General features: G+C 64.4%; 43 protein-coding genes, 3 tRNA genes and 1 pseudogene. 15 read left to right on the top strand and 32 right to left on the bottom strand.

Annotated elements, in window-relative coordinates; all coding sequences use genetic code 11:
• Nucleotides 1-80 precede the first annotated feature (80 nt).
• From CO675_RS10600 to lipA, 3 genes are all read right to left on the bottom strand, one after another.
• Nucleotides 81-548 (bottom strand): type II toxin-antitoxin system RatA family toxin, encoded by a 468-nt coding sequence (locus CO675_RS10600; RefSeq protein WP_097671889.1) that lies wholly within the window; start codon nucleotides 546-548, stop codon nucleotides 81-83.
• Nucleotides 548-1,087 (bottom strand): P-loop NTPase family protein, encoded by a 540-nt coding sequence (locus tag CO675_RS10595; RefSeq protein ID WP_097671888.1) that lies wholly within the window; start codon nucleotides 1,085-1,087, stop codon nucleotides 548-550. The genes CO675_RS10600 and CO675_RS10595 overlap by 1 nt, the downstream gene beginning before the upstream one ends.
• 77 nt (nucleotides 1,088-1,164) lie before the next feature.
• A complete protein-coding gene (gene lipA, locus CO675_RS10590) occupies nucleotides 1,165-2,124 on the bottom strand; it encodes a lipoyl synthase (RefSeq protein WP_097671887.1) in 960 nt (319 codons plus the stop codon).
• 132 nt (nucleotides 2,125-2,256) lie between these two features.
• Here lipA and CO675_RS10585 point away from each other — a divergent pair, with 132 nt between their 5' ends.
• Nucleotides 2,257-2,862, top strand: a complete 606-nt coding sequence (locus CO675_RS10585; protein WP_097671886.1) for a DNA-3-methyladenine glycosylase — start codon at nucleotides 2,257-2,259, stop codon at nucleotides 2,860-2,862.
• 18 nt (nucleotides 2,863-2,880) lie between these two features.
• Here CO675_RS10585 and CO675_RS10580 read toward each other — a convergent pair whose 3' ends face one another.
• The 7 genes from CO675_RS10580 to CO675_RS10550 all read right to left on the bottom strand — a co-directional run bounded on the left by CO675_RS10580 (nucleotide 2,881) and on the right by CO675_RS10550 (nucleotide 10,714).
• The gene (locus tag CO675_RS10580; RefSeq protein WP_097671885.1) at nucleotides 2,881-5,748 is read right to left on the bottom strand and encodes a valine--tRNA ligase; all 2,868 of its coding nucleotides are present in this window, start codon (nucleotides 5,746-5,748) and stop codon (nucleotides 2,881-2,883) included.
• Nucleotides 5,749-5,997: 249 nt separating this feature from the next.
• A complete protein-coding gene (locus CO675_RS10575) occupies nucleotides 5,998-6,744 on the bottom strand; it encodes a PopZ family protein (RefSeq protein ID WP_097671884.1) in 747 nt (248 codons plus the stop codon).
• Nucleotides 6,745-7,079: 335 nt separating this feature from the next.
• On the bottom strand, nucleotides 7,080-8,462 hold the full coding sequence (locus CO675_RS10570; protein ID WP_097671883.1) for a TolC family outer membrane protein: 1,383 nt from the start codon (nucleotides 8,460-8,462) through the stop codon (nucleotides 7,080-7,082).
• Nucleotides 8,463-8,677: 215 nt separating this feature from the next.
• Nucleotides 8,678-9,343, bottom strand: coding sequence for a protein-L-isoaspartate O-methyltransferase family protein (locus CO675_RS10565; protein WP_097671882.1), 666 nt, complete (start codon nucleotides 9,341-9,343; stop codon nucleotides 8,678-8,680).
• 135 nt (nucleotides 9,344-9,478) lie between these two features.
• Nucleotides 9,479-9,658, bottom strand: coding sequence for a hypothetical protein (locus tag CO675_RS10560; RefSeq protein WP_097671881.1), 180 nt, complete (start codon nucleotides 9,656-9,658; stop codon nucleotides 9,479-9,481).
• Nucleotides 9,659-9,789: 131 nt separating this feature from the next.
• A tRNA-Asn gene (locus tag CO675_RS10555) sits at nucleotides 9,790-9,864 on the bottom strand.
• A gap of 364 nt (nucleotides 9,865-10,228) precedes the next feature.
• Nucleotides 10,229-10,714 carry an anthrone oxygenase family protein gene (locus CO675_RS10550; RefSeq protein ID WP_097671880.1) on the bottom strand — a complete coding sequence of 162 codons (486 nt, stop codon included), beginning with the start codon at nucleotides 10,712-10,714 and terminating at the stop codon, nucleotides 10,229-10,231.
• Nucleotides 10,715-10,905: 191 nt separating this feature from the next.
• Between CO675_RS10550 and CO675_RS10545 the strand changes: the two genes are divergently transcribed.
• Both CO675_RS10545 and CO675_RS10540 read left to right on the top strand, forming a co-directional pair.
• Complete coding sequence (locus tag CO675_RS10545) at nucleotides 10,906-11,526, top strand: TetR/AcrR family transcriptional regulator (protein ID WP_245452716.1); 621 nt, start codon at nucleotides 10,906-10,908, stop codon at nucleotides 11,524-11,526.
• A 299-nt stretch (nucleotides 11,527-11,825) separates the two neighbouring features.
• Nucleotides 11,826-12,008: a hypothetical protein gene (locus tag CO675_RS10540; protein WP_097671878.1), complete on the top strand. Its 183-nt coding sequence runs from the start codon at nucleotides 11,826-11,828 to the stop codon at nucleotides 12,006-12,008.
• A 43-nt stretch (nucleotides 12,009-12,051) separates the two neighbouring features.
• Here the strand turns inward: CO675_RS10540 and CO675_RS10535 are convergent.
• The 6 genes from CO675_RS10535 to CO675_RS10510 form a co-directional block, all read right to left on the bottom strand.
• Nucleotides 12,052-12,125 (bottom strand) — tRNA-Cys (locus CO675_RS10535).
• Nucleotides 12,126-12,180: 55 nt separating this feature from the next.
• Nucleotides 12,181-12,894 (bottom strand): tRNA-uridine aminocarboxypropyltransferase, encoded by a 714-nt coding sequence (locus tag CO675_RS10530; RefSeq protein ID WP_097671877.1) that lies wholly within the window; start codon nucleotides 12,892-12,894, stop codon nucleotides 12,181-12,183.
• A gap of 38 nt (nucleotides 12,895-12,932) precedes the next feature.
• Nucleotides 12,933-16,088 (bottom strand): efflux RND transporter permease subunit, encoded by a 3,156-nt coding sequence (locus CO675_RS10525; protein WP_245452715.1) that lies wholly within the window; start codon nucleotides 16,086-16,088, stop codon nucleotides 12,933-12,935.
• Nucleotides 16,085-19,213, bottom strand: a complete 3,129-nt coding sequence (locus CO675_RS10520; protein WP_097671876.1) for an efflux RND transporter permease subunit — start codon at nucleotides 19,211-19,213, stop codon at nucleotides 16,085-16,087. Before CO675_RS10520 ends, CO675_RS10525 begins: the two co-directional genes overlap by 4 nt.
• Before the next feature lie 48 nt (nucleotides 19,214-19,261).
• Nucleotides 19,262-20,713, bottom strand: coding sequence for an efflux RND transporter periplasmic adaptor subunit (locus CO675_RS10515; RefSeq protein WP_097671875.1), 1,452 nt, complete (start codon nucleotides 20,711-20,713; stop codon nucleotides 19,262-19,264).
• Nucleotides 20,703-22,199: an efflux transporter outer membrane subunit gene (locus CO675_RS10510; RefSeq protein ID WP_097671874.1), complete on the bottom strand. Its 1,497-nt coding sequence runs from the start codon at nucleotides 22,197-22,199 to the stop codon at nucleotides 20,703-20,705. Before CO675_RS10510 ends, CO675_RS10515 begins: the two co-directional genes overlap by 11 nt.
• 587 nt (nucleotides 22,200-22,786) lie before the next feature.
• On the opposite strand from CO675_RS10510, the gene CO675_RS10505 reads away from it, so the two are divergent.
• A complete protein-coding gene (locus CO675_RS10505) occupies nucleotides 22,787-23,821 on the top strand; it encodes a cysteine synthase A (RefSeq protein WP_097671873.1) in 1,035 nt (344 codons plus the stop codon).
• A gap of 116 nt (nucleotides 23,822-23,937) precedes the next feature.
• Here the strand turns inward: CO675_RS10505 and CO675_RS10500 are convergent, their stop codons facing one another.
• From CO675_RS10500 to CO675_RS10485, 4 genes are read right to left on the bottom strand one after another with little or no spacing between them, the layout of a single operon-like run.
• The gene (locus CO675_RS10500) at nucleotides 23,938-24,678 is read right to left on the bottom strand and encodes an amino acid ABC transporter ATP-binding protein (RefSeq protein WP_097671872.1); all 741 of its coding nucleotides are present in this window, start codon (nucleotides 24,676-24,678) and stop codon (nucleotides 23,938-23,940) included.
• 12 nt (nucleotides 24,679-24,690) lie between these two features.
• On the bottom strand, nucleotides 24,691-26,211 hold the full coding sequence (locus CO675_RS10495) for an amino acid ABC transporter permease (RefSeq protein ID WP_097671871.1): 1,521 nt from the start codon (nucleotides 26,209-26,211) through the stop codon (nucleotides 24,691-24,693).
• Nucleotides 26,208-27,413 (bottom strand): amino acid ABC transporter permease, encoded by a 1,206-nt coding sequence (locus CO675_RS10490; protein ID WP_097671870.1) that lies wholly within the window; start codon nucleotides 27,411-27,413, stop codon nucleotides 26,208-26,210. Before CO675_RS10490 ends, CO675_RS10495 begins: the two co-directional genes overlap by 4 nt.
• 25 nt (nucleotides 27,414-27,438) lie before the next feature.
• Nucleotides 27,439-28,455, bottom strand: coding sequence for an amino acid ABC transporter substrate-binding protein (locus CO675_RS10485; protein ID WP_097671869.1), 1,017 nt, complete (start codon nucleotides 28,453-28,455; stop codon nucleotides 27,439-27,441).
• Between the two features lie 329 nt (nucleotides 28,456-28,784).
• Between CO675_RS10485 and metC the strand changes: the two genes are divergently transcribed.
• The 5 genes from metC (at nucleotide 28,785) to CO675_RS10460 (ending at nucleotide 34,601) form a co-directional block, all read left to right on the top strand.
• Nucleotides 28,785-29,981 (top strand): cystathionine beta-lyase, encoded by a 1,197-nt coding sequence (metC, locus tag CO675_RS10480; protein ID WP_097671868.1) that lies wholly within the window; start codon nucleotides 28,785-28,787, stop codon nucleotides 29,979-29,981.
• Nucleotides 29,982-30,284: 303 nt separating this feature from the next.
• Nucleotides 30,285-31,088: a Flp pilus assembly protein CpaB gene (cpaB, locus tag CO675_RS10475; RefSeq protein WP_097671867.1), complete on the top strand. Its 804-nt coding sequence runs from the start codon at nucleotides 30,285-30,287 to the stop codon at nucleotides 31,086-31,088.
• 13 nt (nucleotides 31,089-31,101) lie between these two features.
• Nucleotides 31,102-32,568 (top strand): type II and III secretion system protein family protein, encoded by a 1,467-nt coding sequence (locus tag CO675_RS10470; protein ID WP_097671866.1) that lies wholly within the window; start codon nucleotides 31,102-31,104, stop codon nucleotides 32,566-32,568.
• Nucleotides 32,569-32,595: 27 nt separating this feature from the next.
• Entirely contained in the window at nucleotides 32,596-33,336 is a 741-nt protein-coding gene (locus CO675_RS10465) for a CpaD family pilus assembly protein (RefSeq protein ID WP_198964565.1), read from the top strand.
• A complete protein-coding gene (locus tag CO675_RS10460; protein ID WP_097671864.1) occupies nucleotides 33,333-34,601 on the top strand; it encodes a CpaE/TadZ family protein in 1,269 nt (422 codons plus the stop codon). The genes CO675_RS10465 and CO675_RS10460 overlap by 4 nt, the downstream gene beginning before the upstream one ends.
• Nucleotides 34,602-34,627: 26 nt before the next feature.
• Here the strand turns inward: CO675_RS10460 and CO675_RS10455 are convergent, their stop codons facing one another.
• Complete coding sequence (locus CO675_RS10455; RefSeq protein ID WP_198964564.1) at nucleotides 34,628-35,452, bottom strand: tetratricopeptide repeat protein; 825 nt, start codon at nucleotides 35,450-35,452, stop codon at nucleotides 34,628-34,630.
• A 139-nt stretch (nucleotides 35,453-35,591) separates the two neighbouring features.
• Nucleotides 35,592-35,837 carry a PilZ domain-containing protein gene (locus tag CO675_RS39850; RefSeq protein ID WP_021079298.1) on the bottom strand — a complete coding sequence of 82 codons (246 nt, stop codon included), beginning with the start codon at nucleotides 35,835-35,837 and terminating at the stop codon, nucleotides 35,592-35,594.
• A gap of 334 nt (nucleotides 35,838-36,171) precedes the next feature.
• On the opposite strand from CO675_RS39850, the gene CO675_RS10450 reads away from it, so the two are divergent.
• The gene (locus CO675_RS10450) at nucleotides 36,172-37,854 is read left to right on the top strand and encodes a Na/Pi cotransporter family protein (RefSeq protein ID WP_097671862.1); all 1,683 of its coding nucleotides are present in this window, start codon (nucleotides 36,172-36,174) and stop codon (nucleotides 37,852-37,854) included.
• Between the two features lie 18 nt (nucleotides 37,855-37,872).
• Here the strand turns inward: CO675_RS10450 and CO675_RS10445 are convergent, their stop codons facing one another.
• The 7 genes from CO675_RS10445 to CO675_RS10415 all read right to left on the bottom strand — a co-directional run bounded on the left by CO675_RS10445 (nucleotide 37,873) and on the right by CO675_RS10415 (nucleotide 51,017).
• Nucleotides 37,873-39,678, bottom strand: a complete 1,806-nt coding sequence (locus CO675_RS10445; RefSeq protein WP_158231211.1) for a M23 family metallopeptidase — start codon at nucleotides 39,676-39,678, stop codon at nucleotides 37,873-37,875.
• A gap of 186 nt (nucleotides 39,679-39,864) precedes the next feature.
• Nucleotides 39,865-40,203 (bottom strand): lipid-A-disaccharide synthase N-terminal domain-containing protein, encoded by a 339-nt coding sequence (locus CO675_RS10440; RefSeq protein WP_097671860.1) that lies wholly within the window; start codon nucleotides 40,201-40,203, stop codon nucleotides 39,865-39,867.
• Nucleotides 40,203-40,955, bottom strand: coding sequence for a glycosyltransferase family 2 protein (locus CO675_RS10435; protein ID WP_097671859.1), 753 nt, complete (start codon nucleotides 40,953-40,955; stop codon nucleotides 40,203-40,205). Before CO675_RS10435 ends, CO675_RS10440 begins: the two co-directional genes overlap by 1 nt.
• Nucleotides 40,956-41,023: 68 nt before the next feature.
• Nucleotides 41,024-41,869 (bottom strand): phosphatase PAP2 family protein, encoded by an 846-nt coding sequence (locus tag CO675_RS10430; RefSeq protein WP_097671858.1) that lies wholly within the window; start codon nucleotides 41,867-41,869, stop codon nucleotides 41,024-41,026.
• Nucleotide 41,870: 1 nt separating this feature from the next.
• On the bottom strand, nucleotides 41,871-43,616 hold the full coding sequence (locus tag CO675_RS10425; RefSeq protein ID WP_198964563.1) for an ArnT family glycosyltransferase: 1,746 nt from the start codon (nucleotides 43,614-43,616) through the stop codon (nucleotides 41,871-41,873).
• Nucleotides 43,617-43,698: 82 nt separating this feature from the next.
• The gene (pbpC, locus tag CO675_RS10420; protein WP_097671856.1) at nucleotides 43,699-45,813 is read right to left on the bottom strand and encodes a penicillin-binding protein 1C; all 2,115 of its coding nucleotides are present in this window, start codon (nucleotides 45,811-45,813) and stop codon (nucleotides 43,699-43,701) included.
• A complete protein-coding gene (locus CO675_RS10415) occupies nucleotides 45,810-51,017 on the bottom strand; it encodes an alpha-2-macroglobulin family protein (RefSeq protein ID WP_097672271.1) in 5,208 nt (1,735 codons plus the stop codon). The genes pbpC and CO675_RS10415 overlap by 4 nt, the downstream gene beginning before the upstream one ends.
• Nucleotides 51,018-51,306: 289 nt before the next feature.
• On the opposite strand from CO675_RS10415, the gene CO675_RS10410 reads away from it, so the two are divergent.
• Nucleotides 51,307-51,383: transfer RNA gene (locus tag CO675_RS10410), tRNA-Arg, on the top strand.
• On the opposite strand, the gene CO675_RS41980 is transcribed toward CO675_RS10410, so the two are convergent.
• Entirely contained in the window at nucleotides 51,342-52,073 is a 732-nt protein-coding gene (locus CO675_RS41980) for a tyrosine-type recombinase/integrase (RefSeq protein WP_502693378.1), read from the bottom strand. The two genes, CO675_RS10410 and CO675_RS41980, sit on opposite strands and share 42 nt — an antisense overlap.
• A 1,319-nt stretch (nucleotides 52,074-53,392) precedes the next feature.
• Between CO675_RS41980 and CO675_RS10390 the strand changes: the two genes are divergently transcribed.
• Nucleotides 53,393-54,094 carry a hypothetical protein gene (locus CO675_RS10390; protein WP_097671854.1) on the top strand — a complete coding sequence of 234 codons (702 nt, stop codon included), beginning with the start codon at nucleotides 53,393-53,395 and terminating at the stop codon, nucleotides 54,092-54,094.
• Between the two features lie 25 nt (nucleotides 54,095-54,119).
• On the opposite strand, the gene CO675_RS10385 is transcribed toward CO675_RS10390, so the two are convergent.
• Nucleotides 54,120-54,662 carry a hypothetical protein gene (locus tag CO675_RS10385; protein ID WP_097671853.1) on the bottom strand — a complete coding sequence of 181 codons (543 nt, stop codon included), beginning with the start codon at nucleotides 54,660-54,662 and terminating at the stop codon, nucleotides 54,120-54,122.
• 425 nt (nucleotides 54,663-55,087) lie between these two features.
• Between CO675_RS10385 and CO675_RS10380 the strand changes: the two genes are divergently transcribed.
• The 3 genes from CO675_RS10380 to CO675_RS10370 are packed head-to-tail and all read left to right on the top strand — an operon-like array spanning nucleotide 55,088 to nucleotide 56,862.
• Entirely contained in the window at nucleotides 55,088-55,399 is a 312-nt protein-coding gene (locus CO675_RS10380; RefSeq protein WP_097671852.1) for a hypothetical protein, read from the top strand.
• 37 nt (nucleotides 55,400-55,436) lie between these two features.
• Entirely contained in the window at nucleotides 55,437-56,000 is a 564-nt protein-coding gene (locus CO675_RS10375; protein WP_143278940.1) for a hypothetical protein, read from the top strand.
• Nucleotides 56,001-56,037: 37 nt separating this feature from the next.
• Nucleotides 56,038-56,862 carry a hypothetical protein gene (locus tag CO675_RS10370; protein ID WP_097671850.1) on the top strand — a complete coding sequence of 275 codons (825 nt, stop codon included), beginning with the start codon at nucleotides 56,038-56,040 and terminating at the stop codon, nucleotides 56,860-56,862.
• Between the two features lie 2 nt (nucleotides 56,863-56,864).
• On the opposite strand, the pseudogene CO675_RS40455 reads toward CO675_RS10370, so the two are convergent.
• Nucleotides 56,865-57,671 (bottom strand): annotated as a pseudogene (locus CO675_RS40455) (hypothetical protein); the annotation flags it as partial.

Here is a 57,671-nt window from a genome sequence, read left to right as displayed (position 1 = left end):
ATCATCCGTCATGCCCGGCCTCGTGCCGGGCATTTGCGTCCCGGGCAAAGGCAGCCTCCTCGGCGGACGAGACAGCGACGCTAGGTCGAGAGCTGAGGCTTGCCGTAGACTTGGTCGGCCCGCTTCTCGAACGCCGCGGCAAAGCGCGAGAATGCGGCGTCGAACATCGAGCCCATCAGCATCGCCAGCATCCGGCTCTTGAATTCGTAGTTCAGGAAGAAGCCGACGTCGCACTCGGTCTCCGACTTCGGCTCAAAACTCCAGCGGTTTTCGAGATTGCTGAACGGTCCACGCAGATATTCGACCAGGATCTTCAGATTGGGCCGGTCGAGCGTCACCCTGCTGGTGAAGGTTTCGCGCACCAGCTTGAAGGAGACCGTCATGTCGGCGACCACGACCTCAGTGCCGTCGTCCTTGGGCGTCCGCTGGCGGATCTTGAGCGCCTGGCACAACGGCACGAATTCCGGATAGCGCTCGACGTCGGCGACCAGATCGAACATTTGAGGTGCGGTGTGGCGGACCCGCCGCTTGCTTGAGAATCGTGGCATCAGTGGATACTCGCACGGTTTTGCTTGTGTGCGAGGCGCTTCAGATAGTCATCCGCTTGGGCCCGATCGGTGAAGCAGACCAGCGATTGATCGGCGCGCAAGCCCGAGCAATATTCGATCAGCTTCGGGCGTTGCTGCTGGCGATAGGTCCAGACGTAACGGAAGAATTCGAGGTCGATCTTCTCCGGGCAGCCTTCCGCCATCTCGGGGCGAACCTTGCCATAGCTGCCGGCAATGCGCCCCAGGATTCCGAGCATGCAGGTCAGCCGCGGCAGGTCGAACCAGATGATCGTATCGGAGAGCTGCCGGCGCAGCTCACCTGCACCGTTCCTCATATAGTTCCCATCCATGATCCAGCGCGGCGCTTGCGTGACCTCGATCATGCGGCGCTCGAATTCATCCTTGTCGGACTCGACCCAGCCCGGCTTCCAGAACAGCGCGTCGATCGACACGGTCGGGATGCCCGTCATGACGGACAACCGTCGCGCAAAGGTCGACTTGCCGGACCCCGACGATCCCATCACCAGCACGCGTTGCATTGGTCCAGTCCAAGATGCGGTCAAGGCCCGATCAGGCAACGGCGCGTTGCGACGCCGGCCTCCTGCCGTTACAAAATCTAGCGGCCGCGAGCCGTGCGCGCCGCCTGCAGTTTCGCGAAATCCTCGCCGGCGTGATGCGACGAGCGCGTCAGCGGGCTCGCCGACACCATCAGAAATCCCTTGGTATAGGCGACACGCTCGTAGCCGGCGAATTCATCCGGCGTCACGTAGCGCATCACGGCGTGATGCTTGCGCGTCGGCTGCAAATACTGGCCGATGGTCAGGAAATCGACCTCGGCCGAGCGCAGATCGTCCATCACCTGCAGCACCTCGTGCCGCTCTTCGCCGAGGCCGACCATGATGCCCGACTTGGTGAAAATGGTCGGGTCCAGCTCCTTGACCCGCTGCAGCAGCCGGATCGAATGGAAATAGCGCGCGCCGGGACGGACCGTCAGGTAGCGCGACGGCACGGTTTCCAGATTGTGGTTGAAGACATCGGGCTTGGCCGCGACCACGCGCTCGAGCGCGCCGTCCTTGCGCAGGAAGTCCGGCGTCAGGATCTCGATCGTGGTGGTCGGGCAGCGCGCGCGGATGGCGCGGATCACCTGCGCAAAATGCTCGGCGCCGCCGTCGGCGAGATCGTCGCGGTCGACCGAGGTGATCACGACGTGGGCCAGTCCCAGCTTGGAGACCGCCTCGGCAACGTGTTCGGGCTCATGGGCATCGAGCGCGCCGGGCATGCCGGTCTTGACGTTGCAGAACGCGCAGGCGCGGGTGCAGGTGTCGCCCATGATCATGAAGGTGGCGTGCTTCTTGTCCCAGCACTCACCGATGTTGGGGCAGCCCGCCTCCTCGCACACCGTGACGAGGCCGTTCTCCTTCACGATCTTGCGCGTGTCCGCATAGCCGCGCGTGTTCGGCGCCCGGACCCGGATCCAGTCCGGCTTCGGCGGCGACACGGCATCCGGCCGGTTCGCCTTTTCGGGGTGGCGCGGGCGGAGCTGAGCGGTGGAGATGGTGTCGACGATGGTGACCATTTGTGCCTGCAAGTCGCGAGAGGCCATAGCTAATCGGTGTTGACGCAGCTCGCAACCCGCCCTGCGACCCTAGCAGACCAGCCCATATATTGGCAGTGTCGAGGTCCGTTCCACGCCGATTCCCACCTCAAAATGGCTCAAAAACCCCGATCGACCACGGCGACCGCACCGCGCCTCGGCAAAGCTCTGAAACGCTCGTTCTTCGATCGCAGCGTCCACGAGGTCGCGCCCGACCTGATCGGCGCGACCTTCCTGGTCGGCGGCGTCGGCGGCATCATCACCGAGGTCGAGGCCTACCATCACACCGAGCCGGCGGCTCACTCATTCAACGGACCGACCCCGCGCAACCAGGTGATGTTCGGCCCGCCGGGCTTCTCCTATGTCTACCGCTCCTACGGCATCCATTGGTGCGTCAATTTCGTCTGCGAGGCGCCGGGCTCGGCCAGCGCCGTCCTGATCCGTGCGCTCGAGCCGACCCATGGCCTCGCCGCCATGCGCCGGCGGCGCGGGCTGGAAGACGAGCGCGCCTTGTGCTCGGGGCCCGGCAAGCTCTGCGAAGCGCTCGGCATCACGATCGCGCACAGCGAACTGCCGCTCGACCGGCCGCCGATCGCGCTCCACGCACGGCCAAAGCCGCCCGACATCGTCACCGGATTGCGGATCGGCATCACCAAGGCGGTCGAGCTGCCCTGGCGCTACGGGCTGAAGGGATCGAAATTCCTCAGCAAGCGGTTCTGAGCGTCACAGCGTTATCAGCTATGACGCCTTCTTCAGCAGCTCGATCGCCTCGAGGATCTTGGCGCGGCGCTCCTGCGCAGCCGCGCGCTTTTCCTTCTCTTCCTCGACGAGCTCTTCCGGCGCATTGGCCACGAACTTCTCGTTGGAGAGTTTTGCGTCGACCCGCTTGATGTCGGCGTCAGCCTTGCCGAGCTCCTTCTCCAGCCGCGCCCGCTCGGCGGCGAGATCGATCACGCCCTTGAGCGGCAGCGCGACGACTTCGCCGCGCACGAGCAGTTGCATGGCGCCTTCCGGGGCGGCGTCCGCGAAGGAAATGTCCGACAACCGCGCGAGGCGCTTGATGGTGTCGTTCCAGCGCTGGGCGCGGTCCCGCGTCTCATCGGAGGTGGTCACGATCACCAGCGGCGTCAGCGTCGACGGCGGGATGTTCATTTCCGCCTTCACCGACCGCATCGTGGTGACGAGATCGACCACCCAGCCGATCTCGGCCTCGGCCGCGGGATCGCTGAACTCGTCCGCGTCGAGCGCGGCAATCACCGGCGGAATGATCGGATCGACGACGGGACCTGCGGTCGCGATCGCCGCCAGCTGCTCCCCGGTCACGCCCGACTTGCGCGGCCAGGGCGCCAGCACCAGCAGACCATCGCGCTTTGCGGTCACGGCCCACAGCTCTTCGGTGATGAAGGGCATGAACGGGTGCAGCAGCTTGAGGATCTCGTCGCGGGTCCAGGCGATCATGGCGCGGGTCTCGGCCTTGGCGGCGCCCTCCTCGCCCATCAGCACCGGCTTTGCGAGCTCGAGATACCAGTCGCAGAACACGTTCCAGACGAAGCGGTAAATCGCACCCGCTGCATCGTTGAAGCGATGATCCTCGATCGTCTCGGTCACCTCGCGGGTGACGCGCGAGGTTTCATGCGCGATCCAGCGGTTCAAGATTTCCCTGGCGCCCTTCGGATCGAAGCCGTCCGGCTTGACGCACTCGTTCATCTCGGCGAAGCGGCAGGCGTTCCAGAACTTGGTCGCGAAGTTGCGGTTGGTCTCGACCAGATGCGGCGACAGGCGGATGTCGTGGCCCTGCGCCGCCTCGCGGGTCAGCGCGAAGCGCAGCGCGTCGGCGCCGAAATCGTCGATCACGCCGAGCGGGTCGATGACGTTGCCCTTCGACTTCGACATCTTCGCGCCCTTCTCGTCACGGACGAGACGGTGGATGTAGACGGTCGAGAACGGCGCCTCCTTCATGAAATGAAGGCCCATCATCATCATGCGGGCGACCCAGAAGAAGATGATGTCGAAGCCCGTGACCAGCGTGTTGGTCGGGTAGTAGCGCGCGACCTCCGGCGTGTCGTCCGGCCAGCCCAGCGTCGAGAACGGCCACAGCGCCGACGAGAACCAGGTGTCGAGCACGTCTTCGTCGCGCGTGATGAAGCCCTCGCGCTTGGCGGGATCGACCGCCATGTCGTGGCCTTGCTCCGGCGTGATGACTTCCTGCTCGACGTAATAGCCGAGCGCGTTGCCGACCGCCTCTTCCTCGGTCTCGGCAACGAACACCTTGCCGTCCGGCCCGTACCACGCCGGGATCTGATGGCCCCACCAGAGCTGGCGCGAGATGCACCAGGGCTGGATGTTCTCCATCCACTCGAAATAGGTCTTTTCCCAGTTCTTCGGCACGAACGTGGTTTCGCCCGAACGCACCGCCGCCATCGCCGGCTGCGCCAGCGTCTTGGCGTCGACATACCACTGGTCGGTGAGATACGGCTCGATCACGACGTTCGAGCGGTCGCCATGCGGCACCATGTGGGTGTTGGGCTCGATCCGCTCGAGGAAGCCGAACTCCTCCAGCCGCGCCACGATCTTCTTGCGCGCCGCGAAGCGCTCGATGCCGTGAAACTCCGCCGCGAACTCGTCGGCGCCAACAGGCAGGCCGCGCAGATAGTCCTCGTTGCCGGTGAGGCTGAGGCAGCCTTCCTGGTCGAGCACGCTGATCTGCGGCAGGCCGTGGCGCTTGCCGATCTCGAAATCGTTGAAGTCGTGCGCCGGCGTCACCTTGACGGCGCCCGAACCCTTCTCCGGATCGGAATAGTCGTCGGCGACGATCGGAATCCTGCGGCCGACCAGCGGCAGGATGACGTGCTTGCCGACCAGATCGGTGTAGCGCTCATCGTCGGGATGCACCGCGACCGCGGTGTCGCCGAGCATCGTCTCCGGACGCGTGGTCGCGACCACGATGAACGACTTGGGGTCCTCGGGATTGAACGTCCGCCCCTCGATCGGATAGCGCAGGTACCAGAGATGCCCCTTGACCTCGACCTGCTGCACTTCGAGATCGGAGATCGCGGTGAGCAGCTTCGGGTCCCAATTGACCAGGCGCTTGTCCTTGTAGATCAGGCCCTGGCGGTGCAGCTCGACGAACACCTTGACGACGGCACGCGACAGGCCCTCGTCCATGGTGAAGCGCTCGCGCGACCAGTCGCAGGAGGCGCCGAGGCGCTTGAGCTGGTTGACGATGGTGCCGCCGCTTTCGGCCTTCCACTGCCAGACCCGCTCGAGGAATTTTGCGCGGCCCATGTCGCGGCGGCCCGGCTCCTGCCGTTCCATCAGCTGGCGCTCGACCACCATCTGGGTGGCGATGCCTGCATGGTCGGTGCCGGGCTGCCACAGCACGTCGCGGCCGCGCATCCGCTCGAAGCGGCACAGGATGTCCTGCAACGTGTTGTTGAGCGCATGGCCCATGTGCAGCGAGCCGGTGACGTTCGGCGGCGGGATCACGATGGTGAAGGGCGCGGCGTCCTTGCGCTCGGGCCGGCCGGCCTTGAACGCACCGCTCTCCTCCCAGAGCCGGGCCATCCGGAGCTCGATATCGGCAGGCTGGTAGTTTTTCTCGATCATGACAATGCGCTGTGGACCATGGGGAAAGGGTAGAAAGCCGCCAGAACGCACCAAGTCAACCGGACCGGCCCGTCAAAACGGCGTTGGATGCGTTTTCGAGCGAGGTGGACACCGGTTCGCGTGAAGAAAACGCGTCAAAACAGGGAACTGGCGTTTCGGCTCGGATCCTATCAGAACCGAAACTCCGGGGCATTTAGGGGCTGAATGAGGGCTGCCAAGCCCCCTGCGGCAGGAGCGCCTGCGGCAGAGCTAGCGCCCGCGGGAGACCCGCTCGATCTCGGCCTTGACGATCCGCTCGACCAGCCCCGGCAGATTGTCGTCCAGCCAGGACTTCAACATCGGCCGCAGCATCTCCTTGACCAGATCCTCCAACGTCCGTGCATTGTTGCTCAGCACGGTGTTGGCCAGCGAGTTGAAGGCGGATTCGACCGCCCGCATCGTGGTTCCGGAGATGATCTGCTGCATCGGCGCGGTTTCGCTTGCTGGCGGTTCTCGCTCTCGAACCGGCTCTCGCAGTGGCTCAGGCGCCCGGGTGCGGGCTTCCGTGAACTCGACGTCGTCCTGCGGCTCGACCTTGCGGAACGACGGCGTGGCAGCCGGCTCCGGCAGCGCCATGTCGTCAGTGAGCTCGAACACGTCGGCTTCGGGCTGGGCTTCGGGCTGCGGCGACGGCCGGATCTCGGCCGCGGGCGTCGCCTCGTCGAGGCTCGCGAGCAGCGAGTCGATGTCGTCCTGACTGTTGCTGGCCGGCGCTGGCGCAGGCGGCGGTGATTTCGGCGCTGCCGCGGCGGGCTTTGCGGCCGGGGGTGCTGCGGGCGGCGGGTTCTTCATCGCAGGCTTGGCTGCTGGTGGCGGCTCGACCTTCGGCGGCGGCGCTGCGGCGGCCGCAGGTTTCTCGGCCGCGGCCGGTTTCGCCTCGTCGTCGGCAATGATGCGACGGATCGACGCCAGAATCTCCTCCATCGAGGGCTCTTGGACCTTCGCAGGTTGCGTCATCTCCGACTCCACATCGAAACTTATTTTACATCAAGCCCGAGAGGATTCGCCGGTTCCGAAGAAGCGCGCAGAGATTTTCATTGCTCCCGCCCGACTTGTCCCCAGATCAAGCCCGCCCGAGGCATTGTGCAAGCTTCGTGTCGCCCAATGCAGCGTGGTCCCAGGTGGCCTCGCACCTGTCATCACGCCATGCCGGCTCGCCGCGAATCGCCTTGCTGCCCGATAAAACGGTATGTCAGGCCATTTATCGATTGCAAGCAAACGCGCCAGTCTGTGGTCCTGATTAACTCAGAACCACAAACATGGCGCGACAAGCGATGCTGATGTGAAGGTGTTTAGCGGCCGTCGGGCGTGCGTACGCCGGCCCAGTTGTCGCGCACCTGCTGGTAGTGCACGGAGGCATCGTAGACGTTGGTCGAAAGGCCCATCACCTGCGGTGACAACCGGCCGATCGCGTTGAGCACATTGTAGGACGCAACGACGCGGTCGTGCTGCGCGGTGACGAGCGCATTGCGCGCATTGACCAGCGCTTGCTGCGCGTTGAGCACGTCGAGCGTGGTGCGCTGACCGGCCTTGGCCTCTTCGCGGACGCCGTTCAGCGCGATCTCGGACGCGGTCACCTGCGCCTGCGCTGACGCCACCTGCGACTTGCCGGCGACCAGCTGGCCCCAGGCGGTGACGACGTTGGCGCGCGCCTGATCCCTGGTCTGTTCGAGGACCAGACGCTGTTGCGCCAGCGATTCCTTCGACTGCCGGATCAGCGAGTATTCAGCGCCGCCCTGATAGATCGGCACCGACACCTGAACCTGCGCCGCCGCATTGAAGCTGCGGTTGACCGACAATTGTTGCTGGTAGCCTTCGGTCACTGAAGCCTGCAAGCCAACCGTCGGCAGCAGCGCGCCTTCGGCAACCTTGGTCTGCAGGAAGTTGACGTCGACGCCGTACATCGCGGAGGTGACGTTCGGATTCTGGGTCAGACTGAGCTCGACGGCGGCCGCAAGCGTCGCCGGCAGGAAGCGGTCGACCGGCGAGCCGGGCGCGAGATTCTGCGGTTCGTTGCCGATGATGCGGCGGAAGTTCGACCGGGTCGTCGTCAGGTTCGATTCCGCGGTGAGCTGCTGGGTCTTGCCCGCCGCGAGCTGTGCCTCGGATTGCGCGACGTCGGTCCGCGTCACCTCACCTACGTTGAAGCGATCCTGGGTCTGCTTCAGCGTCTGCTCCAGCACGCGCGTGTTGCTGCGCTGGACCTCGACGATCGCCGAATCGCGCAGATAATCCATGTAGATGGTGGCGGCGCTCAGGATCACGGTCTGCTCAAGCACGCGCAGACCTTCGCGGGCCGACGACACCTGGCTTTCGGCCGCCCGCACCCTGTTCGGGGTCTGCGCGTTGTACAGCGACTGGTTCACTGTCAGACCGGCGCTGGCCGGATTTTGGGTGCCGTGAATTGCGTCCTTGCTGCCCGTCTGCTGCTGGTCGGTGTACTGATACCCGCCGTTGACGGTCAGTGCGGCCCGCGGACGATAGCCTGACAGCGCCTGGGGAACGTTTTCGTCGGTTGCCCTCACCAGCGCGCGCTGCGCATTCAGCTGGGGGTTGTTCTGGTAGGACCGCACCAGCGCGGCCTCGATAGTGTCGGCGAGCGCGGGCACGGGGCCCATCTCCGCCAACAGAAGGACGGCAGTCGCAGCCGCGGTGATAGCTTTCACCCCTCGCATCCCCGGTAATCCAATCATTGTAGTCGCCGTCTCCACACGCAAGTCAGTTCCGGCGGTCGCTTCAGATGAAGTGAGTCCCGCCTCACCTTAGTCCGCAGCTAAGGGCAACGGAACTACCCCGCAACGGAACGCGGTGGAAACTCTTCACATGGGGCAAACGGGCCACACTTCTGATTCCGAACGGGATTTTATCAGGTGGCGCAGCGCGGTAGCGGTCAGAAGACGAAGGCCGGAACCCGCTCGAGCCCGGGCAGCACGGGGGCCGTGGCGTCGAACAGCTCGCGATGCCCGAAATCCCCGTGGGAATGAGTCACGAGGGTGGCGCGCGGCGGCGGCGTCAGGCCGAACACCCCGACCAGTCGGCCCCCCTCCTTGAGCTGGCCGAACAGCCCGGTCGGGATAATCTCGGTCGCACCGTTGAGGACGATGACGTCATACGGCGCGCCGGCCGCATCACCGTCGGCAGCTGCTGCGGACTTGATGACTACATTCTGGATGCCGAGCTGGGCGAACGTTGTGGAGGCCTTCCCGGCAAGCGCCGGATCGCTCTCGGTTGCGCTGACCTCTCCGGCAAAGCGCGCCACGATGGCGGCGGCGTAGCCGCTCGCGCAGCCGACGACCAGGACGCGGTCGGTCGCCTTGATCTCGGCGGCCTGCAGCATCTTGGCGAGCAACGCCGGCGTGATCAGGCAGCGCCTTGCCGCGCCGCCCTCGGCCACGTCGAGATCGAGGTCCAGATAGGCCAGCGCCTGTTTGTCGGCCGGCACGAACACCTCGCGCGGCACGGTCAGCATGGCTTCGAGAATACGATCATCGGTCACGTCGCTCGGACGCACCTGACCATCCACCATGTACTGGCGCGCGGTCGAAAATCCGGTCATTGGCGGGACCCTGCAAGTCGCGGCATTGCCGCTGGAGGAGCTAGAACAGGGCCATCTTTTGGAACAAGCTCCGCCAAAACGCAACACGCCGTTGGCGTGCAAGACGCGCTCCCGGAATGCCCGCCGCGGTGCGCCCTATTCGATCGTGACGGCGAGCCGCCCGATCAGGCGGGCCACTTCATCAAGATGCTCGGAATCATGTTGCTCGACGGCCTTTGCGAGCCGGCGGACACACTCATCGTCGCTGATGTCGGGAGCATCGCTCGGAACAAGGGTCGGCTGCGGCATCGACAGGTCGATCAGGGTTATGGCCATCAGAATCACCTCTCAAGACCCGGCACGACGAACTGTCGGCGGTTATTGAGTCGATTTGACGACGTTTTTTGTCTGCCCGTTACGGACCACAGGCTTGTGAGGGGCGATGAGGGTCTTGATGGGGCCAAAACTGGCTCCCCGGGCTGGATTCGAACCAGCGACCATTCGATTAACAGTCGAATGCTCTACCGCTGAGCTACCGAGGAATAGGCGAACAAAACGTTCGCGAGCGGGCAGCGTATAACAAAGCCTTTCGGCCTTGCAAAGAACCAAATGGGCCTCCGGCGAAACTTTAGCGGGAGACGGTAAACCTCTGCGGTGCAAGGCTTTGCCGGCGTTCCAGGGTGATGCAGGCCTGTCCCGGCTGTCCCGCTATCGGCGCTGCGGGCTCCCGGAAACACCATCAAACACCGTAGAGCGCGGCCATTCCGCCGCGCCGACGATTCTTCCGCGGGCACGCGCCGCCCCTGACGTCATTCCGCGATGAACGAAGTGGTCTTGGTGCCGGGGTCGCAACGCAGCCTCGGGACGTCCCAATCGAGCTTGCGAAGCGCCTCCCTCGAAAGCGCTCTATCGCATGGCGATGGCGACGATGAACAGCGTGGTTGCAGCAAGCGAGACGATGGTCCGCACATGGTTCCAGAAGGTCCAGTCGGTCAGATAGCGCGCCCAGACCGGTGCGGCCGCGGCGCTCGCGGGATCAGTGGCCGCAAGCTGATCGTTCAGCGGCACGTTGAAGGCGATCGTGACGACGAACATGCCGACGACATAGAGGCCGCCGCCGCAGATCATCGCAAGCGCCCCCGGCTCCGGCCATCGCAGCCCGCCGAGCACGACCAGCGCGGCGCAAGACAGCGTGGTGCCGAGGAACAGCGGCATGAACAGCGAGCGCACGATGTCGACATTGATCGCGTTCATCGCCGAGATGCCGGCGGCCTGATCGATCCGGCCGAGCGCGGTCATGACGAATGCCGAGAATGCGAAATAGACCCCGGCAAGCAGGCCGCAGCCGAGCGCGGAAAACCACAGCAAGCCCGAGGTCAGGATATTGCGCATCGCTCCACCTCCAAAAGCGAGGGATACTCGCATTTGTAAAATGCGATAAACTCTCGTATCTGTGACGTCAACCCCGATTGCGGAGGCGAGAGATGGCGAGACGAAAGGCCGCGCCCGGGACAGCGGCAAGGGCCGCGTCGGGGACAGCGGCAAGGGCCGCGTCCGGGACAACGGCAAGGGCCGCGCCCGGGGTGGAAGCCCCCCTGCCCGGGCTGGCGCGGCTTGCCCCGACGCAGCAGCGCAGCCGCGCGCGGTTCGAGCGCATCCTCGCCTGCGCGACCGAGATCATGGCAGAGAAAGGCAGCGAGGCCTTCCGCATGAGCGACATCGTCGAACGCAGCGGCGTCGCCTTCGGCTCGCTCTACCAATATTTTCCCGACAAGGCCGCGATCATCGGCACGCTGGCGGAACGGCATAACGCCGTCGGCCGCGATTGCGTCAGGCGCGATCTGGCCACGGTCTCGTCCGTGCGCGACCTGCACCCGGCGCTCTGCCGGATCGTCGACAGTTACTACGAGATGTTCGTGCGCGAGCCTGTGATGCGCGACATCTGGCAGGCGACGCAGGGCGACCGCGCCCTGCAAAAGCTCGATGCCGACGACATGGCCGTGCTCTCCGGCCTGTTGTCCGACGCGATCAGGCGGGTTGCGCCCGGCATGCCGGCCGCCACCCTCACGAGTTTCTCGGGACTGACGATGACGCTGATCGCGGCCGCCGTGCGTCACGCGATCACGCTGCCGCCGCGCAAAGCACGGCAGGTGCTGACGCAATTCAAGAGCATGCTGCCGGGAGACCTCACAGGGTTGGTATGACCGCGACCGTGCCGACGTCGGGAATTTGCCCGGCTTGCCTCCGCTGTCACGTCTCCCTAAAAATCCTGCGATATTTGACGGCTATGAATATTGCCGGGAAGTCCGGGAAGAGTTTTTCGCAAGATGTGATTTGTCCCACACGAGGTGCGGCCTTGCCGACCTAGGTTCCCCGAAAGGTCATCTGCGTTTTATTAACCAAAGCGGGCGCCATCGTTCTTTTCATAAAATTCGAACGAATCGCTCAATCCGGACCAAAGACAGTTTTGCGACCATGGCGCTCTCAAACCTCGGAGAGCGCGATGAGCGAAGTCGAATTTGATCTGCTGCTGGACGCCGTGCGTACGGCGATCGCGCCTATTGCTCAGGAGGATTTCGTGGCCCAGCCGTCACCCCGCATTCAGCCGCCGTCGCGCGCCGCCAATGACAACCAGGCGCAGTGGCCGCTGATTCCGTTTCCTGAAGGCTGGTACGCCGCGAGCTAATGCGGCTTCTCACTTGTCGGCTGCAAGCCATTGATGAGATGAGTGGAGGCCACGACCAGAATTGAACTGGTGTACACGGTTTTGCAGACCGTTGCGTAACCACTCCGCCACGTGGCCCCTTGCGGCGCACTTCATATACGCCCTCTCTGCGATAGGCAACCAAGCCGGGCCGCTAACGTCGGCGCTTCCGGAAGTCCCGCTTCTTCGGTTTTGGCGCCAATTCCGGCATTTCGGCCTGCACTTCGCGGAATCTCGCCAGCATCCGCTCGAAACTATCAGTTAACGCTGTCGCGATATCAGGCCGCTTTTCCAGCCCTGCCAGCAGGATCGCGGCCGCTTCGATGGTGGACAGGCCGTCGCGCCGCGGTTCCCGGCGCAGTTTGCCGTACAGCGAGGGCCGTTTCGGTCCGAGAATCACCCGCTGGCACTTCAGCATCCAGGCATTGCGCCACCACAGCGCCTTGGCCTGGCTCCAGGTGCCGTCGAGCAGCACGATGCCCTCGATGTCGGAGAGTATCCCGCGTTGGTGCGGCTCCAGCTCACCCTTGCGGTTGATCGCGACGATCTCGGCGTCGGTTTCGAGATCCTCGACCTTGGCCGAGCCGAGATAGAGCACGGCCCAGCGCGACGGGTCGGGCACCGGCCGGCCGAGTGCCTTGGCAAGGCTCGGCCAGGACAGCCCGATCCGCACCACGGCGTTCTCGAAATGCCGCGCCAACAGTCGCGCGGTGCCGAGCACCCTGTCCTGCTCCTGCGGATGGATCAGGATCAGGAGCTGGATCCGGCTCTTGATCGGCGTGACGCTGTCGCAGATGCACAGCGGCATCGGCTTGCCGCAATGCGGGCATTCCTCGACGACTTCAGGTGCCTGAACAAGATTCGACATTCAAAGGCTATACGCTTGGGGTGGCCAATCCAGCAACATCAATGCAACGCCCAACGGGCTATACCGAAGATAGCGCCAGCGATACCGCCCGCGATACCGAGCCATTTCCTTTTCTCCTGCCACGGCAAATCCTTGAATTGGTCGATAAGGAGATAGATCACCGGCGTGGTGTAGAGCGTCAGGATCTGCGACACGAACAGGCCGCCGATGATGGTGATGCCGAGCGGCCGCCGCAGCTCGGTGCCCGGGCCGGTCGCGATCACCAGCGGAATGCCGGCGAACAACGCGGCCATGGTCGTCATCAGGATCGGGCGGAAGCGCGCCCGGCAGGCCTCGAAGATCGCATCCCGTGACGGCAGGCCCTGATGCCGCTCGGCCTCGAGCGCGAAGTCGACCATCATGATGCCGTTCTTCTTGACGATTCCGATCAACAGGATGATGCCGACAAAGGCGATCACGGTCAGCGGTGTGTTCGTCACCTGCAACGCCAGCAACGCGCCGAGGCCGGCCGACGGCAAGGTCGAGATGATCGTGATCGGATGCGCCAGGCTCTCATAGAGCACGCCGAGCACGATATACATCGCAACCAGCGCGCCGAGGATCAGCAGTGGCTGCCGTCCGCTGGTCTTGTTGAAGTCGCCGGCATTGCCGTCGAAGCTGCCACGAATGCCCTCGGGCATGTGCAGCTCGTTGACCGCCTGCTGGATGTTGGTGGTCGCGACCTCCAGCGGCACGTCCGGCAACAGGTTGAACGACACCGTGGTCGAGGGGAAGCCCCCGGAGTGGTAGACCGCGAGCGCCGACAGTCCGCGCTGGTAGTGCACGAGCGCCGACAGCGGCACCTGCACGTCATTGGCGCCGGCGACGTAGATGCGTTCGAGGTTCGACGGGTCGCTCTGGAATTTCGGATCGATCTCCAGCACCACCACGTACTGGTTGCGCTGGGTGTAGATGTACGAGATCTGCCGCTGCGAGAACGCGTTGTTGAGCGCGTTGTCGATGTCCTGCACCCGGACGCCGAGGCTGGAGGCGATCTTGCGGTCGATCACGAGGTTGAGCTGCAAGCCGCCGGGATCGCGGTCGGCGGAGACATCGGTGATGCCCTCCACCGTCTCCATGCGCTTGGCGACGAGCGGCGCCCATTTCTGCAACAGATCGAGATCGGTCGAGGCGAGCGTGTACTGGTAGTCGGAGTCGCTCTGCCGGCCGCCGGTGCGGATGTCCTGGGCCGCGAACATGAACAGGCGGATGCCCGGCACCATGAACAGGTTGCGGCGCAGCCGGTCGATCACCTGCGCGGTCGACAGGCCTCCCCGCTCCTCCGGCGGCTTCAGGCTGATGAACATGGTGCCGCGGTTGGAAGTGGCGCCGCCCGGGCCGCCGCCAGAGCCGACCGAGGAGCCGATACCAGCGACCGCGGCGTCGGCCATCACGATGTCGGCGAGCCGCTGCTGCAGACCGAGCATCGATTGGAACGAGATGTCGGCGGACGCGCGGGTCGAGCCGATCACGAAGCCGCTGTCGTCGGTCGGGAAATAGGCCTTCGGCGTCTTGACGTACAGCACCACCGTCAACGCGACGGTGGCGAAGAACACCGCCAGGGTCAGGAACGGATAGCCGAGCACGATGCGCAGGGTCGACGCATAGAACGCCACGACCCGCGACAGCGTGCCCTCGATGACGCGATCGTACCAGGTGGCGCGGTCCGAGGTCGCCTCCTTGATGTAGTGCGCGCAGATCATCGGCGTGATCGTTACCGACACCAGGGTCGACACGATGATGGCGAACGTCAGGGTCAGCGAGAACTCGCGCAGCAGCCGGCCGACGATCCCATCCATGAAGATCAGCGGCGTAAAGGCCGCGATCAGCGACAGCGAGATCGACAGCACCGTGAAGCCGATCTGCTTGGCGCCTTCGACCGCGGCCGGATATGGCGCCATGCCCTGTTCGAGGTTGCGGTACATGTTCTCGATCATCACGATGGCGTCGTCGACCACGAAGCCGACGGAGATCGCGAGCGCCATCAGCGACAGATTGTCGATCGAGAAGCCGGCGAGCCACATCCCGGCGCAGGTGCCGGCCAGCGCCAGCGGCACCGAGACGCCGGCGGCGATCGTCGGTACGATCCTGCGCAGGAACACGAACACCACGACCATCACCAGCATGGCGGTCGCCAGCAGCGTGAACTGCATGTCCTCGACGCTGGCGCGGATCGTTCCGGTACGATCGACCAGAGTCGAGATCTCGACACCGGCCGGGATCCACTGCCTCAGTTCCGGCAGCATTCTGCGAACGCCGTCGACGGTGTCGATGACGTTGGCGTCGCCCTGCTTGGTGATCTGGATCAGCACCGCCGGTTGCTTGTTGAACCAGGCGATCGAGCGCGAGTTGCGCACGGAATCCTCGACCTCGGCAACGTCCGAGAGGCGGACGAAATTGCCGTTCGAGCTCTTGATGACAATGTCGCGGAACTCGGCCGCGGTGCGCATCTGCTTGTTGATCGAAAGCGTCTCGCTCAGCCGGTCGCCATTGAAGATGCCGACCGGGCCCAGCGGATTGGCATTGATGATCGCAAGCCGGACATCGTCCGTCGCGATCCCGGCGTTCGCCAGTGACACCGGATTGATCGCGATGCGCACCGCCGGCTGGTCGGCGCCGCTGACGGTCACCTCGCCCACTCCCGGCACCTGCGAGATGCGCTGCGCCAGCACGGTGTCGGCGACGTCGTACATCGCGCTGGTCGAGATCGTCTTCGAGGTCAGCGCCAGCACGAACACAGGCGCTGCGGCCGGATTGGCCTTGCGGAATTTCGGCAGCGACGGCAGGTCGCTCGGCAGGTCGGCGAGCGAGGCATTGATCGCGGCCTGCACGTCGCGCGCGGCGCGGTCGATATTGCGGCCGATCGAAAACTGGACCTGGATGCTGGTGGTGCCGAGCGAGCTCGTCGAGGTGATCTGGTCGACGCCCGAAATGGTCCCGAGCTTGCGCTCCAGCGGCGCCGCGACGGTCGCGGCCATCACCGAAGGATCGGCGCCGGGCCGCGACGCCGACACCCGGATGGTCGGGAAGTCGACATTCGGAACCGACGACACCGGCAGAAATTCGTAGGCGACGATCCCGACCAGGAACAGCCCGATCGCCAGCAAGGTGGTGCCCACCGGCCGGCGGATGAAGGGCTCGGAGATCGAGATCACTGCATGCCCTCGGTGGCGCCCGCGATCGGTGGGCCGCTGGGGCCTGCCTCCGGCACGGCCCGTTCGATCCGGCGGTTGAGCCGGTCGAGCGCGAGATAGATCACCGGCGTGGTGTAGAGCGTCAGCAGCTGGCTCAGCAGCAGGCCGCCGATGATCGAGATGCCGAGCGGGAAACGCAGCTCGGCGCCGGTGCCGCTTTCGATCGCGAGCGGCAGCGCGCCGAACAGCGCCGCCAGCGTCGTCATCATGATCGGCCGGAACCGCAACAGGCAGGCCTGCACGATGGCGTCATAGGACGACATGCCCTGGTGCCGCTCGGCCTCCAGCGCGAAGTCGATCATCATGATCGCGTTCTTCTTGACGATGCCCATCAAGAGGATGATGCCGATCAGGCCGATCACCGATAGATCCTGCCCGCACAGCATCAAGGCCAGGATGGCGCCGACGCCGGCCGACGGCAGCGTCGACAGGATCGTGATCGGGTGGATGTAGCTCTCGTAGAGCACGCCGAGCACGATATAGATCGTGATGATCGCGGCCAGGATCAGCCAGGGCTGTCCGGCCAGCGAGCGCGCGAATTCGGCGGCGTCGCCGGAATAGATCCCGACGATGCTGCCGGGCATTCCGATCCTGCTCTCGATCGCCTTCACCGCCTCGACCGCGTCGCCCAGCGCCTCGCCCGGCGCGAGGTTGAAGCTGAGCGAGACCGACGGGAATTGCGCCTGGTGCGAGATCGCGAGCGGCGCCGTGGTGCGGACCAGCGTCGCCACCGCGGACAGCGGCACCTGCGCGCCGTTGGCACCCGGCAGATAGAGCTTGTCGAGGATCGACGGGTCGCGCTGGTACATCGGCAGTGCCTCGAGCACCACGCGGTACTGGTTGGCCTGGCCGTAGATCGTCGAGATCTGCCGCTGCGCGAAGGCGTCGTTCAGCGTGTCGGTGATGCCCTGCAGACTGACGCCGAGCTGGCCGGCGCGTTGGCGATTGATGTCGAGCGCCGCGCGCAGGCCACCATCCTGCGCTTCCGAGGAAACATCGCGGAAGATCGGGTCGCGCCGCATCTCGGCGACCAGCTTCTGCGACCATTGCGAGACCTCGGCCGCATCTGTCGCAGTCAGCGTGTACTGGTATTGCGAGCGGCTCGACTGGGTCGAGATCTGCACGTCCTGCACCGGCTGGAAGTAGACGGTCATGCCGGGAACCGTCGCGATCTTCTGCTTCAGCCGCTCGATCACCTTGACGACACCGTCGCGCCGCTGGTCGAGCGGCTTCAGCGTCATCACCAGGCGGCCGACATTGGTGGTTGGATTGACCGAGCCGGCGCCGATTACCGAGACCACGCCGACCACGTCGGGGTCGGCCTTGATGAGGTCGGAGACCTCGCTCTGGCGGCGCTGCATCTCGGCAAACGAGACGTCCGGGCCGGCCTCGGTCACCGCCGTGATCGAGGACGTGTCCTGCAGCGGCAGGAAGCCCTTCGGCGCCAGCACATACATGACGAGCGTCAGCGCGATGGTCGCGAACGTCACCAACAGCGTCGCGCGCTGACGCCGCAGCACCCAGAGCAGCGTGCGATGGTAGACTTCCACCATGTGGTCGATGAAACGGCTGACCGCGGCAAGGCCCGGAACCGCCATCTCCTCATGGATGTTCTTGAGCAGCCGCGAGCACATCATCGGCGTCAAGGTCAGCGAGACGATCGCCGAGGTCACGACCGCGATTGTCAAGGTCAGTGCGAATTCGCGGAACATGCGGCCGACCAGCCCTGACATGAACAGCAGCGGAATGAACACCGCGATCAGCGACACCGTCAGCGAGATCACGGTGAAGCCGATTTCGCTGGCGCCCTTCAGCGAGGCCTCCATGACCGTCTCGCCGCCTTCCATGTGGCGGACGATGTTCTCGATCATGACGATGGCGTCGTCGACCACAAACCCGGTTCCGATGGTCAGCGCCATCAGCGACAGATTGTCGAGGCTGAAGCCCGCGAAATACATGACGCCGAAGCTCGTGATCAGCGACAGCGGCAGCGCGACGCCGGCGATCAGGGTCGCGCGCAGCGACCGCAGGAACAGCAGCACCACCAGCGTCACCAGCACGACGCTCAGGATCAGCGTGAACTGCACGTCGTGGACCGAGGCGCGGATCGTCACGGTACGGTCGGAGACGATGGTCAACTTGACGCCGGCCGGGACGGCCCGCTGCAGACGCGGGATTTCGCCGCGGATCTGCTGGACGACGTCGATGACGTTGGCGCCGGGCTGGCGCTGGATATCGATGATGACGGCCGGCGTGCCCTGGTACCAGCCGCCGGTGCGGTCGTTCTCGAGCCCGTCGACGATTTGTGCAACGTCGCCGATCGTGACCGGCGAACCGTTGCGATAGGCGATGATGATCGGCCGGTAGGCGTCGGCGGCGGCTATCTGGTCGTTGGCGGCGATGGTGTAGGATTGCTGGGCGCCGTCGAGCGAGCCCTTCGGCCCCGACACGTTGGCGCCGGCGATCGCGTTGCGCAGATCCTCCATCGCGATGCCATAGGCCGCAAGGCGCGCCAGATCGGCTTGCACCCGCACCGCGGGTTTCAATCCGCCGAGGATCGAGACCCGGCCGACACCGGAAATCTGGCTCAGCCGTTGTCCGAGGATGGTATCGGCGAGATCGCTCATTGCCCGCAGCGAGATCGTGTCCGAGGTCAGCGCCAGGGTCATGACCGGCGCGTCGGCCGGGTTCACCTTGGCGTAGACAGGTGGGTACGGCAGCGTCTTCGGCAGGATGCCGGCGGCAGCGTTGATCGCGGCCTGGACGTCCTGGGTCGCGCCGTCGATGTCGCGGTTGAGGTCGAACTGCAGCGAGATCTGGCTGACGCCGAATGAGCTGGTCGAGTTCATCGACGACAGCGACGGAATCTGGCCGAGCTGCCGCTCCAGCGGCGCCGTGATCAGCGAGGCCACCACGTCAGGGCTTGCGCCCGGCAGTTGCGTCGACACCTGCACAGTCGGGAAGTCGACCTGCGGCAGCGCCGAGACCGGCAACGCCCAATAGCCCAGCGCGCCGCCGATCATCAGGGCGATGCCGAGCAACGACGTGGCGATCGGCCGGCGGATGAACGGTTCGGAGACGCTCATGGTTGCGTGCTCGCTGTTGGGTCGGACATTACGAGGTCAGGATGTCGGTCATGGCTGCGCCTTCGGCGCGCCGCCCGACGCTTCGCCCCCTACCGCCGGCGCGGGCGCCGGTCCGGTCTGCCCCTTCTGATCGCCATCGCCGTGCTCGTGCCGGCCGCGATGCTCGCCGCCCTGCCCGTCCTGCTTGGCGCCCTTGCTCTGATCCTTGCTCTGGCCGTCGCCTTGCGCCCCGCGCTTGCCGTCCGGAGTGCGGCTGCGCTTGCGCGGCGCGAGATCCGCCGCCGGCGGCCCATCGTCCTTGCCGACCACGACCTTGGAGCCATCGGCGAGATTGGCAAAGCCGGTCGTCACGACCCGGTCCGACGTGGTCAGGCCGTTCGCGATGACGGCTTCATGCTCGTTCTGCTGCGTGACCGTGACTGGCTTGGCGGAGACGGTATTGTCCGCGCCGATCACATAGCTGAAGGTCCCGGCCGGACCGCGCTGCACGGCCGAGGTCGGCACCACGATCGCCTGCGGCAAGATCTCGACCTTGAGGCGGACATTAACGAACTGTCCGGGCCAGAGCTGATAGCTGGTATTCGGCAGTTCGGCCTTCAGCTTCAGCGTGCCGGTGGTCGGATCGACCTGGTTGTCGATGCCGGTCAGCTTGCCGGTATCGATCACGGTGACGCCGTCATTGCCGAACACATCGACCGCAAGCTGGCCCTTTGCGGCCGCGGCGTTGACTCGCATGATCTGCTGCTGCGGCAGGCTGAACCACACCGCGATCGGCTGCAGCTGGGTCAGGATCACGAGCCCGGTAGTGTCGGAGGCGTGGATGATGTTACCCTGGTCGACCTGACGCAGGCCGGCGCGGCCGGAGATCGGTGCGACGATCTTGGTGTAGCCCAGCGTGGCGTGCGCATTGTCGACCTGGGCCTGATCAGCCTTGATGATGGCTTCCTGCTGTGCGACCAGCGCACGCTGCGTATCGGCCTGCTGCTTGGAGCCCGCGTTGGTCGCAGCGAGCTGCTCATAGCGAGCGAGGTCGATCTTCTGATTGGCGAGCAGCGCTTCGTCCTTGGCCTTCGTGGCTACCGCCTGGTCGTATTGCGCCTGATAGATCGCGGAATCGATCTCGCCCAGCACGTCGTCCTTCTTGACGTCCTGGCCTTCGACGAAATTGACCTTGAGCAACTTGCCGTCGACCTGCGAGCGCACCGTGACGGTGTTGAGCGCCTTCACCGAGCCGACGCCGTCGAGATAGACCGGCACGTCATGCACCTGCGGCGTGGCCGCGAGCACCGGCACCGGCAGATCGGGCCGCGCAGCCGCGCCGCGCCCGCCGCCACCATTTTGCTTGGGCTGGAAAGCAAGCCAGCCGAGATAGCCGAGCCCGCCGAGGATCACGAGTGTGACGAGCAGCGACACCATGCGCCCAAGCAGGCGCGAGAGGAGGCTCCGCTTGCGCGGCGCAGTGCTTTTCTCATCGTCCGTCGAGTCAGGCTTAAAGAGCATCGACCGGTCTTTCCATCTTCGGTTCCCAGCCGCCCCCCAAAGCCTGATACAGGCTCACGATCGCCAATAGCCGGGCCAGCTGGGCCTGGGAATAAGCGTCTTCCGCCTGGAACAGGGTCAGCTGCGTGTTTAGCACAGTTACGATGTCGGCGGTGCCGGCCTTGAGCTGCTGCTCGGCCAGATCGAAGGCGCGCCGCGACGACGACAGCACGTCGCGCTGCAGCTGCAGCCGCCGCGAGGTCTCGCGGATCGCGACCAGCGCGTTGTCGACATCGGTGAACGACTGCACGACCGTCTTGCGATAGGTCTGCAGCAGCTCATCCTGCCGTGCCTTCGCGTTCTCGAAATTGCCGAGGATCCGGCCGCCGTCGAAGATCGGCTGGGTCATGCCGCCGACCAGGTTAAAGAAGGCCGCATGCGGCTGGAACAGCGAGACCAGCGCCTGGCTCTGGTAGCCGCCCGTCCCGGTCAGCTGGATGCTGGGGAAGAATTGCGCCCGCGCGCTGCCGACATTGGCGGTGGCCGACGCGAGCTGCGCCTCCTGCCTGCGGATATCGGGACGCTGGGTCAGCAGTTCGGACGGCAGCCCCGGCGTAACGCGCGGGACCGCAACGGAGTTGAGCGAGCCGCCGGCGACGCGCACGCTCTCCGGCGGACGCGACACCAGCACTGCAAGCGCGTTGACGTTCTGGTCGAGCGTCTGCCGCAACGGCGGCACCAGCGCGCGCTGGTTCGCGACCACGCTTTCCTGCTGCGCGACATCGAGATCGGAGCCGGTGCCGGCCTTGAAGCGATCCCGGATCGCGTTGAGGATGCGCTCGGCGCTGGCGATGTTGCGCTGTGCGGTGCGCAGCCGGTCCTGGGTGGCAAGCACCGTGAAATAGGCATTGGCGACGCTGGCGAGCGTCGTCAGCGCCACCACCTCGCGGTCGAACCGGTTGGCGACGGCGGTCTCCTCCGCCGCCTGCGCGGCGTCGCGATTCTGGCCCCAGAAGTCGAGCTGGTAGCTGGCGCTGAGCGAGGCGCTGTAGTTCACCACCTCGCGCCCGCCATTGGTGAGACCGCTGGCGCTGGAGCCGGAAGTGCGTGAATAGGTTTCAGACCCGTTGAGATTGAGGGTCGGCAGCAGTGCTGCGCCCGCCTGTCGCGCCAGCGCGTCGGCTTGCCGGAAACGCGCCACGGCCGCGGCGATGTCGAGGTTGACGGTCTGCGCCTCCTCCATCAGCTGCGTCAGCTCCTTGGAGCGGAAGCCGCGCCACCAATCGAGCGTCGGAAGCGCGTCGCCCGGCCGGCTAAGGCGCGCCGCCTTGTAGCCCTGCGGCACGTCGAGCGCGGGATCGGGGATGTCCTGGGTCAGGATGCAGCCGGCCGAGCCCGCGACAAGGCCGAGCGCGACGAGCGATCGTCCCGCGAGCCGTCGCATGCGGACGGCGAGGCCGAACCGGCCTCCAGGCTCCATCACAGACGCGGGCTGGGTCACACCCATTCTCCGCCAAAGCCAGACTTCGCCCGTGGCGTACGAATGACGCGATCAGCAATGGTCTGGGTGACGTGCACGGGGTGAATCTTCCAATGGAACCTGACTGTCCCATCCTATCCTTAGGACGATAGGGCGGACAGCCCTGTCACGATCGCGCGACGTCGCATCCACTGCGATTCGCCACCACCCGGACGGGCGACTTTTGCCCATTTTTGCAGCGTTTCCGCGCACCCGAAGCAGGATCAGGGCGTTCGGATTCTAACAAAGATTTCATGGGGATTTCTCGGCGCTGTTGCTCCGAATCCGCAAGATGCGCCGGGGCGACAGCGATCTCACCACGCCACCCTCCGCCTCGTCGGACCTCGAATTGGTCGATCACGCGCAACTGACGCAAAACCGCTGGTTACAGAACGATTCTGCCAGGCCGGCCGACCGCGGCAAAACAAGGTACTCCGCGTTGTCATGTGGTGCGCGTCAGCCGGCCCAGCGCGCTGAGCCCGCCATTTGCCGCAGTGCAAAAGCCCTTCCCTTTTTCGATCAGCACACTAGGTTCGCCGCAAGCAAGACACAGACCGGCAAAGAAATTCCCCGACATGGCATTCAACAAAGACGTCATTGAAGCGATCGGCAACACCCCCCTCATCAAGCTGAAGCACGCATCCGAACTGACCGGCTGCACCATTCTCGGCAAGGCCGAATTCATGAATCCTGGCCAATCGGTGAAGGATCGCGCCGGCAAGGGGATGATCCTGGAGGCCGAAAAGCGCGGCGATCTGAAGCCCGGCGGGCTCGTGGTCGAATCGACCGCGGGCAATACCGGCATCGGACTCGCGGTCGTGGCGAGTGCGCGGGGCTACCGCACCCTGATCGTCATTCCGGAGACGCAGAGCCAGGAAAAGAAGGACATGCTGCGGCTGTGCGGGGCCGAGCTCGTCGAGGCGCCGGCACTGCCCTACTCCAATCCGAACAACTATCAGCATCTCGGCAGGCGTCTCGCCGAGCAGCTGCGCAAGACCGAGCCTAACGGCGTGCTGTTTGCCGACCAGTGGAACAACCTCGACAATCCCAAGGCGCACTACGACTCGACCGGACCGGAGATCTGGCAGCAGACCAACGGCAAGGTGGATGGCTTCATCTGCTCGGTCGGCACCGGCGGCACGCTCGCCGGCATCAGCCGCTATTTGAAGGAAAAGAACAAGGACATCGTCACCGCTTGCGCCGATCCGCACGGTTTCGCGATGTACGAGCTGTTCAAGAACGGCCAGGTCAAATCGACGCCGGGCGACTCGATCACCGAAGGCATCGGCCTCGGACGCAAGACGCCGGTGATCGAGACCGCGAACGTCGACGATGCGTTCCTGGTCTCCGACGAGGAAGCCGTGACCCTCATCTACGAATTGCTGGAGCACGAAGGCCTGTGCCTCGGCGGTTCGACCGGCGTCAACATCGCGGGCGCGATCCAGCTCGCCAAGCAGCTCGGCCCCGGCAAGACCATCGTCACCATTCTCTGCGACTCCGGTAACCGCTATCAGTCCAAGCTGTTCAACCCGGCCTTCATGCGTTCGAAGAATCTGCCGGTCCCGGAATGGCTGGAAAAGCGCAGCAAGATCGAGCTGCCGTTCGTGTAGAGGACAACGTCATTCCGGGCGATGGAAGCATCGAACCCGGAATCTCGAGATTCCCCGATGTGCAATTGCGCACCTGCGGTCTGGTCCTTCGGACCATCCCGGAATGACTACAAACGTCACCGCAAGATCTGGCTCAGGAACAGCTTCGAGCGCGCGTGCTGCGGGTTGGCGAAGAATTCCTGCGGTGTGTTCGACTCGATGATCTGACCGGCATCCATGAACACGACGCGATTGGCGACTTCGCGGGCAAAGCCCATTTCGTGGGTCACGACCAGCATGGTCATGCCTTCCTTCGCGAGATCGACCATGGTGTCGAGCACTTCCTTGACCATTTCCGGGTCGAGCGCCGAGGTCGGCTCGTCAAACAGCATCACCTTCGGATTCATGGTCAGCGCGCGCGCGATCGCGACGCGCTGCTGCTGACCGCCCGACATCTGGCCGGGAAACTTGTTGGCCTGATGCGGGATCTTGACCCGCTCGAGGAACTTCATCGCAGCCGCCTCGGCATCCTTCTTCGGGATGTTGCGCACCCAGATCGGCGCCAGCGTGCAATTGTCGAGCACGGTGAGATGCGGGAACAGGTTGAAGCTCTGGAACACCATGCCGACCTCGCGCCGCACCTCGTCGACCCGGCGCAGGTTCGGACCGAGCTCGATGCCGTCGACCACGATCTCGCCTTCCTGGAATTCCTCCAGCGCGTTGATGCAGCGGATCAGGGTCGACTTGCCCGAGCCGGACGGGCCGCAGATCACGATGCGCTCACCCTTGCCGACCTCAAGGTTGATGTCGCGCAACACGTGGAAGTCGCCGTACCATTTGTTGAGCGTGGAAATGTTGACGATCGGGGTTGTGGACATGGTGACCTTTGTTCAGTGGCGGCGGTGAGCGTTGAGCCGATGCTCGACAAACAGCGAGTAGCGCGACATTCCAAAGCAGAACACGAAATAGATCATTCCTGCAAAGGCGAAGCCGGTAAAGGCCGTGGTCGGCGTCGACCAGTTCGGGTCGGAGAACGATGCCCGAAGCGAACCCAGGAGATCGAACAGCGCCACGATCGACACCAGCGAAGTATCCTTGAACAGCGAGATGAAGCTGTTGACGATGCCGGGAATGACGTAGCGCAACGCCTGCGGCAGCACGATCAGCGACGTCGTCTTCCACCAGGACAGGCCGAGCGCGGACGCGGCCTCAGCCTGCCCGCGCGCCACCGCGGCCAACCCGCCCCGGATCACCTCGGCCATATAGGCGCCGGTAAAGATCGCCACGCCGATCAGGGCGCGCAACAGCCCGTCGACGGCGAAATTACCCGGCACGAACAGCGGCAGCATGTAGGTCGCGAAGAACAGCACCGTGATCAGCGGCACGCCGCGCCAGAATTCGATGAAGGCGATCGAGAAGATCCGGATCAGCGGGATGCTCGAGCGGCGGCCGAGCGCGAGCGCAATCCCGATCGGCATCGAGGCAACGATGCCGGTGATCGCGATCACCAGCGTCACCAGGAGCCCGCCCCACAGCCGCGTGTCGACGATGGGAAAGCCGCCGCGATCGAGCCCCATCAGCTTGATGCCGACGGCGATCCCGGCAAACGTCAGCAGGCTGCCGATCAGCGCTCTGCCGCCGGTCCGCATGCCGCCTCCGAGCACGAACAGCACGGCTGAGACGATCGCGGCAGTGACCAGGAAATCGCCCCAGACCGGCAGCGACGAGAGCTGCAACTGGTCGCGCAACCAGGTCAGCGGAAAGATCAGCCAATGGATCAGAAGGCCGACCAGGACGAGCACCTTGCCCAGCGCCCATGGCAGCGGCGCGATCGCCGAACTCTTGCTGAGATTGACCAGCAGATCGCCGGCACCGCCAATGCTCTGCTCGAACAGCTGCAGCAGGCCGGCGGTCCAGCTCACGCCGAATCCCGCGATGCCGCCGCCATGCAACACGAAGAACGCCACCACCGGAAACGCGAAGAAGAACAGACCGGAGTTGATGCCCTTGGCCGGCAGGCGCGGCATCAGCAGCGGCAGCAACAGCGCAGCGCCAAGCCCATAGGTCAGATTGACCCGCCAGCGCTGGGCTTCCGGGTAGAAGCCATAGACCAGTTGAGTCAGCTTGGCCTGGATATAGGGCCAGCAAGCGCCGACCTCGTGTCCCGCCTTTTCGGCGAGGCAAGCCGTGCGCTCCTTGCCGGTCCAGACCGCGTCGACCAGCAGGAACTTGACCGTCGGCACGACGATGTACCAGGCGAGCAGCAGCCCGAGGATCGTGAGCAGGATGTTGCCCGGCGAATTCAGCAGGCGCGTTCGCACGAAGCCGATGAAGCCGGTGGTCTTGGCCGGCGCTGCGCGCTCGGCGACCAGATCCTGCCGGACAAAGGACGAGGCGGACAGATCGGTCATGCCGCCATACTCCGGTTGATGCGCCAGCCATAGACGCTCATCAGCGCGCTCGTCGTCAGCGAGAGCAGCAGATAGACGCCCATCGTCATGGCGATGATCTCGATCGCCTGCCCGGTCTGGCTCACCGCGGTGCCGGCGAACACTGAGACCAGGTCCGGATAGCCGATCGCAACGGCCAGCGACGAATTCTTGGTGAGATTGAGGTACTGGCTGGTCAGCGGCGGCACGATGACCCGCATCGCTTGCGGCACCACGATCAGCCGCAGCGTCGCGGCTCGGCTGAGGCCGAGCGAGGAGCCAGCCTCCATCTGCCCCTTATGGACCGACATGACGCCGGCGCGGACGATCTCGGCGATGAAGGCCGCCGTGTAAGTCGACAACGCGACCGTCAGCGCAACGAATTCGGGGATGACCCGCGCGCCGCCGGCGAAGTTGAAGCCTTTCAGCTGCGGCAACTCGAACTTCAATGGCCAGCCGAAGACCAGCATCGAGACCAGCGGCAGACCTAGCAGGCAACCCAGCAGATAGGGCCAGATCCGGATCATCTGCCCGCGCTGGAACAGGGCACGCCGCGCATGGTGCCGCAAGCCCAGCGCCACGACGATGCCGACCACGAGCGCGACCAGGAACGGATAGAGGCCGGGCTCACTGACCGGCAACGGCACGATCAGGCCGCGATTGTTGAGGAAGAACGTGCTGAAGATCGAGATGCTCTGCCGCGGCGCCGGCAGCGCCGCGAGCACTGCGAGGTACCAGAACAGGATCTGGAACAAAACCGGCAGGTTCCTGACGATCTCGACATAGATGCCGCCGATCCGCGACAGCAGCCAGTTCGGCGACAACCGGCATAGCGCCACGACGAAGCCGATCACGGTGGCGAAGACGATACCGATCACCGAGACCAGGATCGTGTTCAACAAGCCGACGAAGAACACCCGCCAGTAGGTATCGGAATTGTTGTAGGCGATCAGGCTCTGATTGACGTCAAAGCCTGCATTGTAATTGAGGAAGCCGAAGCCCGACGCGATGTGCTGGGTCTCCAGGTTCGTCCGCGCATTCGCCACGATCTCATAGGCGATCCAGGCCAGGATCGCGGCAAAGCCAATCTGGGCGGCCAACCCGTTCCAGCCGGTCTTGCCGCCAAGCGCACGCTTCAGCCTGAGGGCAAATTGCAGCGGTGGTTTGCGGGGCGCGATGCTCATCGCGGCAGCCGTTGGGCCGGACCGATCAGCGGATCGGCGGCGCGTACTGGATCCCGCCCTTGTTCCAGAGATTGTTGACGCCACGGGCGATGCCGAGCGGCGAGCCGGTGCCGACATTGCGCTCGAAGGTCTCGCCGTAATTGCCGACCGCCTTGACGATGCGCACCACCCAGTCCTTGGTCAGGCCGAGCTGTTCGCCCAGATTGCCGTCGGTGCCGAGCACCCGCTTCATCTCCGGCTTGTCCGATTTGAGCATCGTGTCGACGTTCTTCTGGGTGATGCCGAGCTCCTCGGCATTGATCATCGCAAACAGCGTCCATTTCACGATGTCGAACCACTGGTCGTCGCCGTGGCGCACCATCGGACCCAGCGGCTCCTTGGAAATGATTTCCGGCAGCACGATGTGATCGGCGGGGTTCGCGAGCTTCAGACGGCTGGCATAGAGCCCGGAGGCGTCGTCGGTGAAGACGTCGCAGCGACCGGATTCATAGGCCTTGACGGCTTCGTCGATGCTGCCGAACGCGATCACCTCGTACTTCATGTTGTTACCCTTGAAGAAGTCGGCGAGGTTCTGCTCCGTCGTGGTGCCGGTCTGCACGCAGACCGAAGCGCTGTTCAATTCGAGCGCCGAGTTGACCTTGAGCGACTTCTTCACCATGAAGCCCTGCCCGTCATAATAGGTCACGCCGGTGAAATTGGCGCCGAGCGAGGTATCGCGCGACACCGTCCAGGTGGTGTTGCGCGACAGCACGTCGATTTCGCCGGATTGCAGCGCGGTGAAGCGATCCTTGGCCGACAGCGGAACGAACTTGACCTTGGTCGGGTCGTCGAGCACCACAGCGGCAATGGCCCGGCAAACGTCGACGTCGATCCCGGTCCAGTTCCCCTTGTCGTCCGGTGATGAAAAGCCAGGCAGACCCTGGCTGACGCCGCAGGACAGCTGGCCTCGGTCCTTGACCGTCTTGAGGGTTTGCGCCGAGGCGGACTGGACCGACAAGGCAGCGACAGCGGCAAGGAGGACAGCCAGGGACACGCGTTTCATGGGTAGGCCTTTCAGGGTCGTCCGTTGGACGTTTTGCTTTGTGATCGCCTCGCGTTCACGGGCCATCCCAATGATCCCCTGCAGCAAAAGATGCTGATCTGACAGTCAGTTTGACGTGCAAACCGGCCAGGCAACGGATCGTAGGTCGCGGCAGGCCCCTCAACGTGCGGCGACTGGTAGTTGCGGCGCATCACATAGCGACTGACGAGCCGGGTCAAGGGGTTGACGCACGTCTTCTACCTCTTGTTAGTAACACCTCCCGGCCCGGCCCTGTCTTCCCGACGCGGTACCGCTGCGGCAAAAAGTCTAAAATCCAACGGCAGCACACCATGACCTCCTCCGACGGCTCCACGCCTTCCCGCCCGCAAGACGCCGCGACCCGCCTGGTCACGGCCGGCCGCGACACCAAGGCCCAGAAGGGCTTCGTCAATCCGCCGGTGTTTCACGGCTCGACGGTGCTCTATCCGACCGCCGAGGACCTCCACGCCCATCGTGCCGAATTTACCTATGGCCGCCACGGCAGCCCGACCACGCGGGCGCTGCAGGACGTGCTGATGGCGATGGAAGGCCCGCAATGCGCCGGCGTCGGCCTCGCTCCGTCGGGCCTCGCCGCGATCAGCACCACGCTGCTCGCCGTGCTGAAGGCCGGCGATCACCTGCTGGTGTGCGACAACGCCTATCGGCCGACCCGCAATTTCTGCGACAACATGCTGAAGCGCTACGGCATCGAAACCAGCTATTTCGATCCGCTGATCGGCGCCGGCATCGAGACGCTGTTCAAGCCGAATACCCGCGCGGTGCTGGTCGAGGCGCCCGGCTCGCAATCCTTCGAGATGCCCGATATCCGCGCCATCTCGGCCGTGGCGCATGGCCGCGGCGCGCTCGTGATCGACGACAACACCTGGGCGACGGCGCTCTATCATCGCTCGCTCGAACAGGGCGTCGACATCAGCATGCAGGCCGGGACCAAGTATATCGGCGGCCACTCCGACATCATGTTCGGCACCATCGCGGCCAACGCCAAGGCCTGGCCGCTGGTGCAGGAGGCGATCCGCCTGCTCGGCGTCTGCGCCGGCCCGGACGACGTTTATCTCGCGCTGCGCGGGGTCCGCACGCTATCGGTGCGGCTGGCGCAGCACCACCGCTCAGGGCTCGAGATCGCGCGCTGGCTTGGCGCGCGGCCCGAGGTCGATCGTGTGCTGTACCCTGGCCTGGAGACCGATCCGGGGCATGCGATCTGGAAGCGCGACTTCACTGGCGCCTCCGGCCTGTTCAGCATCGTGCTGAAGCCGGTGCCGCAAAGCGCGGTCGATGCGATGCTCAACGCGCTCACGCTGTTCGGCATGGGCTTTTCCTGGGGCGGCTTCGAGAGCCTCGCCATCCCGTTCGACTGCAGCGACTATCGCAGCGCGACCAAATGGTCGCCGGGCGGTCCGACGCTGCGGCTGCATATCGGGCTCGAGAATCTCGACGACCTCAAGGCCGATCTCGATCGCGGCTTTGCCGCGTTGAAGGCCGCGCTCTGAGCCTTCCGCACCGGCTTTGCGCATTAGGCGACATTAACCACGACCGACCGGCCAGGACGCTGCTGCCGCCGCCGCCGCGTTGCGACCAACGTCGCACGCGTCGCGCAGGCGCAATCTCCGGGATTCTGCGGAGATGCGGCGGTGCCCGATAACTCGCCGTTCACCATCCCCACCAATCCCTTAATTGTCCGGACCTTCCATCAAGTTCCCTTATACTTTTGCAGCCGTACTGATGCTCCCGGGAAGGGCTGTCAGTGCCGCAAGGACGTGACTGCCCTGCGTTAAGGGCATTCAGACAATCGCATGAAGACGGCACGCATCGTGGTCCTCGGCATCGCCGGCGTCGCAGGCCTCGCGGCCATGTATCTGGCGAGCATTGGCGATCGCAAACCGGCGCCGGTCGCGCCGCCAGTGGTACAGCTGCCGACCGTCGAGGTGCTGGTGGCGAAGTCCGACATCGGGCTCGGTCAGTCGGTCAAGCCTGAAGACGTGCAATGGCAGCGCTGGCCGGCCGAGACCGCGAGCAGCGCGTTCATCCGCCACGACACCAATGCCGACGCCATGAACGACGTCATCGGCTCGATCGCACGCGCTCCCTTCATCGTCGGCGAGCCGATCCGCGAGCAGAAACTGGTCAAGGCCAGTGGCAGCGGCTTCATGGCCGCGATCCTGCCCACCGGCATGCGCGCGATCTCCACGGAAATCTCGCCGGAGACCGGCGCCGGCGGCTTCATCCTGCCGAACGACCGTGTCGACGTGATCCTGTCGCGACGCGACAAGAATCCTGACCAGCAGCAAGGCGGCCGTGACATCGTCACCACTGAAATCCTGCTGTCCAACGTCCGTGTGCTGGCGATCGATCAGGCGCCGAAAGAGAAGGACGGCAACAACTCCCTCATCGGCAAAACCGTGACCCTCGAGCTCAAGCCCGAACAGGCCGAGACGCTCGCGCGGGCCCGGCAGAGCGGCACGCTGGCGCTGGCGCTGCGCAGCATCGCCGACGTCAACGAGAAGACCGACGAGACCAATGACCATGCCCCGAAGCGGGGCGAGAGCATCCGGGTGGTGCGTTTCGGCATCCCGAGCTCTCAGACGACACAGAAGTGATGGGGGCTTCGATATGACAATTGGTGCAAAACAACTGGCGACGCGGGCCACACTGGTCCGCGCGCTGTCATTCTCGGCGGTCACCGCCCTGATGCTGATCCCTACCCTCGCCGGCGCGACCGATCCCGACAAGAACGCGGACGTCGCGGTGACGAGCAGCATCGCCGCCAAGACGCGCTTCGTCTCGCTCGGCGTCGGCAAATCGGTGGTGGTCGACCTGCCGCGCGAAGCCAAGGACGTCCTGGTCGCCGATCCCAAGATCGCCAACGCCGTGATCCGCTCGGCGCAGCGCGCCTATATCATCGGCGCGGCGGTCGGCCAGACCAACGTGGTGTTCTTCGACGCCGACGGCAACCAGGTCGCCTCCTACGACATCGCGATCAAGCGCGATCTCAACGGCATGCGTGCTGCGCTGAAGCAGATGCTGCCGGGCGTCCAGATCGAGGGCGTCGGCGAAAGCGTGGTGCTGACCGGTACAGTGGCAAGCCCTGTCGAAGCCCAGCAGGCCGGCGACATCGCCGCCAAACTGGTCGGCGGCCCCGAAAAGGTCGTCAACTCCATCGTGGTGCGCGGCCGCGACCAGGTGATGCTGAAGGTCACCGTCGCCGAAGTGCGGCGAGACGTCGTCAAGCAGCTCGGCGTCGATCTCACCGCCAACATGAATTACGGCACCGCAGCCGTTGTCTTCAACAACGCCAACGCCTTCACCGCCAACAACGGACCGCTCGCCAACAACGTGCTGACCGGCGCGGCCCTGAACAAGCTCGGCGTGCCGACCGTCACTGCGACGCTGCGCGCGATGGAAAGCGCGGGCGTGGTGAAGACGCTGGCCGAGCCCAACCTCACCGCGATCTCCGGCGAGTCCGCGACCTTCGTATCGGGCGGCGAGTTTCCGATTCCAACCGGCGTCACCTGTCAGACCTCGTCGACGGGCACTATCGGGAATTGCGTCCAGACCGTCAGCTTCAAGAAGTTCGGCATCTCGCTCAATTTCACCCCGGTGGTGCTGTCCGAGGGACGCATCAGCCTGAAGGTGATGACCGAGGTTTCCGAAGTCTCGATGGACAACGCGTTGACCGGCGGCCAGGGCGGCACGACCATTCCCTCGATCAAGACCCGCCGGGCCGACACCACGCTGGAGGTGCCTTCCGGCGGCTCGATCGCGATGGCCGGATTGATCCAGGAGCAGACCAAGCAGGCCATCAACGGAATGCCCGGTGTCGACCAGATCCCGGTGCTCGGACAGTTGTTTCGGAGCCAGGACTTCGTCAACAACGAGACCGAGCTCATGGTCATCGTGACGCCCTATGTGGTGCGCGCGGTTGCGCAGAAGGAATTGTCGCGTCCCGACGACGGGTTCGCCCCGGCTTCCGATGCGCAGTCGGCACTGCTGGCGCGCGTCAATCGCATCTACGGCGTTGCCGCCCGTGCCGAGCCGATCGGCGCCACACCGGTCAATTTCGGCTTCATCATCGACTAAGGCGCTGAAGCGTTGGGGGATGCCATGATGACACGCAACACACGAGCCGCTCATGCCAGGACGCTGTCGCTGGCCGGCGCCCTTCTCGCCACCGCGATCGCGCTTGGCGGCTGCAATCTGACCGGCGATAATATTACGACCGGCACGGTACCCGACGACTACCGGCAACGGCATCCGATCGCGGTCACCGAGGGCGAGCAGTCGATCGTCGTGTTCGTGGGCCGCGCCCGCGGCAACCTCACCGAAACGCAGCGCGACGACGTCATGGGACTGGCTCGCACCTGGCGCCGCGAAGGCACCGGCGCGATCGCGGTCGACGTCCCCGCCGACACCTCAAATGCACGCTCGGCGCAGGCGGTGTATCAGGAGATCCGCGGCGTGCTGGCGTCGATGGGCGTGCCTGCCCACGCTATCACCCGACGTTCCTATCGCGTCGACGATCCGCGCGCGCTGCCGACCATTCGCCTCAGCTATCCGAAGATGGCCGCGGTCGCCGGGCCTTGCGGCTTGTGGCCGAGCGACCTCGGTCCCTCGATCTACAATCCCAGCTACAACGAGAACAAGCAGTGGGACAATTTCGGTTGCTCCACGCAGCACAACCTTGCCGCGATGGTCGCCAATCCGTCCGACCTCGTGCAGCCGCGGACCGAAACCGCAGCCTACACGCCGCGCCGGTCGATCGCGTTCCAGAAGTACGGCAAGGGTGAGTCGACCGCGACCTCCTACCCTGAAGCCGATAGAGCCAAGCTGAGCGACGCCGGGAAATGACCGAACAACACGACGAGCCACAGCACGCCAACGACCACATCGCGCCGGCGCCACGGATTTCCGTGCAGGCGTTCTGCGCCAGCGTCGCGACCGCCACGACGGCGCGCGCCGCCGCCGAAGACCGCCGGCTCGCCAAGGCTCACCTGTCCGTCCATATGGGCGGCATCGCCGCCGCCATCGACGCCTATCACAAGGCGCCGACGCCCAACGTCATCATGCTGGAGACCGAGCCGGACATTGATTTGCTCGCCGGCCTCGACGAGCTCGCCACGGTCTGCGATCCCGGCACCCGCGTCGTCGTGCTCGGCACGCCCGGCGAGACTGCACCGTATCGTGAGTTGGTCCGGCGCGGCGTCAACGACTACGTCATCGGGCCGGTGAAGGTGCTCGACGTCGTGCGCTCGATCTGTGGCCTGTTCTCGTCCTCCGAAGCGGTCTCTGTAGGCCGCCTGATCGCGGTCGCGGGCGCCAAGGGCGGCGTCGGCGCCTCGACGATTGCCCACAACGTCGCCTGGACCATCGCGCGCGACCTCGGGCTGGATTCGGTCGTTGTCGATCTCGACCTCGCCTTCGGCACCGCCGGCCTCGACTACAACCAGGATCCGACACAGGGCATCGCCAACGCGGTGTTCGCGCCCGAGCGCCCGGACAGCGCCTTCATGGAGCGCCTGCTGGCAAAATGCGGCGATCACCTGAGCCTGCTGGCGGCACCGGCCACGCTCGATCAGGTCTACGATTTCGGCGCCGAAGCCTTCGATGCCATCTTCGATACGATGCGCATGACGACGTCCTGCATCGTGCTTGACGTTCCCCATCAATGGACCGCCTGGACCAAACGTGTGCTGGTCGGCGCGGACGATATCCTGATCGTGGCCGAGCCCGACCTCGCCAACATGCGCAACACCAAGAACATGATGAACCTGTTGCGGACCGCGCGCCCGAACGACCGCCCGCCGCTCTATTGTCTGAACCAGGTCGGCATGTCGAAGCGCCCCGAGATCGAGGTCAAGGACTTCGCCAAGACCATCGAGAGCCAGCCGATCGCGACCATCCCGTTCGATTGCAGGTTGTTCGGTGAGGCCGCCAACAACGGTCAGATGATCGCGGAAGTCTCGGCGCGTCACCGCACCACCAAGACCTTCCTGCAGATTGCGCAACGCATGACTGGCCGCCCCGATCTCGCCGAGACGCGCGAGTCGTTCCTGTCGCCGATTCTCAGGAAGCTGCAATCGCGCCGGAACGATGGACGCCGCGCCGCCGGCTAGCCTCCCGGACTTCGCGTGAGAACGCTCTAGTCGCGGCGGCTGGCCGCGACCGGGATCTTGTCCGCATCGGTGCGGCTCGCGTCCCTGCGCGCCAACAGGCGCTTCAGTACGGCGACATTGGCTGAGCCCTGATCCGGCGGCAGATCGGCCTTCATGATGGTTTCGGCTTCAGCCTGGTGGCCCTGCAGGCCGACCACGACGGCGAGATTGGTGCGCACCCGCATGTCGTCGGGCGCGCGATCCCGGGCCCGGCGCAGCGTCTCCTCTGCCTTCGGCAGGTCTTTCGACAGCAGATAGGACAGGCCGAGATTGGAGAGCACCGATGGATCGTCAGGCACGATCTTCAGGGCGCTCGCATAGTACTGCCGAGCCTCGTCGTGGCGCTCGAGCTGATCGAGCACGGCGCCCTGCGCCGACAGGATGCGCCAGTCCGGGTCTTCGGGGGTGTGGGCGCGCCCGAGCACGTCAAATGCCTGCTGGAAATTGCCGTTGTCGGCGAGCGCCCGCCCGTAGCCCGCGAGCAGCGCCTTGTTGCTGGGTTGCGCCAGCACTGCCTGCTCCATGACCGCGACCGCCTGCGCCCGTTGGCCGGTGGCGCGCAGCGCCCGGGCGTATTTCAGCGCGGCGTCGGTGTCCTTCGGATTGGCGCGAACGCGTTCGTGGTAGGTCGCGATGTCGCGCCGTGGGTCGGCGGGGGCCGGCGTGGACTCCGCCGTATCGCCCAATGACCCAGTGATATCGGACGGACCCGAGGTCTGACAGGCAGACAGCCCGATCAGCAGGAGCGCGGCAAATGCCGAGCCGGCGAGACGGTGCAGGCGGCCTGAAGATCGGGATAGTTTGTCAGACATCAATGAGACTCGGAACAGCGAAGGTTCCGGAATGCTCACAGCTTAACCCTAAGTTCCGGTTAAGGATGTCATCATCTCGCCGTCATCCCGCCCAGAAGCAGTGCCGGATGCGGCGCGGACCGCCAACCTGGCGGCCGGATCAGTCGACGAACTGGGCGCCGAATTCGTGCCCGATCCGCCAAGCCAGTCGGCACTGACGCGGACTGCCGCTCGACAGGATGATGGTGAATTCCGGCGGAATCTCCAGATATTCAGCGATCACCTTGACCCCGCCGGCGGAGATATCGGTGATCATGCAGTCGCGTGGCAACGACCCTGTGCCCAATTGAATTTTGGCGACGCTTCGGCACTCACGGCGTTCGCTCTTGCGGCGATTGACAAACATCCTGATCCCCAAGCCCTTCTCTGGATAGCTTCTCGGCTGGACAGCTACTCGTTCCCACCGTCATAACCGGGAAACATTGGGAACTGCCTAGCGGAACCAATCGCAATTGAACGGTCATGTTCGAGATTCGTTTACCGGGCGCGTCTCGTCACCGTTGAACGGTGAGGCCCGCCCCGGGTTTCCAGGTGACCTTCAGCGCCTCAATTGGCCGCCGCTCGCGCTACGGACCCTTTCCGCCAGCCGGTTCCAAACGTGAACAAAAAGGGGTTGATCCCAGGTCATTTGGCGATAGCGTGACGCCTTCGACTCGAATTTGCCGGGATATCCAGGACGTATGGGAAGTCTTGTTCTGCTTGATCTGATGGGGGGCGTCGCGCTCCTGCTGTGGGGCCTGCACATGGTCCACAGCGGGATTCTGCGGGCCTTCGGGCCCGATTTGCGGCTGTTGCTGGCCCGAGCGCTGAGCAACCGCTTCACCGCCCTTGGCGCGGGCCTCGGCCTGACGGCCCTGCTCCAGAGTTCGACCGCGACGGCCCTGATCACCAGTTCCTTTGCTGCCGAGGAGATCGTCAGCCTGGTGCCGGCGCTTGCGATCATGCTCGGCGCCAATATCGGCACCACGCTGATCGTGCAGGTGCTGTCGTTCAACGTCGCAGCCGTGGCGCCGGTGCTGTTCATTGTCGGCCTCGTCGCATTCCGCAGCGGGCCGCGCTCCCGGATCAAGGATCTCGGCCGCGTCTCGATCGGCCTCGGCCTGATGCTGCTCGCGCTGCATATCCTGCTCGACACGATGGCGCCGGCCGAGAATGCCCCGGGCGTTCGCGTGTTCCTGAACGCGATTACCGGCGATCCCGTGCTCTGCATCCTGATCGGCGCAGCCGTGACCTGGCTGGTCCATTCCAGCGTCGCCAGCGTGCTGCTGGTGATGTCACTGGCCTATTCGCAGTTCATCTCGCCCTATGCCGCGTTCGCGCTCGTGCTCGGCGCCAATCTCGGCAGCGCGATCAATCCGCTAATGGAGGGTGCGCGGCGCGACAATCCGGCGAGCTACCGGCTGCCGGTCGGCAACCTCGTCAACCGTGTCGTCGGCATCCTCCTGGTGGTGCCGTTCCTGCGCCCGATCACCGAGCAGATTTACGCCTGGCAGCCGGATCTCGCCAAGGCGACCGCGCTGTTCCACATTGCCTTCAACATTGCGACAGCGGTGCTGTTCATCGGCGTGCTCGACCACATGGCGCGTCTGCTCGAGCGCCTGTTGCCGAAACGGGCGCAGGCGACCGACCCGTCACGGCCACGCTATCTCGACGAGAGCGCGCTGGAGACGCCCTCGCTCGCGCTGGCCGATGCCGCGCGTGAGGTGCTGCATATGGGCGACCATACCGAGGCGATGTTGCGCAAGGTGATGGCGGCGATGCTGACCAACGATCGCGCGCTGGTCGACCAGGTGTCGAAGATGGACAACACCGTCGACCGGCTCAACGAAGCGATCAAGCTTTACGTGACGAAGCTTACCCGCGGCAGCCTGGATGAGCGCGAGGGTCACCGCGCCATGGAGATCGTCGCATTCGCGATCAATCTCGAGCATATCGGCGACATCATCGACAAGAATCTGAGCGAGCTCGCGACCAAGAAGATCAAGCATCGCCTGCAATTCTCGGCCGAAGGCACTGTGGAATTGTCGGCGTTCCACAAGCGCACGATCGACTCGCTGCGGCTCGCGTTCGGCGTGTTCATGTCCGGCGACGCCGCCGAGGCGCGCAAGCTGCTCACCGAGAAGGCCGCGCTGCGCGCGGCTGAACTCGCCGCCGTCGAGCGCCATCTGGAGCGCCTGCGCGAAGGCAGGCCCGAGACCATCGAGACCACCTCGCTGCATCTCGACGTGCTGCGTGACCTTCGCCGCATCCATTCGCACATCTGTTCGGTCGCCTATCCCGTCCTCGACGCCGCCGGCGAGACCGCCGCCGATCGCGAGAATGCGGTGGACGCGGCCGAACTTCCGGCGCCCGGACGGCTTTGATCGAACCTGCCTTCCAGGCTATGTCGGCGGTCGGTGTTCGGAGCCAGGCTGCCGCATCGGCAACGCCGAGGCCGCCGCGAGCTGGTTGATGCTGTCCCGCTGGCGATCGAAAGCCCCAAGCAGATCGCCCTGCAGCAGCCGCCCGCCTGACAATTTCATCCGCAGTGGATCGACATTATGGCCGTTGATCCGCACCTCATAGTAGAGATGCGGTCCGGTCGAGAGCCCGGTCGATCCGACATAAGCGATCGTCTCGCCCTGACGAACGCGGTCTCCGATCTTCAGCCCGGGCGGGAAGCTCGCGACGTGGGCATAGGTGGTCTCATAGCCGCGATCGTGCAGCACGCGGATATATTTCCCGTAGCCGTGCTCGTAGCCTTCGGTCTCGACGACGCCGGCACCCGCGGCCGCAATCGGCGAACCATAGGGCGCCGCAAAATCGACGCCCTCGTGGAAGCGGCGGTCGCCGAGGATCGGATGGATGCGCCAGCCAAAGCCGTCGCCGAGGCGCCCCGTTACGACCGGCTTGCGCAACAGGAATTTGGTGATGGACTGGCCATCCTCATCGTAGAAGTCGGAGCTGCCGTCGTCCGCCGCCGTGAAGCGATAGTAGCGGCGCGCCTGCCCGCCGGCGGTCAAGTCGATGAAGACCAGCTCCGGCTGGCCGATCTCGTTGGGCGCATAGATGATGTTGGCGACGTCGGCATCGCCGAGAGGCTCGTCGAGGTCGAAATCGCGACCGCAAAGCCGCATCACTTCCGCAACGATCCCCTCGTCGACGTGATTGGAGCGTGCAAGCGCATTGAGGCCGTCACGTAGCGTCGCGCCGGGGACGGAGCGGGTGTCGATCGACCGGCGCAGCAATTTCCCGTTCGACACGGCGACATCCGGCTGTTCCGGCACGATCGCCTGGTACTGGCCGCTATCGGTGCGACCGACGGCGGACATTCCGGAGTCTGGCCGTTCGATCGACACCTTCGCGACATGGCCGCGCGGCGATCCGGCGTCTTCGCCCTGTTCGATGATCGTGATCTTCTCGCCACCAGTCAGCGTCTCGTGACCGCCAGGCGACGGGAAGGCAGCAAGGATCGCCGGAGCGTCTTCCGCAGCCGCAGCCAACGCCCGCAGAATGGCGGACAGTGTGTCACCCGCTCTTGCGATGACAACGTGTCGATGGTGACGCGACGAGGAAAGCGACTTCGGAAGGCTGGTGACGTTGACAGCCTCACCGATCGGAGAAGACGGCTGCGGCGCAGCTTCGCTGTCGGCATAGGCGCTGGTTCGGCCCGGCAGCCCGCGGCGTGATGGACCTGTCCGGATGATGGCGGGCAACTCCGACAGCGATTGCGAGTTCGCTCGCTGCTCGTCCTTACCGTCTGCCGGTACTTCGCGACGCTGGTGCTGTTGTGGTTCGGGATCGATCTCCGCGAGCCGCGCTGACACGCGGGTAAATCGACGGACTGAGCCGGCATCGCTCAACTGCTCGATCTTGAGTGCTGAGGAATTGCCTTGCGAGCCAGGTTGCCGATCCAGACGGTCGCCGCGCCGCGCCTCGTCAACCACCTGCCCCGTGAAACGCGGAAGTGAAACGACCGGCGATGCCGCGAATCGCGTGCGATCACCGAATGCTCCACGCAGCGCGCCCCCAAGGAGCACGACGGCTGCGGCCCCGATCAGAACCGTCCCCGCCATCCATCGGATGCTGACTGCGCGCCGGTCCGGCAGGCCGCGCTCGCCGGTCAACGGCGGCTCGTCAGGCAACCCGGCATCACGGACGCTCGATGGATAGCCACGCGCATTGGTGGGTTCGCCGTGGCCGGTCATCAACGCCCCTCGTCCCCTGGCGCATGGTCTCGAGATGCCGCCACGCCCACGACAAGGCGTAGATGCCATACGCCTTGGGGCGATTGTTTGACCGTCGTTCAGATTCGATCAATTGATGCCGACTGGAATCAGTCGAGATTGCCGAGGAGACTGGCATGCCGCTCGTCGCACAGGCGACCACGAAGATTAGTTGTCGAGCGTCTTCGACGCCTTACCGCGGTTCTTCACGATCAGCATGATGTTCCGGATGTAGATCAGCGTCGCCAGGCCCTGCCCGATGATGATGACAGGCTCGCGCTTGGCGAGCCCGTAGACCAGCGTCATCAGACCGCCGCCCATCGAGAAGAACCAGAACGCCATCGGCACCACGCTCTGGCCGGCACGTTCGCTGGATATCCACTGCACGAGAAAGCGGGCCGTGAACAACAATTGCGCAACCAGGCCGAACGCCAGCCAGAAGTCGAACTTGGCGATGAACACGTCGTAGAAATAGGCGCTCATCGCCTGGCCGAACTGAATCAGCATCACGTCACCTCGGTCACTTCAGTGACGACCGGCGTCGGCTTCTTGCGGCGGATCAGCCACCACACGCCACCGAGATCCATGATCCCGATCCAGAGCCGGTCGAAGAATCCATAATTCGACACCCCGGAATGGCGCGGGCGGTCGACGACATCGACATAGGCGATCGCGAGCCCCTCGCGGCGGACCAACGCCGGAAGGAAACGATGCAGCCCGTCGAAATAGGGCATCGCCAGAAACACCTCGCGCGGAAACGCCTTCAGGCCGCACCCGGTGTCGCGGGTGCCGTCGCGCAGGATGATGCTGCGCACGGCGTTGGCGATCCGCGATTGCAGTTTCTTGAAGCCGGTGTCCTTGCGTCCGACGCGCTGGCCTGCGGCGAGGCCGACCCGGCCATTGCCGCTCTCGATCGCCGCGATCAGCTTGGGCAGAAAGGCCGGATCGTTCTGGCCGTCCCCGTCGAGCGTTGCTACGATCGCTCCGCGCGCGGCGCGGACGCCGCTGCGCACGGCCGCGGACTGGCCCGACGAGACGGAATGGCGGAGTTGCCGGAGGTTGGGCCGCAGCGCCATGATCGCACTCAGCCGTTCGCCGGTTGTGTCGGTCGAGCCGTCATTGACATAGACGATCTCGTAAGCCCAGCGTCCGTCGAGCGCCGCCGCGATCTCGGCGATCAGCGGCGCGATATTGTCGGCCTCGTTGCGCACAGGCACGACGATGGAAACGGCGACCGGCGTCTGGTCGGAAGCAGGCAAATCGGCACTCTTGGTTTGGTGTTGGCAGGGGCTGGAACCCGCCCGATCCGGCCATCGGGCGACCGCTTTTATGGGGCGAAGGCGTTCCTCGCAACCCTTTTGAGGCGCCCTTCCGACGGTCCTGACAGCGCCAACACGGTGCCATCGCGATCAATGGCGAAACCAAGGCGGCGGGCGGCGAACCAGTAGCGTACCGTCATTGCGCCGATCACGCCGACCAGCGCGCCGGCCACCACGTCGCTCGGATGATGAGCCAGCAGCACGAGCCGCGTCGCGATGATGATCAGCGCATAGACCAGCATCGCGCCGCGTGCGCGTGGCCACACTGCCGACACGGCGAAGGCCAGCGCAAATGCGGTGATCGAATGTCCCGACGGAAAGCTCGAATAGGCCTCGGTGCCGGCGAAGTGCTGGAAGTTGAAAGCATTGGCCTTGCCGCCGACGAACGGTCGCCCGCGGCCGACGATCCATTTGAGCACTTCCCCCACTGCCACCGACAGCGCGATCGACAGGAACAGGTATTGCAGCCGCGTTCCGAGGCCGAGCAGAGTCGCGCGCGGCACGCCGCGCAGCGCAGCCGCCGCCAACGCGACCGCAACCAGCAGCAGGCCAAGCGCGCTCAGCACATACTCGTCCTTGCCGAAATCGGTGAGTATCTTCACCCACCAGAGACCCGGCGTGCCGCGTGGCGGCATCAGGCTGATCTCGGCGACATCGACCGCATACATCAGCGTGATGATCACGGCGCCGGTGACGATGACGAGCAGGAGCGCGTGGCGCGCGGAGCGTCGCGCCGCCTCGGCCCGGCGCGAATGCGACGGCGCACTCACGAGCTGGGCAAACGACAGCCAGACCAGCGTCAGCAATCGTCCGAAATAGTTGGCGGACTCCGCGGTGGCTGGCGGCGCCGGCATGTCACTCCGTCCCTTCGGAACGGAAGATCGCAATCGAGACCGCCTTGCCCTGCGAGATGTTGTAGCCCTCGATCCGCACCGGCGCGTTGTAGCGCAGGCCGATCGCCTCGGCGCGTTGCACGAAGGCGCGCTCGGAGCGCTGTTCGACCAGCGCGAAGCGGCAGGAGCCCTGCCCCAGGAAATCCGCGGCGCCCGATCCGTCGGTGAGCAGCGTCGAGGTATCGGTCATGAACACGAGGCTCGGCTCATGGAAGCCGGCGGCCGCTGCCTTCGGGCCGACGCAGGTCACGTTGCGCAGCGCGCGCGCGACCTCCTGGCTCGGAAACACGGTGGTGAGCCGCGGCAGCACCACGCCATAGGTGGCGGCCGCCATCAGCGCCGCGGCGATCACCGCATTGAGCAGCGAGCGCTCGGCGCGGCTGTCCTCGAACATCCACCACGCGATCAGGCCGAACACCATCGCCACCGCGAACAGCGGCCAGGCCGGAAAGACCGGCTGATGGATTGCCTTGATGGCGCCGACGATCACGAGCACGGCGCCGAACGCGGGGATGGCGAACCACCAGGCGGCGCCGCGTAACAGCCAGGGGGAGCGCGACAACACACGCCGCTCCAGCGCGCCGACGGTCAGGATCGCGATCGCCGGATAGAGCGGCAGCACGTAGTGCGGCAGCTTGGTCAGCACCGCCTCGAACACGATCCAGGACGGGATCAGCCAGGCCAGCAGGAACTGGGCGCCGGGCTCACGCCGCGCGCGCCAGACCGCCGGCGCCGCAAGGCCTGCGAGCGGAGCGCCGGGCCAGAACGTGATCCAGAACAGCAGCAGATAGACCCCGGGCGGCGCACCGTGCGACTCCTGTGCGCCGAGCTTGCTCAGCATGTCGCCGCCGACGGAGTCGGCAAAGAAGGTTTCGCCGGCGCGCAGGAAGATCAGCACGAACCATGGCAGCACCAGCACCAGGGTCCACATCAGGCCCCACACCGGGCGCATCCGCCAGAACCAGGCCGCTGATCGATCGAGGATCGCGAGCCCGGCCATGGCAAGGCCGACGAACATCAGGATCAGCGGACCCTTGATCAGGATGCCGACCGCAAGCGCCGTCCAGAAGATCGCAGGCGGGGCCCATGACGGATGCGCCGGGTCCTCGCCGCGTTGCCAGGACAGATACACCCGCGCCATCGCGCCCATCGCCGCGGTGACCGTCAGCAGCAGCATGGCGTCGGTCTTGGCGAGCCGCGCCTCGACGCCAAGCAGCACGCAGCTTGCCATCATCAAGGCGGCCAGCACCGCCCCTTGTCGCGTCACGAAGGCGAGCGCCGTCCAATAGGTCAGCAAAACGGCGCCGATGGCGCCGATCAGGGACGGCAGGCGGTAGACCCAGATGCGGACCTGGGCACGCGGCACCCCAAGCGCGGAGATCGTCTTCAGCGCCGCCGCCTGCATCCAGTAGATGCCGACCGGTTTCTTGTAGCGGACGTCGTCCTGGAAACGGATGTCGACGAAGTCGCCGCTCTCGACCATCTGCTTGGTCGCCTGGGCAAAGCGGACTTCATCGCGGTCGATCGGCGGGATGGTGAAGAAGCCCGGCAGGAACAGCACCAGGCAGGTCAGCGTCAGGAACAGGATCGAACGCCATTGGCTGGACGTCGCGAACTCGAACGCCATGAACAGCCTGCGGCTGGAATGCGCAGGTTTTACAGACTGTTGCCCCGCTCCGAAGCGCCGGGGTTGGAGGCTATCCACCATGGGTTTCGCATACGATGAAACCGCAGCGCAAACAACCGTGCTGTTCCGCTTTCCAACCGTGCCGCTCCGCTTTCCCGTGCGATCATTGCACGCGGATCACAACGGTATCCGCTGCCCCCGTGGCGTCGATGACGGTCAGCCGCGCGAAGCCCGGCCCCGGCGGATCGATCAGGCGCTGGCGCCGGCTGTCGATGTCCCCGGCTGAGACACCGTTCACGAGTACCGTCAGCGGCAGCACCCCGCCGGCGACCTTGACCGGCATCGGCGCTTGACGGCCATCCTCGGATTGATCGACGTCGATGCGTGAGCCGTTCAGAGGAAACTGGATGTGCGGCGCCCGGTCGTTGCCGCTGCGGACCAACTCACCGAGCGGCCGGAACCGGCGCAGCGGCGGCGGCAGTTTCGCGTTGGAGGCGACCAGCACGCCCCGCGGCGGCTTCGGCAACGCCGCCGGGATTTTGCCGGTGCGCGCAAAGGCGTCGAACAGGATCGGCGCCGCCGCCGTACGCCCAACCAGGCCCGGCACCGGCGCGCCATCCGGGCGGCCGACCCAGACGCCGATGGTGATGCGGCCGTCGAAACCGACCGACCAGGCATCGCGATAGCCGTAGCTGGTGCCGGTCTTGAACGCGATCCGGTTATGCACGCCGTTCTCCGGCGGCGGCGTGCCGAGCAGGACATTGCCGACCTGCCAAGCCGCCGCCTGATCCATCAGCCGCATCGTGTCGCGGCTGTCGTTCGCCTGCATGATCTCGCGCAATGGCTTTGTCGCGCCGAGCCGTGCCAAGCCGGAATAGAGCTGGGCGAGATCCTGGAGCGTGATGCCGACGCCGCCGAGGCCCATCGCAAGGCCCGGTGCCTCGTCCTTCGGCAGCACAAGGCTGGTGCCGGCCTGCTTCAGCCGCGACGACAGCCGGCTCGCGCCGACCCGGTCGAGCAGCGCGATCGCCGGCACGTTCAGCGACAATTGCAGCGCCTTGCGGATCGGCACTGTGCCCTGAAACGTCATGTCGAAATTTTCCGGCGCGTAAGTGCCGAACCGGATCGGCCGATCCTCGATCAAACTGTCGGGATGAACAAAGCCGTCTTCGAAAGCGAGGCCATAGATAAACGGCTTCAGCGTCGAGCCCGGCGAGCGCACCGCGCGCGTCATGTCGACCTGCCCCGCGCGCCGCTCGTCGAAATAATCTGCCGAGCCGACCCGCGCGAGCACGTCACCCGTTTCGTTGTCGACCACGACGATGGCGACCGAGACGTCGGGCCCCTGCGCAATGGCGCGGTCGCGCGCCAGCGCCTCCAGGTTCCGTTGCAGCGTGGCGTCCAGCGTCAACTTGATGACAGGCGCGTCCTTCATCGTCGCGATCGCCTGATCGGACGAATGCGGCGCCAGGATCGGGATCTGCTTGCGCAGCTTCGGCACGGGCGTTGCCCGGGCCTGCGCGGCGTCGTCCTTCGACACCATGCCGTCCTCGACCATGCGGTCGAGCACGCGGTCGCGCGCGGCGTGGGCGGCGTCCGGATAACGATCGAGCCGCCGCCGCTCCGGCGACTGCGGCAGCGCCACCAGCAGTGCGGCCTCGGCGAGCGAGAGCCGCTTCGGCTCCTTGCCGAAATAGGCAATCGATGCGGCGCGCACGCCCTCAAGATTGCCGCCGAACGGCGCCAGCGCGAGGTAGAGATCGAGGATCTGATCCTTTGAAAGCTGCTGCTCCAGTTCAACGGCGCGCACCATCTGCCGCAGCTTGGCGTAGACCGAGCGCTGGTGCCGCGGCTCGATCAGCCGCGCCAGCTGCATCGTGATCGTCGAACCGCCGGAGACGATGTGGCCGCTTGTGAGCAGCTGGAAGCCGGCGCGCGACAACGCCAGCGGATCGACGCCGTGGTGCTCGTAGAAGCGCTTGTCCTCGTAGGCGAACAACAGCTTCAGATAACCGGGATCGACCGACGTCTTCGCATCGACCGGCAGCCGCCAGCGCCCATCCGTCATCGCATAGGCGCGGAGCAGTTTTCCGTTGCGGTCGACGACCGTGGTCGAGACCTGCTGCGCCTGCGCAAGCGGCAGCGGCCCGAGAGAGACGACCCAGGCAGCGAAGGCCGCGGCGGCGACCAGCGTCGCGGCCGTGCAGATCGCCAAGGCCGTCCTGATCCGCCGCCAGCGCGATGGTCGTACCGGTGCTGTGCTCAACGTTGCACTCATTTCGCCGGCTTCACCTCGACCGCACCGGTACCGCTGCGGCCGTAGCGCGAGGGGTTATACATATCCTCGACATAGGCCTGCGGCAGCACGTATTTGCCCGGCGACACCGCACGCACGACATAGGCGACGGTGAACACCGACTTGTCGCTGGCGCCCCGATCGATCGCTGCGGTGAAGCGGTCATCGCGGAACTCGGTGTTCTTCGGCTCGACGCCATCCTCGATCCACTCGAGCGTGCCGGAATCGCCTGACGACACCAGGTTCGGGTTGTCGATCTCAAGCCCCGCCGGCAGATAGTCGGCCACCATGATGTGGCCGAATTCGGGTTTGGCTTCCGTGACCTTCAGGACAACCGCGAAGCGATCATTCTGTTTCGCCTTGGTGACGTCGGCCGGCTTGCCGTCGAGCGTGAAGTAGCTGCGCTCGATCTTGAAGCCGTTGGAGGCCGCGGGTTCCGGCGTCACCGGCGAGCCCGACACCGAAATCACCGCCTGCACCGTCGCATCGCCGGTGTTGGTGATCTTGAGCGGCTGACCTGTCATCTCTTCGGCCTTGTAGCTGCGATAGACCGCGGTCTTGACCGGTTGGCCGTTGATGTCGAGTGCCAGCGTCTCCCTGGCGAGCGCGCGCGCCGCCAGCACCATCCACGCATTCTCCTGCGTCGAGGTGTAGGGCGACAGCCCGCGCGCCGCCTCGACCCGCAGCACGGCCTGCGTCAGCGTGGTGCGCGGCGCATTGCCCTCGCCGGCGAGCGAGACCAGCGCCGCCGCATCGCGCAGCGCCGAGCCGTAATCGACCCGGCCGAACTCGATCACCGGTTTCGGGTTCAGCGCGTCGAGCGCGGCACCATAGACCCGCTCGGCCCTTGCCTTGTCGCCGACCAGCGCCAGCGCCGCCGCAAGCTGCGCCTTGGAGATCGGCGTCGCCAGATTGTTCAGCTTGGTGTCGGCAAGATAGCGCAGGTCGCCGATCGGCGCGGCCCCGTTGCGCGCGAGCACGTAGAGGCCGTAGGCCAGATCACGACCGCCGTCCTTCTCCGGCTCGTTGGCATTGACCACCGAATTCCTGATGCGGTCGAGTGCGTTCTTGAACAGCACGTCCGGCACCGCAAAGCCCTTTTCGCGGGCCCGGGTCAGGAAGTCGGTGACGTAGGCATCGAGCCAGGCATCGTCGCCGCCGGCCGACCACAGGCCGAACGAGCCGTTCGATCCTTGTCGAGCCAGCAGCCGTTCGATCGCGTCGCGGATGCGCTGGTCGACCGCGGTGTCCATCGCAAGATGCGCGCCGGCGGCGAGATCGTTGACATAGAGCAGCGGCAATGCGCGGCTCGTGATCTGCTCGGAGCAGCCATAGGGGTAGCGGTCGAGCGCCTTCAGGATGCTCGCGGCATCGAGCGCCGTCGACAGGCTCGCCGAGACCGAGACGCTGCCGGTGCCCGGCACCAGGTCGGAGAACATGTCCGAGGTCAGCGTCAGGCTCTCGCCCTTTGCCAGCGTGCGGATCGAGCGGCGCGCCAGCACCTGGGTCGCCGGCTTGACGTCGAGCGCGTAGTGCCGCGCCAGCGTCAGTCCGTTCGGCCCTGATATGTCGACGTCGAAATCGGCGCGCCCTGCGCCGCCGGCCTCGAGGCCGAGCGACAGCGACGTGCGCTGCTTGGCGGCGAGCTTCACCGTCGTGGTCGGGTTGCCCGAGGCCTTGATCGGGCCGCTCGCCTTGACGCTGATGACATAATCGCCGGCGGCGCCTTCGACGTTGTCGATATCCATGCTGATGGTGCCCTTGTCACCGGTCAGCAGGAAACGCGGCAATGTCGCGGTCACCACCACGGGATCGCGCACGGTCACGTCGACATTGGCGCGGCCGAGCTTGGTAGCGCTCCACGCCACCGCCATCACCCGCGCGGTGCCGGCGAATTCGGGGATGTCGAAGCTCACCGCGGCGGTGCCGTCGGGGCCGACCGTGACGATGCCGGAATAGAGCGCCAGCGGCTTCTGTGTCGGCGGTGAGCCCTGCAGTTCGGCACCGGCGGCATCACCGCCGCTGCGGATCTGACCGGTTGTGCCCTGCATGCCGTCGATCAGTTGCCCGTAGAGATCGCGGATCTCGGCGGTCAGGCGGCGTTGGCCGAGATAGTAGTCATCCGGCGCCGGCGGCTTGTAGTTGGTCAGGTTGAGAATGCCGACATCGACCGCGGCCAGCACCACCTTCGCGTCCTCGCCGGGATTGAGCCCGCCGAGCTTGACCGGGATCTTCAGCGCCGTGCCGGGCCGCACCAAGGCGGGCGGCGACAGCGCGACGGAGAGCGTGCGCGTCTTCTTGTCGATGCCGAACCATTTCAGCCCGATCGCGCGGCCCGGCATGCGCCCGGCGGCGGCATCGAGAGGACGGCGCAGCGTCGTCATCACGTAGGCGCCGGTGCCCCAGTCCTTGCCGACCGGAAGCTTGACCTGCTGGGTGCCCTCCTTGACGTCGACGCTTTGGGTGGTCAGCAGGCGGTCGCCCAGCACATAGACCGTGAGCTTGCCTGATGTGCGCGCGTTGACCGACACCGTCATGGTGTCGCCGGATTGGTATTCCGGCTTGTCGATCGAGGTTTCGAGCAGATCGGGCGTGTCGGCGCTGCCGTCGGAATACCAGCCGACATCGAACTGCACCGAGGTCACAGGACCGTCGGCATCGGTCGATTTCACATCAAGCCGGTAGCGGCCGGGCTGCGGCTGGAAGGTCAGGCGCATCGGCTTGTCGGAGGCGAGATTGACGTCGCCGTCGGCGACGCGGCGGGTCGACTTGACCGGCTCATACTGCCAGGACGAATTCTGACGGTACCATTGGTAACGCGACTCCAGCTTCAACAGCTCGTAGCGCAGCCCGTTGCGCGACAGCTGCTTGCCGTCGGGCGCGACGAACACAACGTCGAACTCGGCCTTGTCGCCCTCGGCCACGCTCTTGTCGCCAAACAGCGGCTTGACGCCGATCAGCGAGGCGCTAGGGGCCACCGGCAGCACGATCTTGCGCTCGACCGAACGGCCGCCGGACTCCGCCATGCGGATAAAGATCTGCGCCTCCTGCGGCCGGGTCGAGGCCGGGACCTTCTCGAGCCTGACCGGGAAGCTCGCCGCGCCGTTGGCGTCGGCCTCTGGCAGGTCCTCGATCGGGGTCCGCTCGTTGCTTGCGGTCTGCTCGTCGTCGACGCCGAACTGGTAGCCGGCATAGCCGGGCCGGCCGGCTGCGGCTGGCGCCACCAGCATGTCGCCTTCGAGCTGCAGGCCCGAGGCCGGCGCACCATAGAGGAAGTGGCCGGAGACCTGAAGTTCCACTGGAACTTCAGTTTTGATCACCTTCTCCTTGCTGGTCAGGTCGAATTCAATCCGCTCGGGGATGTAATCCTCGACCATGAAGGTGGTCTCGCCTACCGACGAGCCTTTGGGATCGGTAAAGACGCGCGCACGCCAGGTCCCGGTCGGCACCGCGGAGTTCAGCGCCACCGCGAGCATGCGGCCGCCGGCGCCCTGGTCGGGCAGCACGGTGCGGCGGAATTCGACGCCATCGGGCCGCTCGATCACCATGGTCAGCGGCGTCCCGGTCAGAGCGTTGCCCTGTCCGTCGCGCAGCAGCGCGGTCAAATACACGGTCTCGTTGGAGCGGTAGACGCCGCGCTCGGCGTAGACGAAGGCGTCCGCGCCGACCGGGATTGCGCGGCCTGCGACGCCGCGGTCGGTGAGGTCGAATGCGTTGGTCTTCAGGCTCAGGAAGGCGTAGTCGGCCTTCTCGCCGGTCACCGTCAGCAGCGCGGGCGACAATCCGCCCTCGCCGCGCGCCAGCCCTTGCTCGAACAGCACATGGCCCGCTGCGTCGGTCTTGCGGGTGGCCAGGATCTCGTTGTTGCGGGCGACCAGCTTCACTTCGGCATTGGCGACCGCTTCGGTGGAGGCCAGCGAATTGACGAAGACGTGGATACCGTCGTTGCCGGAGAACGCCGACAGCCCCATGTCGGAAACGATGAACCATTGCGTCGCCAACGTGCCGTCGTCATCGCTGCCGGGCCCCTTGGCCGCAGCGGTCATGACGTAGACACCCGGCTGCAGGTCGCCGAGCGCCTGGTCGACAGGAAACGCGGTGACGACGTCCTGGTTCAGCGTGGTGGCGGTGGCGAGCTCGCCGGACCACACCTTGACGCCGCGCTGGTCGCCGAGATCGGAGAGCTGATAGCGGCTCAGCGTGCTCTGGAAGTCGCTGTCGATCACGGTGTTGATCAGGTTGCGGTCGCCGATCCGGAACACGTCGACCGTGACCGCCGGCGTGTTGACGCTGACCACCGGGATACCGCGCTGGCCGGTCCGCGGCAGCACGTAGGAGCGCCCGGTGAACCGCACGAACGGCTTGCGGTCGCGGACATAGATGTTGAACTCGGCCGATTTCGGCAGGGTCTCCTTGACGGTCGACGGCAGACCTGCGCGCAGATTGATGTTGTAGCGCTCGCCGTGCTTCAGCCCGTCGACGCAAAGTTGCTGGCCTTCGGCCGACAGGGCCGGCTTGTCGGAGCCGGCCAGTGCGAGATACGGCGCGAAGTCGACGCGCTTGGCGAGCTCCTCGGAGAACTGGAAGCAGGCTCGCGGCGATGCCGCGTCGGAATCAACGGTATAATCGAGCAGCCGGAAGCCGTGCTCGTCGCGCATCTTCTCATACTGGCCGCGCACATCGGCGACCTCGCGCTGATCCAGCGACAGCCGCAACGCGTCGAGCGCCGGACGCCACAGCTTGCGCTCCGCGAGCGCCTTGCCGAGCACGGCCAGCGAATCGGCCTCCTCGCCCGCACTGCCGGCGCGCTGATAGGCGATGTAGGCGGCGGTGGAGGCGCGCTCCATCAGGAAGGTCTGTTCGCTTGAGCTGGCTGAGCGGATCTGGAAGACGGTTTTGGCAAGCCGCAGCCAGTTGGCGCCGTCCTCGGGCGCGGTTGCCGCGATCTGGCCGAGGATCGTGAGCCCGCCGCGGAAATCATTGCGCTTGAAGGCGGCGTCAGCGTCGGTCCGCAAGGTCGCAGCCGACTTGTTGACGGCGCCCGCCTCGCTCTTGATCTGGGCCTCCAGCTTGATCGCGGAATCGGCGAGATCGTCGCGCTTGAAGGCCTTGTCCGCGGCCTGGGCGCTCACCAGGCCGAGCGCCAGCGTGGCGCAAAGTGCGGCCGCACGAACCGATCCGATCATGATGGAGCTCCTGAACGCCCCGCGGTCGCCCGCCGCGTTGGGGTTAAAAAATGCGCGAAAAGGTGACAGAGTGAAGGCGCCGACATGAACGGACGAAAACGTCGCAGATTGCATTGCCGACATTCCTTCGACCGGCGCCGGCGGCAGCGTCATGCCGGCTCGGCGGGCTGGTCTGGCCAACACAGGGCGGGACCCCTGCTCGCCTTTGTCGTCCGACCACAAAAATCGGTTCGGACGGACTTGGCGGAAAAGCGGATTTTTCATATTGCGGATGCTACAAGGCGGCCACGGTCCCGTAGCTCAACTGGATAGAGTAGCGGATTTCTACTCCGCGGGTTGCAGGTTCGAATCCTGCCGGGATCGCCAGACGGCTTTTCTCGTCAAAGATTTCAACAACTTATCAGCGCTTTTGCCTAACCTCGGGCTTGGGTTAGGCAATTTATCGAAGCCGTTTTGCAATTTCGCCATGGCTGCAACGGCTAGTTTCCTCTTCGCTGCCTCGCGGCAATACCGCTCGATTTCGCGGATGTCGGTGTGACCCGTGATGGACATGATTTCGAGCGCGCTGCATCCCGCCTCGGCCAATCGACGGCATGCAGCCTTGCGGACTCCGTGCGGGCTCGAGCCTTCTGGCAAGCCAGCGTCTCCTGCAGCTTCGCTAATCCAACTGGAAAACGCCTTCTCACTACGCGCACGGCCATACATGGTGGCAATGAAAGCCGGGCCGTCATTCGGGCAGTCGGCAATGTAGCGCGCCAGATCCGCGTGCACCGGAATGCAAAGCTCAACGTGGCCTTGGCTCTTTTTGGTGCTGATAACGAAACCGTCTTTCGTGAAGTGCTGCCAGCCAAGGCGCACGGCGTCAGAGCGCCTGAGGCCCGTATGTAGCAGCACCTCAAAGGCCAATCGCAATGGTGTGCCAACTTTGTACTGCTTTCGGAATTTGGTGATGTCTTCCTCAGTCCAAGTGCGGTGGCCTTTGGTTTTGAGCTTCACGCGCTTGGCCACAACAACCGGATTGTCGCTGCGCAAGCCAGCCGAAACCGCGTAATCCATCACGGCCTTCAGGCGTTTGCGAAAGTTGGACGCGGCCGAAGGCGTGTCGGCCATCTCGTCAATGATGATGTTGATATTCTTCGGCTGCATGGTGGCAATCGGGCCGTCACCATGCTTCTCAACGAATCTGTCCAGCACGCCGCTGTAAACGTCCTGTGTCGACTTGGCCAAAGCCTTGAATTCGGTGGATCCGTAGTAGCCTTTGACGGCCGCAGCAATCGAGCCAGCCTTGACGCGCCTCACGGCAGGCGTCTCTTCACCGCCCATGCCCGCACGGTATGCCGTCCAAAATTCCTCGGTGTACAACGGCACAGGCAAGGCAATTTGCGGCTTGCCCGGCCTGCGCAAATAGATACGGGGCTGCCCGTGTCTATCCAGGTACTCATTCACATATTTCGGTTTGCGCTGGCGCAATGCTTTTCCCAGTAATCGTTTTCATTGGCGACAGCGGGTGCCTTGCCGTCAAACAACGAATCTAGCTCGTGTCGGTCCCACAGCAAAACGCCCAGCATTTGCCTGGGAGCCGGGATTGCGCCCGCTTCCCGCTGCTTATCGAAATGGCTCGGACTGATTCCGAGATATCGCGCCGCATCGGTACGGCGTAGGCCGCGAGGGACGATGCCCCCGCGTTGATTGTCGTTGGCTGGATTGGGCAAGAGCGCGCCCCTGAAGAAATTGCTCTGCTCTACTTCGCCAGCCGAGGCTAGCGCACCTGTGGGTGGTTGTCGGTCGGAGCCGACTCAAACAACCCGCCCAGCATTATACAGCACCCCTTCAGGCCGGCCCCTTAGCGCATGCCCAGCGGAATGACATCATCATCCGACGTTCGGTTCGCCCACGCAGCACGGGCGTGTTCTATGCGGAGCGAGCCATCCGGATCATGGCGCCCGCCCCACTCACCGGCCTCTCGCGCGAGAGCCGACTCTCCTTTCAAAAGATGCTGAAGAGCCCCACCACGAACAAACGGATCGCAGCCTGCATCCCGGAGGGCGATGTAATAGGCGTGCGCGGAAAAAGCCGTGGATGGGTCAATACTCGCGCTAGCATTAAGATTAAGATCAGACATTCATATTCCCCTGTCGAACCGGCTCATTTGACCGGCCCCGAAACTGTGTTAACACAGATTCCATGAAGCGTCAAACCGTGATAACACAGAAAAAGCGCGGGCCTCCCCCCACGGGAAAGGGCACGCTTATTGGCGTCCGCATGCAGCCAGACGACTTGTCGGCGGTGGACAAATGGATAGCAGAGCAAGACGCCGCACCGACGAGACCGGAAGCTATTCGCAGGCTAGTTGAGATCGGGCTGAAGGCGAACAAATGAGCCTGCCACCCGACATATTCGCTGGGTTAAAGCGGGTGGTCGGTGACTGGCCTGAGTTGGGCGCCAATAGTCTCCCAGAGCACGAACGGCGTGCTGGAAATGACGTCCAGCAAACGCTCCGCGCCCTATCATCATATGCAAGCGATTTTGGCGCGGCTGTTCGACTCTTTGATGAGAGCTTCAACGAGTACGCGCGCGCGACAATCACTAACACAACAAGCGATGGACTTGCGCGAATGCACATAGCGGCGCGCGATGGAGCTGTCACGATCTGGAATTTCGCCAAGGCGTTGGAGTCCACCGCGCGGCCAATCTTCACGGAATGCCCAACGTTGGCCCAATATGTCGATCGTAAACAGCTCAAGGCAGCCAACAAGCTGTTGCGTCAATTATTTCCCGACTTCGCTGAAATTCGTCACTCCGTGGGTCACGCGCAAGAGTTGAGAGAAGAAGCGACCAAGCATCAGGTAGATGGCACTGTCGGCGAGATGTTCCCAACGCTTCACGCGCATCCACTGGCAACCGTTCAGACCAAGATATTGATCCGCAATTCCCTGCACGGCCGAACGTTTCGCAATACGTTTGAGGGACGACTTCGCACATACGAAGTCAGCTCCGACTCCGTTGCTGGACTAAACCGGATCAAGGATGCCGCCTACGCCGCATTTGCCAACTGCCCGTCTGTTCATCAAGCGTAAGACTTGTCCCCTTCATCTCACTAGGTTACTCCGACGCATCTGCGTCCTCGCCAGCCGGCATACCCATGTGCCAAGTCTCTGTCGGGAAATCGCCGTGCCTGGCCGCATTGAGCCGCGCAAACATTACGGAACTAGAGATCTTGGTGCCGATGGCTTCGATGATCTGCAGAACCTCGGTCGGGCGAACTAGAGTGCCGCGCAGAAGTAGGCTTCCGTCTTCTTTGCTGACCACGGGATAGCGAAATAGATGCACCTTGTGGAAATCGGACAGCCTTTCAGTCATGGCCTCCGCGTGCTCAACATCGACCACCAGCCCGAGGCTCTTCGCTTTTTCGTAAGCCTTCAGAATGTGGTGTTGGAGGCCGAACACCTCGAGATAGGGGACATCGCGCGAGAGAAGATACGCCTTAAGCATTAGCTCAAGGCTATGGCTCATCATGAAATACGTTGGTGGGATTGTGTCCATTGCAGATGCGTCGCGAATGAGCGTATCCGCAGCGCGTAGGTATGCAACTGCCTCGTGCCAAAACTGGTTCGCCAATATCCCAAGAGGAACCTGGTTGTTCATTTCAGCCTAGCTAAACGAGCCCCCGCTCAACGGCCATGCGCCGCGCGCGCCGCATGCGATGGAAAAACTACGCCGCCGGGCTCGAAAATGAGCGTCCCGACGGCGCCTATCTGCTGGGCCCCTGAAATCCCCCAGCAACGCCGATGTAGCAGTTGTCGCGCGGCGGATTTGTGAACTGGTTCACAAATGGTGCCCCGTAAAACCACGGCCAACAATCCCCCGAAGCTTTCGCTCCGGGGGATGTCGAGAACGATCTGCTGTTTGCCACGGTACATAACAGACAGCGGTCGAGCGTAGTCTGCTCTCCCATCAACCGGAAGGCGACTAAAGGCTAACGGCCGTGCAGCCCTTAAGCCAAATCCACATCATAGTTGCCCAGCCCCGCCCCCGCGATCTACAGTTGCAGCTGGGCGTAGGGGACTTCAATGGCACTGTTCAAGCGCAAAGAGAATTGGGAACGCACATTCCGGTTGAGGAGCAACCATGGCGCTTCAAAGGGATTTCTTGCAGTATTGTTTTGGCTTTGGGGAGTCATCGGCTTGCTGTTCAACGCCGGCACGCTATTCGGACTCACCGGCAATATTGGCGTCGGTACGTCCGCATATTTGACGGCAACCTGCCTGGTGTGGATTGGCGGCATGGTGCTGTTCGGTATCGGCGCCCTACTTGCTCACACAGATTTTGATGGTGAGCGGCCGATGGAAGAGGATTACGGCGACGTTCGGGTGAGCAGGTAGACCGTCAGCAAATTTCACTCCCCCGGGGCATCACCGCATGAATCTTAGCACGTATAGTCGGTATCTCGAGTCGCTCGAAGCCGTTCCATTTTCAGGGCAGTACATGCCTTATGATTGGTGGCACATGCCCGACTCACCGACTTTTCATTGGTTTGCTTATCGTCCAATGATCGATGAATTCTCGCGAGAGATCGCGAACAGCATCAATGATCTGACGAACTATGCTCACAATCTCAAGGCTTGGCACAGAGTGCTCTCAGACATGACGGAGGACGAACAATTCGACGTACATCACGATGCCATAGATCCACTCGCCGTCACCGCGATAAATCTGCCGCACGTCATTCGATCCAGATTAACGCATGATTTTCGCAATGCTTACAACCATCGCTTTTCTCCGCGTATCGGTCATGGAATTACACAGGTTGTTAGCCGCAGCATCGACCCGACTTCCAAGCAAGTCACTTATACCTACACAATGCTCGACGGCATAAAACTGGACCCTTTAACCGACCTTTTGACGGGTCAATGCGAACGCGCATACGTCGCGTTCGCCGCGTTTCAGGATTTAGTGAACGATCAAATCGCTACTATTAAGTAGGTGGCTGCTACAAACCCTTCAACTACGAGCGATTCCCGTGTGGTCAACCAGCAGATTCCGCCGACTTCCGCTTGAGCTTCGCGTCGCCCTAGCAGCAACGCTCGCAATTTTTGCCCTCAATGTTGTATGGGCCTACACGCAAGCAGGCTGGAAGATTGACCCTGGCGCCGCGACGCTTTGCGGGGCGATCCTTGGCCTAGCTATTATAGGACACCAAGCCAGACGCGGCTTTGCGAATCTTATCCGTTCGCAGGAGCATCAAGCCAAACTCAACCGCGAGGCCAGGGTGCATGCTGCTGAACTGGAAGAGGCTGCGGCGCGCGCACAAGAAGAAAACGATCGCAGCCTGCTACGCGCCGCCATAAGGGCCGAGCTTGTTGGGTTGCTCAATGAGGCACAGAACTATCAAGGCGTAATGGACACCTTCTCTCAAATGTCGGGTGCGATGGCTCAATCGAACGTTCCGGCATTCAAGCAGGCACTACATTTTCCGACCTTCAAGACGCCGATATATGACACGAATATTTCGAAGATCGGACTACTCGGCATCTCGATAGCCGCTGACGTGGTCAAAGTCATGAACAGAGCCAAACGCCCCGAGTTGAGTATTCCAAACGAGCCTCCATTAGAGCACAAGTTCATGAAAACCATTTACGATACTGCTTCCGCAGCCTACAAAAATTGGGGAAGCGATATCTATCACGTCGCCATGCGTATACGCGCGACTGAGGAGGGGTGGAGAGATCCCGGCACACTAGTTGAGACAGCCGCTGCCCGCCAAGCGAATACCCAAGCGTATGAGAGTCCCAGCAATCCCAAGGTGGAGCCCACGGCTGAACTAGTCCATGACAACCCTGTCTAACTCTACGCCAACACCCGACGCGCCTTGGCGTCCTTAACAGCGGCCACAACCCGCGTGGGCAATTCCGCCTGCAGTTGCGCGATTTGCCCTTGCAGCCGGGCCAACCCAGCGGAGTCAGCTCCGCGCGCATCGATATTGATCGACACAGGGGCAGACACTCCGCCGCCAACTCCACCAGACTTGAGCACGTCATTTGGAATGACTTGCGCGCCGCGAGGCAGGTTCAGCAACTCTGGCCCGTTCTCGCCTACAAGCGACATGCCGCCAGGCGCGAAGTCCGTACCTGTTGCGAATGCCGGCACTGTTGGGCCAAATCCGCCTATTCCATCAGTGGCAATGCTGGCTTTACCGCCAAACAGACCACCAAACAGATTGCCAAGTCCGCCGCTGCCACCGAACGCTGCTGACCAAAGCTGATCAGCCGCCATCTGCGTTAGTTTGTCAGCAATCTTGCCGAGCGCATTGAGGCCGGCTGTCTTGAGCGCGTCCATCGCGGATGCGCCGTTGCGGATCTGGGTTTCAAAATCTACCAAGAAACCGCTGTTGACCTGTTGGCCAAGCGTGGCCAGTTCCTTGACGGTGGTATTGAACCTGAGGCCAGCAGCCTCGCTGCTCGCCAGCGCAGCCGGAATGTCGTTGCCGTAAATGCTCTTCAGCTGCTGGGCAATCGCCAGATCTTGCGGGGATAGAAATGCGGACTTGCCGCCAAACTGGATATCAGATGCAGTCTTGGCCTTGGCCAGAGCCTCGGCCGCCGCCCCAGCGTCCTGCGCAAGGTCTTGGATTTTGTCGCGGAGTGCCTGCGTCAC

This window comes from Bradyrhizobium sp. C9 (genome assembly GCF_002532045.1).
In the GTDB taxonomy this organism is placed as follows: domain Bacteria; phylum Pseudomonadota; class Alphaproteobacteria; order Rhizobiales; family Xanthobacteraceae; genus Bradyrhizobium.
The sequence above is the reverse complement of the archived record's forward strand: the minus strand, read 5'-3'. Positions and strand labels throughout refer to the sequence as shown.

Bases quoted from the DNA above. Each gene is read 5' to 3' on its own strand.
- CO675_RS10595 (WP_097671888.1), bottom strand. From the start codon at position 1,087: ATGCAACGCGTGCTGGTGATGGGATCGTCGGGGTCCGGCAAGTCGACC.
- CO675_RS10470 (WP_097671866.1), top strand. From the start codon at position 31,102: ATGACAATTGGTGCAAAACAACTGGCGACGCGGGCCACACTGGTCCGC.
- CO675_RS10390 (WP_097671854.1), top strand. From the start codon at position 53,393: ATGAGCCTGCCACCCGACATATTCGCTGGGTTAAAGCGGGTGGTCGGT.
- CO675_RS41980 (WP_502693378.1), bottom strand. From the start codon at position 52,073: ATGGATTACGCGGTTTCGGCTGGCTTGCGCAGCGACAATCCGGTTGTT.
- CO675_RS10490 (WP_097671870.1), bottom strand. From the start codon at position 27,413: ATGAGCATCGCGCCCCGCAAACCACCGCTGCAATTTGCCCTCAGGCTG.
- CO675_RS10450 (WP_097671862.1), top strand. From the start codon at position 36,172: ATGGGAAGTCTTGTTCTGCTTGATCTGATGGGGGGCGTCGCGCTCCTG.
- CO675_RS10580 (WP_097671885.1), bottom strand. From the start codon at position 5,748: ATGATCGAGAAAAACTACCAGCCTGCCGATATCGAGCTCCGGATGGCC.
- CO675_RS10570 (WP_097671883.1), bottom strand. From the start codon at position 8,462: ATGCGAGGGGTGAAAGCTATCACCGCGGCTGCGACTGCCGTCCTTCTG.
- CO675_RS10510 (WP_097671874.1), bottom strand. From the start codon at position 22,199: ATGGGTGTGACCCAGCCCGCGTCTGTGATGGAGCCTGGAGGCCGGTTC.
- metC (WP_097671868.1), top strand. From the start codon at position 28,785: ATGACCTCCTCCGACGGCTCCACGCCTTCCCGCCCGCAAGACGCCGCG.
- CO675_RS10440 (WP_097671860.1), bottom strand. From the start codon at position 40,203: ATGCTGATTCAGTTCGGCCAGGCGATGAGCGCCTATTTCTACGACGTG.
- CO675_RS10495 (WP_097671871.1), bottom strand. From the start codon at position 26,211: ATGACCGATCTGTCCGCCTCGTCCTTTGTCCGGCAGGATCTGGTCGCC.
- CO675_RS10430 (WP_097671858.1), bottom strand. From the start codon at position 41,869: ATGCCGGCGCCGCCAGCCACCGCGGAGTCCGCCAACTATTTCGGACGA.
- CO675_RS10445 (WP_158231211.1), bottom strand. From the start codon at position 39,678: ATGACCGGCCACGGCGAACCCACCAATGCGCGTGGCTATCCATCGAGC.
- CO675_RS10415 (WP_097672271.1), bottom strand. From the start codon at position 51,017: ATGATCGGATCGGTTCGTGCGGCCGCACTTTGCGCCACGCTGGCGCTC.
- cpaB (WP_097671867.1), top strand. From the start codon at position 30,285: ATGAAGACGGCACGCATCGTGGTCCTCGGCATCGCCGGCGTCGCAGGC.
- CO675_RS10375 (WP_143278940.1), top strand. From the start codon at position 55,437: ATGAATCTTAGCACGTATAGTCGGTATCTCGAGTCGCTCGAAGCCGTT.
- CO675_RS10465 (WP_198964565.1), top strand. From the start codon at position 32,596: ATGACACGCAACACACGAGCCGCTCATGCCAGGACGCTGTCGCTGGCC.
- CO675_RS10385 (WP_097671853.1), bottom strand. From the start codon at position 54,662: ATGAACAACCAGGTTCCTCTTGGGATATTGGCGAACCAGTTTTGGCAC.
- CO675_RS39850 (WP_021079298.1), bottom strand. From the start codon at position 35,837: ATGTTTGTCAATCGCCGCAAGAGCGAACGCCGTGAGTGCCGAAGCGTC.
- CO675_RS10455 (WP_198964564.1), bottom strand. From the start codon at position 35,452: ATGTCTGACAAACTATCCCGATCTTCAGGCCGCCTGCACCGTCTCGCC.
- CO675_RS10500 (WP_097671872.1), bottom strand. From the start codon at position 24,678: ATGTCCACAACCCCGATCGTCAACATTTCCACGCTCAACAAATGGTAC.
- CO675_RS10485 (WP_097671869.1), bottom strand. From the start codon at position 28,455: ATGAAACGCGTGTCCCTGGCTGTCCTCCTTGCCGCTGTCGCTGCCTTG.
- CO675_RS10515 (WP_097671875.1), bottom strand. From the start codon at position 20,713: ATGCTCTTTAAGCCTGACTCGACGGACGATGAGAAAAGCACTGCGCCG.
- lipA (WP_097671887.1), bottom strand. From the start codon at position 2,124: ATGGTCACCATCGTCGACACCATCTCCACCGCTCAGCTCCGCCCGCGC.
- CO675_RS10460 (WP_097671864.1), top strand. From the start codon at position 33,333: ATGACCGAACAACACGACGAGCCACAGCACGCCAACGACCACATCGCG.
- pbpC (WP_097671856.1), bottom strand. From the start codon at position 45,813: ATGAGTGCAACGTTGAGCACAGCACCGGTACGACCATCGCGCTGGCGG.
- CO675_RS10565 (WP_097671882.1), bottom strand. From the start codon at position 9,343: ATGACCGGATTTTCGACCGCGCGCCAGTACATGGTGGATGGTCAGGTG.
- CO675_RS10530 (WP_097671877.1), bottom strand. From the start codon at position 12,894: ATGTCGAATCTTGTTCAGGCACCTGAAGTCGTCGAGGAATGCCCGCAT.
- CO675_RS10560 (WP_097671881.1), bottom strand. From the start codon at position 9,658: ATGGCCATAACCCTGATCGACCTGTCGATGCCGCAGCCGACCCTTGTT.
- CO675_RS10575 (WP_097671884.1), bottom strand. From the start codon at position 6,744: ATGACGCAACCTGCGAAGGTCCAAGAGCCCTCGATGGAGGAGATTCTG.
- CO675_RS10550 (WP_097671880.1), bottom strand. From the start codon at position 10,714: ATGCGCAATATCCTGACCTCGGGCTTGCTGTGGTTTTCCGCGCTCGGC.
- CO675_RS10540 (WP_097671878.1), top strand. From the start codon at position 11,826: ATGAGCGAAGTCGAATTTGATCTGCTGCTGGACGCCGTGCGTACGGCG.
- CO675_RS10600 (WP_097671889.1), bottom strand. From the start codon at position 548: ATGCCACGATTCTCAAGCAAGCGGCGGGTCCGCCACACCGCACCTCAA.
- CO675_RS10380 (WP_097671852.1), top strand. From the start codon at position 55,088: ATGGCACTGTTCAAGCGCAAAGAGAATTGGGAACGCACATTCCGGTTG.
- CO675_RS10505 (WP_097671873.1), top strand. From the start codon at position 22,787: ATGGCATTCAACAAAGACGTCATTGAAGCGATCGGCAACACCCCCCTC.
- CO675_RS10425 (WP_198964563.1), bottom strand. From the start codon at position 43,616: ATGGTGGATAGCCTCCAACCCCGGCGCTTCGGAGCGGGGCAACAGTCT.
- CO675_RS10585 (WP_097671886.1), top strand. From the start codon at position 2,257: ATGGCTCAAAAACCCCGATCGACCACGGCGACCGCACCGCGCCTCGGC.
- CO675_RS10520 (WP_097671876.1), bottom strand. From the start codon at position 19,213: ATGAGCGTCTCCGAACCGTTCATCCGCCGGCCGATCGCCACGTCGTTG.